We start from the raw sequence: 56,807 nt of genomic DNA on the forward strand, positions 1-56,807 counted from the left end.
CCGATGGTAGTGTGGAGTTTCTCCATGTGAGAGTAGGTCATCGTCAGGCACTTATACTGAACCGCCCCTGTAGCCTTGCTGCAGGGGCGGTTCTCTTTGTGCGTGGAAAAGAAAGCCCGGCTCCCCCAGGAGTCGGGCTTTTTGCGTCCAATGTGCAAATACGGTGCTGAGAGACTGACAGCATGAGGTGCCGGGCAAAATGCCGTAGTCTCTGAACACGACTCTTCGATGACGGGCTGGGCGATGGATGAGCTGATGTTGGTGGGCGTCATGATGGCGTTGCTGGTACTGGGTGGTTCCTTGATGGGGTGGCTCAGCATGCTGCGCATCAAGGCGCTGGAGCAGCGACTGCGCGATATGGAGGCCAGGCTTGCTCGCGAGCTTACTGCTCATGACGCTCCGGTTATGCACACCCCCTTGCAAGAAGGGGGTGTGGACAAATCGCCTGCCGAAGTGCCGCCCCGGGAGGGACTGGCAGCAGCCGATGCAACACCACCGATCAGTGACTCGCGGGCCACTGCATCATCCAGTGGCGGCCACTCTCTGTCCTACCGGCTACTTCAGCGCTTGTTGCATGGCGCTGCCTCCAGTCGTTCAGGCGAGAAGGGCCGGGGCGCAGACCCTGCAAGCAAGGCATCAGAGGTGCTGCCGGGAGGCATGTCACGTCTGCTGACGGTCCTTCAGGAACACTGGATGATTCTTGTGGGTGCCTTGTCTCTGGTGATGGCAGGCATCCTGCTCGTCGGGTACTCCCTTGAGCAGGGCTTGCTGGGGCCGGGGGTACGGCTGGCGCTGGGTCTCGGGTTCGGCCTGAGCATGACGGTATTGGCCGAGTGGCTGAGACTGCGTACGTCCCAGTCATCGAGCCTGACCGGCGCCGTCAGCGGTGCCGGCAGTCTGGTGCTCGCGGCGAGCCTGCTGGCTGGTCACTTTCTGCTTTCGCTGGTGTCCATGCCGGTCACCTTCGTGCTGTTGGCAGCCTTGAGTCTGTGGATGCTGGAGCGTGCGCGGCATCATGGGCCGTGGCTGGCAGCATTGGGCATGTTGGGCGGATATGCTCTGCCCTTGGCGCTGCCCATTCACCAGCAGTGGCAGGAAGCCTCGACCTTGCTGTTGCTGGGGTATGCGGGTGTGATCGCGGCAGCGTGTCGTGTGCTGTACCGCCAGGTCGCGGTGAGCTGGCTGTATTGGGGCGGTCTGGTGGGAGCGCTCGCCTGGTGGTTGTTGTTGATGCCCTTCGGCATCTCTTCTGGCGCGACATTGCTGGTGGGGCTGTTGCCCTGGGTGGGTGGTGTCTGGCTGGCCGTGCTGGCGTTGGGGTATCTGTGGGGGGAGGTGTGGGAGCCATCCACGGGCGCCGCAGAAAAGGATGAGCGACAGTCGAAGACCTCACTTGCGACCTGGTTGCCCTGGCGCGCATCTCTTGACCTGCGTCGGCACTGGCTCGCCGGGGGGCTTGTCTCAGTGAGCGTCGTGCTGGGACTCTGGCTGCCCTGGCTGGGCAGTCTCGTGCATGGCGTCTCCTTTGACTCATTGGTGGCGCCTTCCGATATGGCCGGCTCCGGTGTGTCCCTGTGGCATCGGGGGTGGCTGGCTAGCCTCATGCCGATGCTGGTGATTGCCTGGTCTAGTCGCCGCCATGCGGTGCTGTGGTCGATGGTGGTTGCTGGCAACGGACTCTGGTTGCTGGTGTGGGGGCTTGCTTTGACGGCACCGCTGTCGAGCAGCGCGATGATCAGCCCGCTGATACTGAGTGTCGGCCTGTTGTCGCTGGCGCGTTGGCGACCGCGTCATGATGCGGGTGAAAGAGCAGAGAGGTCGCTTGCAGCCTGTTGGTGGGCATTGGCGACCATGGTGCCGCTGCTGGCGTGGGCCCTGGTGCTCTGGCAGGACGTCATGCCATGGACGAGCGGGGCGAGCGATGCAGGGAGGCTGATCAACACAGGACTGGTCAACACAGGGCTGCCGCCATTGATCTGGGGGCTGGTGTGCTGGGCAGGTGCCATGCGTTTCCAGGCGCGTGAAGGCGCTCAGCTTGACGCAGGACTGTGGCTGCCGGCGCAGGCCGGAATATTCCTTGCCCTGGTGGCAGTGCTGGAGGGGCCATCTCTGACCCTGGCGCTGGCGCTGCAACTATTGGGTTTGACCGCTTGTGAATGGCGCTGGTATCGCGAGGGGCATACCGCGGGGCGCTCCGTGTTTGCTGAGCTGTCACGCTTGCTGGCGTGGGGTGTCGTGGCTCGCTTGATGTATGGCATGGCGCATGACGACTATGCCGGTATCGCGCACTGGCCACTGCAGATACTGCTGCCGGTATTGGCCTGTGTTGCCATGACCAGTCTCGGCATGCGCCACCGTCCGCGGACACAGCGTTGGCTGGAGGGTGCCGTTGTCCAGCTTGCCGTCGCGACGCTGGTGATGGAAATCCGTTATGTGTTGACCGGTGGAAAGCCCTTCGAGGGCAGCCTCACCCTGGCGGAGCTTTCCCTGCAGGTGTTGGCGCTGGCCGGGGTGGCGGCAAGCTATGCCTGGCGTGCTCGTGGCGACGGTGCTGAGGCGCGGGCAGGGACGCAGCTTTATCGCGTGCTGGCACTGGTGGTCGGCGGAGCGGCTGTGATTCTCTGGAGTGTCGGCGTGCTGGGCATCTTCAATCCGCTCTGGCACCCGGGGGATGTCGGGAGCTGGCCGCTGGTCAATTGGCTTCTGCCGGCCTACGGCCTGCCTGCACTCGGCGCCGCTATGCTCTGGCGCATGACATCCAGGCGCGCACCGGACGTGGATGCGGGAAGCGCCGCGACACGCTCACGAATACGCGGGCTAAGTGAAGTGCTCGGTCTGCTGTCAGCCGGATTGTGGTTGGCGCTCAACTTGCGTCACTGCTGGCATGGCGCTGGGCTGGGGCTATGGCAGGGCATCGAGCAGGCGGAGCTATATGCCTACAGTGTGCTGATGCTGGTCGTCGCGGCGGCCCTGGTCGTGAGTGGTGCCAAGGTGGGGCAGCAACACTGGCAGCGTATCGGACAGGGCATTCTGATCCTCACCGTGATCAAGGTGGGGGTGTGGGATACCGCCACCCTGGAGGGGCTGTGGCGAGTAGGTTCATGGCTGGGACTGGGCAGTGTCCTGATGCTGCTTTCCGCCTTGTTCAATCGCCTGGCGGGGGCGGGAATGCGTGCCGGGGAGCGGAATTGACGAAAAGAGCGTTATCTTTGGTCGTTGTTCTTGGCTCGCAAGCCCATGAATCCGATAGAATGTGCGCTTTTGCACAGGGACAGGCCTCCGCATGACCATCCGTGATCTCATTCGTCTGCTTGGAGATGGTGGCTACCACTCCGGAGAGGCCCTGGGCGAAGAGCTCGGGGTGTCGCGTACGGCGGTCTGGAAGCAGCTCAAGAAACTTGAGGCGCTCGACATTCCGCTGGAAGCCATCAAGGGGCTTGGCTATCGACTGGCCAACCCCATCGAGTTGCTCGATGGTCAACAGATCATCGAGGCGCTGCCGCGCGAGACTCGCAAACACCTGACGCGCCTGTTCGTCGAGGAGTCGGTGGACTCGACCAATACCTTCATCCGCGAGCGCTTTCGTCAGGGAGCCGGCCATGCCGAGGTCTGTCTGGCGGAGGTGCAATCGGCTGGGCGTGGCCGTCGTGGGCGTGAGTGGGAGACTCCCTGGGGCCGCAGCCTGGTCTTCTCGCTTGGCTGGCGCTTCGAATCAGGCGCCGCATCGCTTGAGGGCCTGAGTCTGGCGATCGGCGTGGCGGTGGCGGAGGTGCTCGAGGCCGATGGCCTGCCCGCGCGCCTCAAGTGGCCCAACGATGTCCTGCTGCAGATACAGAAGGATCAACCCAAGATCGCCGGTATCCTGGTCGAGGTCACAGGGGATGTGTCCGGTCCCTGTGATGTCGTCATCGGTATCGGCATGAACATCGAGTTGCCGGCCTCCCGACGCGAGGCGATCACTCAACCGGTGGCTGCGGTACGTGACATCATTCCCGGTGCTTCACGCAATCGCTATGCCGCGCGTCTGATGGAGTCATTGCTGGCACTGTTGCCCGAGTTCGAGTCGCAGGGCTTTGCCGGATGGCAGGCGCGCTGGAATGAGCGCAATGCCTTCAAGGGGCGTGATGTGGTGATTCTGCGCGGAGACAGACGAGAAGAAGCCGTGGCAGAAGGTGTCGATATCAATGGAAATCTTGAGGTGCGCATGAATGGCGAAACCATCACTCTCGCCGGTGGCGAGATCAGTCTGCGCGCCGTCTCATGATTCTGGATCTTGATATCGGCAACACCTTGTCAAAATGGCGTCTCAAGGACACCGTTTCCAGCGAGATCCGCTCGCGCGGCGCCGTCTGGACGCGAGAGGAGTGGCGGCCGGGCGCGGACATTCCTGACCTGGATGTCGTCACGGCCGTGCGCATCTCCAGCGTGGCGCGCAAGCAGGTGCTGGATGAGACGGTGGAGTTGCTGCGCAAGCAGGTCGGCGTCGTGCATGTCGCGCACTCGACGCGGGAGGCGCTGGGCGTCACCTGTGGCTATGAAGAGCCGCAACGCCTGGGCGTTGATCGCTGGTTGGGCGCACTCGCCGGCCATCATCTCACCGGGGGCTGTTGCAGCGTCGATTGCGGTAGCGCGATCACGGTGGATTTCGTGCTGCCGGGAGGCAAGCATCTGGGGGGGTATATTCTCCCGGGGCTGCGTCTGATGAAGGAAAGCCTCAAGCTGGGTACGCGCAATGTGGCCATCGACCCGGATACCGAGGTGGATACGCTGCTCGCGCCGGGTCGCAATACGGTAGAGGCCGTCAATCACGGTATCTACATGGCGGCCGTCAGTGCGGTCAATCGTCTCTATGCCGAGGTCTGCGATCGTGAAGGGGTAGCCTTGCCGCTACTGCTGACCGGCGGTGACGCGCGGGTGGTGGCGCGCGGTCTGCGGGTGCCGCATGCGCTGTGGCCAGACATGGTGTATGCCGGCCTGGAGGCACTGTATCCATTGACCGCTGCCGAGCGGGCAGGGCGCCTGTCAGGTGCGCCCGACCAGCCGCGAGTGCCTGATCTAGAAAAACTTCGCTCAGGGCTTGCGCTCACCCAGATGCTTTGACATACTACGTCCCGTTCTGAGGCGATACATTCCCTCAAGCGCTTGAAGTAGAATGAAATCAAGCACTTGACAGCGTATCTCAAGCGGCGTAAGATTCGTCGTCACAGATGGTGGGGTTCCCGAGTGGCCAAAGGGAGCAGACTGTAAATCTGCCGCGAAAGCTTCGAAGGTTCGAATCCTTCCCCCACCACCAGATTCGCTTATGATGCCGTGTGCATCAGGGCAGCAAGAGTTGGAAAGCGGGCATAGTTTAATGGTAGAACCTCAGCCTTCCAAGCTGATGACGCGGGTTCGATTCCCGCTGCCCGCTCCAGTTCATCTCGCCAGTCGAGATTGCGCAAAGGTTTTGCTCGTGTAGCTCAGGGGTAGAGCACACCCTTGGTAAGGGTGAGGTCGGCGGTTCAAATCCGCCCACGAGCTCCATACAACGGAAAGGCGAGTCGCAGTTTGGCTCGTCTTTTTCGTTTCCGGCGACCTCCCAGGTCGCGGTCAAAGATAAGGCTTGTCAGTTTGGGTTGTCTCAGCTATGATGGCGCCCGCTGTTCATTCAGCCTTGTTTTTAGTCTCTGGAACACGCAAGTGTTACAGGCCAGTAGCTCAATTGGCAGAGCAGCGGTCTCCAAAACCGCAGGTTGGGGGTTCGATTCCCTCCTGGCCTGCCATCCTTCCCCAGGATGGTATTCGACTTCTTACCGATTCTCGATTCTAGCGATCGCTGCACCCTTGAGGAGTCTCTTTGATGAAACAGAACGCCGAGGTGCAGGAAGCGCGCCACGACGGGTTCAAGTGGTCGGTCGTTGTCATTCTTCTTGTGCTGGCTGTTGCTGGCAACGCCTATTTTGCTGACCAAGCGCTGCTTTATCGCGTGCTTGGCGTCGTCGTGCTTGGTGTTGCAGCGGCTGCTCTGGCGATCACGACCAACAAAGGTCGTGATGTTGTCGAGCTGGCAAGTAGTGCGCGCCGCGAGATCCAGCGCGTCGTTTGGCCGACCCGACAGGAAACTGTCCAGACAACTGCCATCGTGCTGGGTGCCGTGCTTATCGTGGGCCTGTTGCTATGGCTCATCGATACCACCCTCGGCTGGCTGATGTCCGGCATCGTCAGTTAACGGAGTTTCCATGTCCAAGCGTTGGTATGTCATACACGCCTATTCCGGTTTCGAAAAGCAGGTCATGCGTTCGCTCAACGAGCGTGTGAAGCTTTACGCCATGGAAGATCACTTCGGTGAGATTCTCGTGCCGGTCGAAGAAATCGTCGAAATGCGTGACGGCAAGCGCCGCAAGAGCGAGCGCAAGTTCTACCCGGGCTACGTGCTGGTCGAGATGGACATGAATGATCAGTCCTGGCACCTGGTGAATGAAACCCCGCGCGTCATGGGTTTCATTGGCGGAACCCCGGAGAAGCCGGCAGCGATTACCCAGAAAGAAGCCGACGCCATGCTGCGTCGCGTTCAGGATGGCACCGACAAGCCGCGTCCGAAGACTCTCTTCGAGCCGGGTGAAACGGTGCGTGTCACTGATGGTCCGTTCGCGGACTTCAATGGCGTAGTCGAAGAAGTGAATTACGAAAAGAGCCGTCTGCAGGTCAGTGTACTGATCTTCGGGCGTGCTACGCCGGTGGAGCTCGAGTTCTCCCAGGTCGAGAAGGACTGATCTCAGGATCATCATCTCACCTGTTTGAATGCGAGCATCACGGCAACACGACGGGTCGCCTGAGGCGGCCCGGTTTTACGGGGAGCCGCAAGGCGCTACCACCCATACTGGAGTCCTATCATGGCCAAGAAAGTACAGGCTTACATCAAGCTGCAGGTTGCAGCCGGTAAAGCTAACCCGAGCCCGCCCGTGGGTCCTGCCCTCGGTCAGCACGGTGTCAATATCATGGAGTTCTGTAAAGCGTTCAACGCCGCTACCCAGAACGTCGAGCCGGGTCTCCCGACTCCCGTGGTCATCACTGTCTACTCCGATCGTAGCTTCACTTTCGTCACCAAGACGCCGCCTGCGGCCGTCCTGCTGCTGAAAGCGGCTGGTCTGAAGTCCGGTTCTGGCGAGCCGAACAAGAAGAAGGTCGGTACCGTGACTCGCGCTCAGCTCGAAGAGATCGCGACCACCAAGGAACCGGACCTGACAGCTTCCAATCTGGACGCTGCTGTTCGCACCATCGCCGGTACTGCCCGTAGCATGGGCCTGAACGTGGAGGGTCTTTGATCATGGCCAAGATTTCAAAGCGCGCCCAGGCGATCAACGCGAAAGTTGAATCCGGCAAGGTCTACAGCGTCGAAGAAGCTGTTGCTCTGCTGTCCGAGCTGTCCACCGTCAAGTTCAAGGAGACCATCGAAGTCTCTCTGAACCTGGGTGTTGACCCGCGTAAATCCGATCAGGTCGTTCGCGGCGCTACCGTGATGCCGAATGGCACCGGTAACGAAGTGCGCGTCGCTGTCTTCACCCAGGGCGCCAACGCTGAAGCAGCGAAGGAAGCCGGTGCAGATGTGATCGGCATGGACGACCTGGCAGAACAGGTCAAGAAAGGCGTGATGGACTTCGACGTCGTCATCGCTTCTCCGGATGCCATGCGCGTTGTCGGTCAGCTGGGCCAGATCCTCGGTCCGCGCGGCCTGATGCCGAACCCGAAAGTCGGTACCGTGACGCCTGACGTCGCGACTGCCGTGAAGAATGCCAAGGCTGGTCAGGTGCGTTTCCGTACTGACAAGAACGGCATCATTCACGCCGGTATCGGCAAGATCGACTTCAGCGCTGACTCCATTCAGGGTAACATCGACGCCCTGGTGGCCGAAGTCAAGAAGCTGAAGCCGAGCACTTCCAAGGGTGTCTACCTGAAGAAGATCACCCTGTCCAGCACCATGGGCCCGGGTCTGACTGTCGATCACGCCAAGTACGCGTAAGGCAGTCTCAGAATGTTTCACTTTGCGGTCCCCGTGCTCAGCCGCGGGGCGCCGTCAAAGACCGCAGGCGCTGGCCTTGTCACCTCGGTGACGGGGCCAGCTTAATCGCGCCGCGATGCTTGCATTGCGCGTAGCCTGCGCAGATGGTGTCCCAGCCCTGCTGGTGGCAGCCATCCTCCAAGACTCTCCCGCGCAGTTCTGGTGAGAGAGATGGTAAACCACTGGGGAATTCGTTCCCCGGCACGAAATGGAGTCAACACCGTGGCTTTAGGTCTCGAAGACAAGAAGGCAATTGTTGCTGAGGTCAGCGAAACCGCCAAGGGTGCTCTCTCCGTAGTCGCTGCCGACTCTCGTGGTGTAACTGTTGGCGCAATGACCGAATTGCGCAAACAGTGCCGCGAAGCGGGCGTCCAGCTGCGTGTTGTTCGCAACACTCTGGCTCGTCGTGCGCTGTCCGGTACCTCTTACGAGGTGCTGAACGAGTCCTTCGTCGGCCCGACTCTGCTTGCATTCTCCATGGAACACCCGGGCGCTGGCGCTCGTCTGTTCAAGGAATTTGCCAAGAAGGTCGAGGCGTTCGAAGTCAAGGCATTGGCCTACGAAGGCGAGTTCATCCCGGCGGCGAATATCGACCGTCTGGCATCTCTGCCGACCCGCGATGAAGCACTGTCCAAGCTGCTGTCTGTCATGAAGGAAGCTTCTGCAGGCAAGCTGGTCCGTACTATCGCAGCACTGCGCGATCAGAAGGAAGCCGAAGCCGCCGCGTAAGCAGCGCTTTGACCTCCTGGCTGTCTCGTGCAGCCTGAATCGATTTCCGTTTGACTGAGCATCTTTGCTCCGCAAAGTTTAGGATTGCTAAAATGGCACTGACCAAAGAAGACATCATCAACGCCGTCGCTGACATGACCGTCATGGAAGTGGCTGAGCTGATCGAAGCAATGGAAGAGAAGTTCGGCGTTTCCGCCGCTGCCGCCGTCGTCGCTGGCCCGGCCGCTGCTGGTGAAGCCGCTGAAGAACAGACCGAGTTCGACATCGTTCTGACTGCTGCTGGTGACAAGAAAGTCAACGTCATCAAGGCTGTTCGTGAACTGACTGGCCTGGGTCTGAAAGAAGCCAAGGCAGCTGTCGACGGCGCTCCGGCCACCCTGAAAGAAGGCGTGAGCAAGGAAGACGCTGAAGAAGCGAAGAAGAAGCTGGAAGAAGCTGGCGCGTCCGTGGAACTCAAGTAACTCGTGTTCCAGGCTACGCACGCTGCGTAAGCTTCCTGGCTGGTGGCGGACTCCGCCACCAGCCTTTTTCTGTTGCAAGACGAATTATGACGGCGAGCCAGCCCGCAAGGGAGGCTTGCCGTCCGCGCCTGATGGACATCGCCGCGCCATCAGGGATGAGCCGACCACGCATCGGTCACCCAAGGTGAACAAGCTGGGGAATACAGATGGCTTACTCATACACTGAGAAAAAACGCATCCGCAAGGATTTTGGCAAACTGCCCCAAGTGATGGATGTGCCTTACCTGCTGGCCATCCAGCTTGATTCCTACCACGACTTTCTCCAGCAGGACAGGGCGCCAGAACAGCGCCTGGAAGTCGGCCTTCACGCTGCCTTCAAGTCCGTGTTCCCGATTGCCAGTTTCTCTGGCAACGCAGCGCTCGAGTATGTCAGCTACCGCTTCGGTACGCCGGCGTTCGACGTCAAGGAATGTCAGCTGCGCGGAGTCACTTACTCTGCACCGCTGCGCGTGAAAGTGCGCCTGATGATCTATGACAAGGAATCGTCGAACAAGGCGATCAAGGACATCAAGGAGCAGGAAGTCTACATGGGGGAAATCCCCCTAATGACAGAGAACGGTACCTTCGTCATCAATGGTACCGAGCGTGTCATCGTGTCACAGCTGCATCGCTCGCCGGGTGTGTTCTTCGACCACGACAAGGGCAAGAGCCACTCGTCCGGCAAGCTGCTGTACTCCGCACGTGTGATTCCTTACCGCGGTTCCTGGTTGGACTTCGAGTTTGATCCGAAGGACAACGTCTACGTCCGTATCGACCGTCGTCGCAAGCTGCCGGCTTCCGTGCTGCTGCGTGCCATGGGCATGACCAGCGAAGAGATTCTCGGTACGTTCTTCGACACCACGATGTACCACATCGAGCGCAGCGGCTTCTCCGTTGAGCTGGTGCCGGCACGTCTGCGTGGCGAGACCGCCGCCTTCGACATCAAGGATGCCGACGGTAGCGTGATCGTGGAGGAAGGTCGTCGTATTACACAGAAGCACGTCCGTCAGATGGAAGCCTCCGGCCTCGAGCGTCTCGAAGTGCCGATGGACTACCTTTACGGCAAGGTGCTGGCCAAGGATCAGATCGATCCGGCCACTGGTGAGCTGGTCTGCGAAAGCAACAGCGAGATCACTCCGGAACTGCTGGAGAAGATGGCGCAGGCCAAGATCACCCAGTTCGAAGTCATCTACACCAACGACCTGGATTGCGGTCCGTTCGTGTCCGATACCCTGAAACTGGATACCACGCGTAACCAGCTCGAGGCATTGGTCGAGATCTACCGCATGATGCGTCCGGGCGAGCCGCCCACCAAGGATGCAGCAGAGTCACTGTTCCAGAACCTGTTCTTCAGCGAAGACCGCTACGACCTGTCGGGCGTGGGCCGCATGAAGTTCAACCGCCGCCTGCGTCGCGAAAGCGATACCGGCAGCGGCGTGCTCGATCAGGACGATATCCTGACCGTCATGAAGGAGCTGATCAGCATCCGTAACGGCAATGGCGATGTCGATGACATCGACCACCTGGGCAACCGTCGTATTCGCTCTGTGGGCGAAATGGCGGAAAACCAGTTCCGTGTCGGTCTGGTCCGCGTCGAGCGTGCGGTCAAGGAGCGTCTGTCCATGGCCGAGAGCGAAGGCCTGATGCCGCAGGATCTCATCAACGCCAAGCCGGTTGCGGCGGCGGTGAAGGAATTCTTCGGTTCCAGCCAGCTCTCCCAGTTCATGGATCAGAACAACCCGCTGTCCGAAGTGACGCACAAGCGCCGTGTCTCCGCGCTTGGTCCGGGTGGTCTGACCCGTGAGCGCGCCGGCTTCGAAGTTCGTGACGTTCACGCCACGCACTACGGCCGTCTGTGCCCGATCGAAACGCCGGAAGGCCCGAACATCGGTCTGATCAACTCGCTGGCGACCTACTCCAAGACCAACAGCTATGGCTTCCTCGAGACGCCGTACCGCAAGGTCGTGGATTGTCAGGTCACCGACGATGTCGTCGATCTGTCCGCGATCGAGGAAGGCGATTTCATCATCGCCCAGGCCTCCGCGACCGTCGACGAGAACGGCCGTCTGGTCGATGACCTGGTTCAGGTTCGTCACCGTGGCGAGACCACCTTCATGGCGCCGGAAAAGGTCACCATGATGGACGTGTCTCCGCGTCAGGTCGTCTCTGTCGCTGCCGCACTGATCCCGTTCCTCGAGCACGATGATGCCAACCGCGCCTTGATGGGTGCGAACATGCAGCGTCAGGCCGTTCCGACTCTGAAGGCTGACAAGCCGCTGGTCGGTACCGGCATGGAGCGCTTCGTGGCGCGTGACTCCGGCGTCTGCGCCGTGGCACGTCGTGGCGGCGTCATCGATTCCGTCGATGCCAAGCGCATCGTCGTACGTGTGCGGGAAGAAGAGATCATCGGCGGTGAAGCCGGCGTTGATATCTACAACCTGACCAAGTACGTGCGCTCGAACCAGAATACCTGTCAGAACCAGCGCCCGATCGTGCGTCCTGGCGACGAAGTCGCCATCGGCGACATCCTGGCCGACGGCCCGTCCGTCGACATGGGTGATCTGGCCCTGGGTCAGAACATGCGTCTGGCGTTCATGCCCTGGAACGGCTTCAACTTCGAGGATTCCATCCTGTTCTCGGAGCGTGTGGTGCAGGAAGATCGCTTCACCACCATCCACATCCAGGAACTGACCTGTGTCGCGCGTGACACCAAGCTCGGGCCGGAAGAAATCACTTCCGATATCCCGAATGTCGGCGAATCCGCACTCTCCAAGCTGGATGAGTCCGGTGTCGTCTACATCGGTGCCGAGCTGAACCCGGGCGACATCCTGGTCGGCAAGGTCACGCCGAAGGGCGAGACTCAGCTGACGCCGGAAGAGAAGCTGTTGCGTGCCATCTTCGGCGAGAAGGCGTCCGACGTTAAGGACACCTCTCTGCGTGCCCCGACCGGCATGAAGGCCACCGTCATCGACGTTCAGGTCTTCACCCGTGACGGCGTCGAGAAGGATCAGCGTGCGCTCTCCATCGAGCAGATGCAGCTGGCCGAGGTCCGCAAGGACCTGCAGGAAACCTACCGCATCGCGGAAGAGGCGACCTTCGAGCGCATGCAGCGCAACCTGGTCGGTCAGGCCGTCAACGGTGGTCCGAAGCTCAAGAAGGGCGACGTGCTGACCGATGACTACCTGGAAGCACTGCCGCGCCAGGAGTGGTTCAAGCTGCGTCTGCAGGACGAGTCTCTCAACGAACTGCTGGCTCAGGCCGATGAGCAACTCGAGATCCGTCGTCGCGAGATGGACGAGCGCTTCGAAGACAAGAAGCGCAAGCTCACCCAGGGTGATGATCTGGCACCGGGCGTGCTCAAGATCGTCAAGGTCTACGTCGCCGTGAAGCGTCGTATCCAGCCGGGTGACAAGATGGCCGGTCGTCACGGTAACAAGGGTGTCATCTCCGCGATCATGCCGGTCGAAGACATGCCGTTCGATGGCAATGGCGAGTCGGTTGACGTCGTGCTGAACCCGCTGGGTGTACCGTCGCGCATGAACGTCGGTCAGATCCTCGAGACCCACCTCGGCATGGCCGCGCGTGGCCTGGGCGTGAAGATCGAGCACATGCTGCGCGAAGAGCGTGCCGAGCAGGTCAAGCAGATCCGCGAATTCCTCGACAAGGTGTACAACACCGTCGGCGGTCGCCAGGAAGACCTCTCCGTGCTCAGCGATGATGAAATCATCACCATGGCGCACAACCTGAAGAAGGGCGTGCCGATGGCAACGCCGGTCTTCGATGGCGCCAAGGAACACGAGATCAAGCAGTTGCTCACGCTGGCCGGTATCCCTGATTCCGGACAGATGGACCTCTACGATGGCCGCACCGGCGAGAAGTTCGATCGCAAGGTGACCGTCGGTTACATGTACATGCTCAAGCTCAACCACCTGGTGGATGACAAGATGCATGCGCGTTCGACCGGCTCCTACTCCCTCGTCACGCAGCAGCCGCTGGGTGGTAAGGCGCAGTTTGGTGGTCAGCGCTTCGGTGAGATGGAGGTCTGGGCCCTCGAGGCGTACGGCGCTGCCTACACCCTCCAGGAGATGCTCACGGTCAAGTCCGATGACGTGGAAGGCCGTACCAAGATGTACAAGAGCATCGTAGATGGCGATCACACCATGCAGGCGGGCATGCCCGAATCCTTCAACGTGCTGGTGAAGGAAATCCGCTCGCTGGGTATCGACATGGAGCTGGAAGGCTGACGCCGAAAAGCCACAAGTATTGACGGTCCGCAAAGCCTGGTGTCAGCAGCCAGGCTTTGCCCATGACAACTCCGCAACGGAGCGACCCATGAAAGATTTGGTGAAAGTTCTCAAATCGCAGGCGCAGTCCGAAGAATTCGACGCCATCAAGATTACCCTGGCGTCTCCGGACATGATTCGCTCGTGGTCTTTTGGTGAAGTGAAGAAGCCTGAAACCATCAACTACCGGACATTCAAGCCGGAACGTGATGGTCTTTTCTGTGCCAAGATCTTTGGCCCGGTGAAGGACTACGAGTGCCTGTGTGGCAAGTACAAGCGGATGAAGCATCGCGGCATCATCTGTGAGAAGTGTGGCGTTGAAGTGACCAAGGCGGCAGTGCGTCGTGAGCGTATGGCTCACATCGAACTGGCGAGCCCGGTCGCGCATATCTGGTTCCTGAAGTCTCTGCCGTCCCGTATCGGCATGCTGCTCGACATGACTCTGCGTGATATCGAGCGCGTGCTGTACTTCGAAAGCTTCGTGGTCATCGATCCGGGCATGACGACCCTCGAGAAGGGTCATCTGCTCAACGATGAGCAGTACTTCGAAGCGCTGGAAGAATTCGGTGATGATTTCGACGCCCGCATGGGTGCCGAGGCCATCAAGGCGCTGCTCGAGGACATCGAGCTGGAAGAAGAGGTCGAGCGCCTGCGTGAAGAGATTCCGCAGACCAACTCCGAGACCAAGATCAAGAAGCTGTCCAAGCGCCTCAAGCTGCTGGAAGCCTTCTACTATTCCGGCAACAAGCCGGGCTGGATGATCATGGAAGTGCTGCCAGTGCTGCCGCCGGACCTGCGTCCGCTGGTACCGCTGGACGGCGGCCGCTTCGCGACCTCGGATCTGAACGATCTGTATCGTCGTGTGATCAACCGCAACAACCGCCTCAAGCGTCTGCTCGACCTCAATGCGCCGGACATCATCGTGCGCAACGAGAAGCGCATGCTGCAGGAATCCGTGGATGCACTGCTCGACAACGGTCGTCGCGGTCGCGCCATCACTGGTTCCAACAAGCGTCCGCTGAAGTCGCTGGCCGACATGATCAAGGGCAAGCAGGGTCGTTTCCGTCAGAACCTGCTGGGCAAGCGCGTCGACTATTCCGGTCGTTCCGTCATCACCGTCGGCCCGACCCTGCGTCTGCACCAGTGCGGTCTGCCGAAGAAGATGGCGCTTGAGCTGTTCAAGCCGTTCATCTACGCCAAGCTGCAGGCCTCCGGTCACGCCAGCACCATCAAGGCCGCCAAGAAGATGGTCGAGCGCGAAGCCCCGGAAGTCTGGGATTTCCTCGCCGACGTCATCCGCGAGCACCCGGTGCTGCTGAACCGTGCCCCGACTCTGCACCGTCTGGGTATCCAGGCGTTCGAGCCGCTGCTGATCGAAGGCAAGGCCATCCAACTGCACCCGCTGGTCTGCGCTGCGTACAACGCCGACTTTGATGGTGACCAGATGGCTGTCCACGTACCGCTGACGCTGGAAGCCCAGCTGGAAGCGCGTGCGTTGATGATGTCGACCAACAACGTGCTGTCGCCGGCCAACGGCGAGCCGATCATCGTGCCGTCCCAGGACGTCGTGCTGGGTCTGTACTACATGACCCGCGAGAAGATCGGTGCCAAGGGTGAGGGCATGGCCTTCGCGAACCTGGGTGAAGTCGAGCGTGCCTTCGGTACGCACAGCGCTCACCTGCACGCGATGGTCAAGGTCCGTCTGACCGAGACGCTCAAGGACGAAGAGTCCGGCGAGCTGTACGAGAAGACGTCCCTGCACGACACCACCATCGGTCGCGCACTGCTGTTCCGCATTCTGCCGAAGGGCATGCCGTTCGAGCTGATCAACCAGGTGATGAAGAAGAAAGCCATCTCCGGTCTGATCAACGAGGCGTACCGTCGTGTCGGTCTGAAGGACACCGTCATCTTCGCTGACCAGCTGATGTACACCGGCTTCCGTCTCGCGACCTGGTCCGGCGCCTCCATCGGCGTCAACGACTTCGTCATCCCGGACGCGAAGAAGGTCATCATCGACGCGGCCGAAGACGAAGTGAAAGAGATCGAAGACCAGTTCTCCTCCGGTCTCGTGACCGCGGGCGAGAAGTACAACAAGGTCATCGATATCTGGGCGCGTGCCAACGACCGTGTCGCCAAGGAGATGATGGCAGGTATCTCGAAAGAGACCGTCGTCAACTGGAAAGGCGAAGTGGTCAATGACGAAGACGGCAAGCCGATGGAGCAGGACTCCTTCAACAGCGTCTTCATCATGGCCGACTCCGGTGCGCGTGGTTCCGCCGCACAGATTCGTCAGCTGGCTGGTATGCGTGGCCTGATGGCCAAGCCGGATGGCTCGATCATCGAGACGCCGATCACCGCCAACTTCCGTGAAGGTCTGAACGTACTCCAGTACTTCATCTCCACGCACGGTGCCCGTAAGGGTCTGGCGGATACGGCACTGAAGACCGCCAACTCCGGTTACCTGACCCGTCGTCTGGTCGATGTTGCCCAGGATCTGGTCATCACCGAAGCGGATTGCGGCACTCAGGAAGGTCTGATTCTGCACCCGGTCATCGAAGGCGGCGACATCATCGTCCCGCTGTCCCAGCGTGTGCTGGGTCGTGTCGTGGCGCAGGACGTGATCGATCCGGTCTCTGATGAGGTCCTGATCGCACGCGGCACGCTGCTCGACGAAGCCTGGTGTGCACAGCTCGATACCATGGGCGTCGATGAGATCATCGTGCGTACCACCATCGGTTGTGAAACCGTGCACGGTGTCTGCTCGGCCTGTTACGGTCGTGACCTGGCGCGTGGCCATCAGGTCAACGTCGGTGAAGCCATCGGTGTCATCGCGGCACAGTCCATCGGTGAGCCGGGTACCCAGCTGACCATGCGTACCTTCCACATCGGTGGTGCCGCTTCGCGTGCCTCCGCCGTGGACAGTGTCCAGGTCAAGCATGGCGGCAGCGTGCGTCTGCACAACATCAAGTCGGTCGAACGTGCCGATGGCAAGCTGATTGTCGTCTCGCGTTCCAGCGCACTGGCAGTGGCGGATGACCACGGCCGTGAGCGCGAATTCTACAAGCTCCCGTACGGTGCTGAGCTGTCCGTGCGTGACGGCGACCCGGTGGCCTCTGGTCAGTCCGTCGCCAAGTGGGATCCGCACACTCACCCGATCGTCGCGGAAGTCGCGGGTCAGGTGCAGTTCACGGACATGGAAGATGGCCAGACCATCAACCGTACCACTGACGAAATGACCGGCCTGTCCTCCATCGAGGTCATCGAAAGCGCTTCACGTCCGTCCGCGGCCCGTGACAAGCGTCCGATGATCATGCTGGTAGACGGTGGCGGCAAGCACGTGACACTGCCGGGCTCCAACACGCCGGTCCAGTACCTGCTGCCGGGCAATGCCGTGGTGTCCGCCGAGAATGGCGCAGCCGTCGGCGTGGGTGACGTCATCGCACGTATCCCGATGGAAGCGTCCGGTAACAAGGACATCACCGGTGGTCTGCCGCGTGTTGCCGACCTGTTCGAAGCACGTCGTCCGAAAGAGCCGGCCATCCTGGCCGAGATCTCCGGTACCGTGACCTTCGGCAAGGAAACCAAAGGCAAGCGTCGTCTGACCATCACGCCGGTGGAAGGTGATCCGTTCGAGCTGTTGATCCCGAAATGGCGCCAGATCAGCGTCTTCGAAGGTGAAACGGTCGAGAAGGGTGAAGTCATCTCCGATGGCCCGAGCAACCCGCACGATATCCTGCGTCTGCTCGGCGTCGCGGAAATGACCAAGTACATCACCACCGAAGTCCAGGAGGTCTATCGCCTCCAGGGTGTCGGCATCAACGACAAGCACATCGAAGTCATCGTGCGTCAGATGCTGCGCAAGGTCGAGATCACCGATTCTGGCGATTCCACCTTCATCACAGGCGACCAGGTGGAATACGCCCGCGTCGTCGAAGAAAACATGCGTCTCGAGGCCGACGGCAAGTTCCCGGCCAAGTTCGATCGCATCCTGCTCGGTATCACCAAGGCGAGCCTGGCAACTGAATCGTTCATCTCCGCGGCGTCCTTCCAGGAAACCACGCGAGTTCTGACCGAGGCATCTGTCACCGGCAAGCGCGATTATCTCCGTGGTCTGAAGGAGAATGTCGTGGTCGGTCGCCTGATTCCGGCGGGTACTGGCCTGGCCTATCACGACGAGCGTCGCCGCCGTCGCGATGGCCTGCCGCTCGCACCGGCCCCGTCGGCACAGGACGTCGAGCAGGAATTGGGCGCTCAGCTCACTGCCCTCGACGCGGACGACGACGACCTCTGAGGTCTTGCACCCCGCCGTCTCTGACGGCGGGGTTGACGCCCTTGTGGCCCAAGCCCTAGAATATGCAGCCTTTAACAGTAGGGCAGGTGCATCCTGCCCTGTTGTTGGAAGGCAGTACAACCCATTGGAGCAAGCAAATGGCAACCGTTAACCAGCTCGTGCGCAAGCCGCGCAAGCGTCAGGCGTCCAAGAGCGACGTCCCTGCGCTGCAGGCATGTCCGCAGAAGCGTGGCGTGTGTACCCGTGTATACACTACTACCCCGAAGAAGCCGAACTCCGCACTCCGTAAGGTTTGCCGTGTTCGCCTGACCAACGGCTTCGAAGTCACTTCATACATCGGCGGTGAAGGTCACAACCTTCAGGAACACTCTGTTGTTCTGATCCGTGGCGGTCGTGTGAAGGATTTGCCGGGTGTCCGTTACCACACCGTTCGTGGTGCACTGGATACCTCTGGCGTGCAGAACCGTAAGCAGGGCCGTTCCAAGTACGGCGCCAAGCGTCCGAAGGCGTAATTCAAAGTTTAATATCGGTCTGATAAGAGTAAGGTCGGGCGTCGCGTCCAACGCGAGGCGTCCCGGGTTTACCTGAAGGACCCTTCTACTGAGGGCTTATCATGCCTAGAAGACGTGTAGCAGCTAAGCGCGAAATCCTGCCGGATCCGAAGTTCGGAAGCGAGCGCCTGGCCAAGTTCATGAACCACCTGATGATCAGCGGCAAGAAGTCTGCAGCTGAGCGCATCGTTTACGGTGCTCTCGATCGTGTTGCCGAACGCTCCAATGACGAGCCGCTGGACCTCTTCGACAAGGCGCTGGAAGCCATCCAGCCGATGGTCGAAGTGAAGTCCCGTCGTGTTGGTGGTGCAACCTACCAGGTGCCGGTTGAAGTTCGTCCTTCCCGTCGTCAGGCACTGGCCATGCGTTGGCTGGTGGACGCTGCGCGCAAGCGCGGCGAAAAGACCATGGTGCAGCGCCTCTCTGGCGAGATCCTGGATGCCGCTGAAGGCAAGGGTTCTGCTGTGAAGAAGCGTGAAGACGTGCACCGCATGGCAGAAGCCAACAAGGCCTTCTCCCACTACCGCTTCTAAACAACGGGGATACTCACCGTGGCACGCAAGACTCCACTTAAGCGTTACCGCAACATCGGTATCTGTGCCCACGTCGACGCCGGTAAGACTACCACTACCGAGCGCGTCCTGTTCTATACCGGCCTGTCTCACAAGGTCGGCGAAGTCCACGATGGTGCTGCCACCATGGACTGGATGGAGCAGGAACAGGAACGTGGCATCACGATCACCTCTGCGGCGACCACCTGCTTCTGGCAGGGCATGAGCAAGCAGTTCGACGAGCACCGTATCAACATCATCGATACTCCGGGGCACGTTGACTTCACTGTTGAAGTCGAGCGTTCACTGCGTGTTCTCGATGGCGCGGTCGTGGTGCTGTGTGGTTCTTCCGGTGTCCAGCCGCAGACAGAGACTGTCTGGCGTCAGGCCAACCGTTACGAAGTTCCGCGCATGATCTTCGTCAACAAGATGGACCGCGCTGGCGCGGACTTCTTCATGGTCGTCGAGCAGGTGCGCAAGCGCCTGGGCGCGAACGCCGTCCCGATCCAGATCAACTGGGGTGCGGAAGACGAGTTCAAGGGCGTCATCGACCTGATCAAGATGAAGGCCATTGTCTGGGACGAAGACAATCACGGCATGAACTACGAGCTGATCGACATTCCGGCCGAGCTGCAAGATACAGCTGCCGAATGGCGTGAACACATGCTCGAGTCTGCTGCTGAAGCGTCCGAAGAGCTGATGGACAAGTACCTTGAAGAAGGCGAGCTGTCCGAGGAAGAAGTCAAGGCTGCGCTGCGTCAGCGTACCCTGGCCAACGAAATCTGCCTCGTGACCTGTGGTTCTGCCTTCAAGAACAAGGGTGTCCAGGCGGTTCTGGATGCGGTCATCGAATACATGCCGTCTCCGCTTGAAGTCAAGGCCATCGAAGGTGAGCTTGACGACAAGGACGGTACCATCGAGACCCGCGAAGCTGACGACAAGGCTCCGTTCGCGGCGCTGGCGTTCAAGATCGCGACCGATCCGTTCGTTGGTACCCTGACCTTCATCCGCGTCTACTCGGGCGTGCTGAAGTCTGGTGATGGCGTCTTCAACTCCGTCAAGAGCAAGAAGGAGCGTGTCGGTCGTATCGTCCAGATGCACTCCAACTCTCGTGAGGAGATCAAGGAAGTCTATGCTGGCGATATCGCCGCATGTATCGGTCTGAAAGACGTGACCACCGGTGACACCCTGTGTGACCCGGATCACAAGATCGTGCTTGAGCGCATGGAATTCCCTGAGCCGGTCATCTCCGTCGCTGTCGAGCCGAAGTCCAAGGCCGACCAGGAAAAGATGGGTGTTGCACTGGGCAAGCTGGCCCAGGAAGATCCGTCCTTCCGCGTCGAGACCGACGAAGAGTCCGGTCAGACCATCATCTCCGGTATGGGTGAGCTTCACCTGGACATCCTCGTCGACCGCATGCGTCGCGAGTTCAATGTCGAGGCGAACATCGGCAAGCCGCAGGTGGCTTACCGTGAGACCATCCGTACCAAGGTCGAGCAGGAAGGCAAGTTCGTTCGTCAGTCCGGCGGTCGTGGTCAGTTCGGTCACGTCTGGCTTCGCATTGAGCCTCTGACTGCAGAGGACAAGGGCGACGACGAAGAAATGACCTTCAAGTTCGAGTCCGAGATCGTCGGTGGTGCGGTTCCGAAGGAATACGTGCCGGCCGTCGAGAAGGGCGCCGCTGAGCAGCTCAAGAATGGTGTCATCGCCGGTTATCCGATGATCGACGTCAAGGTCACGCTGTTCGATGGTTCCTACCACGACGTCGACTCCAACGAGACTGCGTTCAAGGTCGCCTCTTCCATGGCGATCAAGGCCGGTGCCCCGAAAGCGGGTGCAGTGCTGCTTGAGCCGCTCATGAAAGTCGAAGTCGTCACGCCTGAAGATTTCATGGGTGACGTCATGGGCGACCTGAACCGTCGTCGTGGCCTCGTTCAGGGCATGGATGATTCTTCCACTGGCAAGATCATCAATGCACTGGTGCCGCTGGGTGAGATGTTCGGTTATGCGACCGACCTGCGCTCACAGACCCAGGGCCGCGCAAGCTACTCCATGGAGTTTGCGAAATACGACGAAGCACCGAACAGCATCGTCGAAGCCGTCATCAATCAGAAGTAACCGATTAGCTAACGAAAGAGGTTATAGCAGTGGCTAAGGAAAAATTTGAGCGTTCGAAGCCGCACGTCAACGTCGGCACCATTGGTCACGTCGATCACGGCAAGACCACTCTGACTGCGGCTCTGACTCGCGTCTCTGCAGAAGTCTTCGGTGGTGACGCGCGTGCGTTTGACTCCATCGATAATGCCCCGGAAGAGCGTGAGCGTGGTATCACCATCTCCACCGCTCACGTGGAATATCAGTCCGAAGTGCGTCACTACGCGCACGTCGACTGCCCGGGTCACGCCGACTACGTCAAGAACATGATCACCGGTGCTGCCCAGATGGACGGCGCTATCCTGGTCTGTTCCGCTGCTGACGGCCCCATGCCGCAGACTCGCGAGCACATCCTGCTGTCCCGTCAGGTCGGCGTTCCGTTCATCGTTGTCTTCCTGAACAAGGCTGACATGGTCGATGACGAAGAACTGCTCGAGCTGGTCGAGATGGAAGTTCGTGAACTCCTGAGCGAGTACGACTTCCCGGGCGACGACACTCCGATCATCATCGGCTCTGCCCTGATGGCTCTGGAAGGCAAGGACGACAACGGCATGGGTACTACCGCCGTTGCCAACCTGATCAAGGCCCTGGATGCGTACATCCCGGAGCCGGAGCGCGCTATCGACCAGCCGTTCCTGATGCCGATCGAAGACGTCTTCTCCATCTCTGGCCGCGGTACCGTCGTCACTGGCCGTATCGAGCGTGGTCTGGTCAAGACTGGCGAAGAGATCGAGATCATCGGCGTGCGTGACACCACCAAGACTACCGTTACCGGTGTCGAGATGTTCCGCAAGCTGCTGGACGAAGGTCGTGCTGGCGAAAACGTCGGCGCCCTGCTGCGCGGCACCAAGCGTGATGACGTCGAGCGTGGCCAGGTTCTGGCCAAGCCGGGCTCCATCAAGCCGCACACCAAGTTCGAAGCCGAAGTCTACGTCCTGTCCAAGGAAGAAGGCGGTCGTCACACTCCGTTCTTCAAAGGCTATCGTCCGCAGTTCTACTTCCGTACCACTGACATCACTGGTACCTGTGAGCTGCCGGAAGGCGTCGAGATGGTCATGCCGGGCGACAACGTCCAGATGGTCGTGTCTCTGATCGCTCCGATCGCCATGGAAGATGGTCTGCGTTTCGCTATCCGTGAAGGCGGTCGTACCGTCGGCGCTGGCGTCGTGGCCAAAATCGTCGAGTAAGGTTCTCCTTACCTGACACAGAAGGGGGCCCTGATGGGCCCCCTTTTCTCGCATGTTTGACACCTGATGTCAGTCTGCCTATAATGCGCATCCTTTGAATGCGTGGGTGACGGCCTACGCCGTCGACATCCATTGGAGTTTTGGGCAATGCAAAACCAGAAGATTCGCATCCGGTTGAAAGCATTCGACCACCGTCTGATCGACCAGTCCTCTGCAGAGATCGTTGAAACTGCAAAGCGTACCGGTGCTCAGGTTCGTGGCCCGATCCCGCTGCCGACCCGTCGCGAGCGTTACACCATCCTGGTCTCTCCGCACGTCAACAAGGACGCGCGTGACCAGTATGAGATTCGTACCCACAAGCGCGTTCTCGACATCGTCGAGCCGACAGAGAAGACTGTCGATGCGCTGATGAAGCTTGACCTGGCTGCCGGTGTGGACGTCCAGATCAAGGTTGACTGATACCTCACTAGTCACTGCGGCCCAGCGCTCTCACTGATAGAGCAGCAGCCGCCACGCCGGGATGGCGTCATACAATGTGCTAGTGGAATGCTCTGGAAAGGGCAGCCATAGCGGGTGACAGCCCCGTACACTAAAGGAGACTGAACATGTCTATCGGTTTAGTCGGTAAGAAGGCCGGGATGACCCGTGTCTTCACCGAAGCTGGCGCCTCTGTGCCGGTTACCGTGATTGAAGTTGAGCCGAACCGCATCGTGACCATCAAGTCTCTCGAGACTGACGGCTACAATGCTATTCAGGTGACAACTGGCTCTCGTAAAGCCAAGCACCTCACCAAGGCAACTGCTGGTCAGTATGCCAAGGCGGGTGTTGAGGCTGGCCGTACCCTGATGGAATTCCGCCTGAACGAAGGCGACGAAGCTCCTGCAGTGGGCGGCGAACTCACCGTATCCCTCTTTGAAGCTGGTCAAAAGATTGACGTGACCGGCACCTCCAAGGGTAAAGGTTTCCAGGGCGCAGTTAAGCGCTGGAACTTCCGCACCCAAGACGCTACCCACGGTAACTCACTGTCGCACCGCGCGCCGGGTTCCATCGGTAACTGTCAGACCCCGGGCCGCGTCTTCAAAGGTAAGAAGATGGCTGGCCAGATGGGCAACGTCCGTTCCACCGTCCAGAGCCTGGAAGTGGTCCGCGTCGACGCTGAACGCAATCTTCTGCTGGTCAAGGGTGCCGTTCCAGGTGCTCCGGGCGGCGAAGTGATCGTGCGTTCCGCTGTGAAAGCTCGCTGAGGGGAATTAACCGATGAATCTTAATCTTGCAGGTGCAGGCGGCGCAGTAGACGTCTCCGATGCCACCTTTGGTAAGGACTTCAACGAGGCTCTGGTTCACCAGGTCGTCACCGCCTATCTGGCTGGTGCACGTCAAGGTACCGTGGCTCAGAAGACCCGTTCTGACGTGTCCGGCGGTGGCAAGAAGCCGTGGCGTCAGAAAGGTACTGGTCGTGCACGTGCCGGTACCATCCGTTCCCCGCTGTGGCGTTCTGGCGGTGTGACCTTTGCAGCGCGTCCTCAGGACCACTCGCACAAGGTCAACCGCAAGATGTATCGCGCTGCCATGCGTTCCATCCTGTCCGAGCTGGTCCGTCAGGATCGCCTGGTCGCGGTCGACGCTATCAGCGTCGAAGCTCCGAAGACCAAGCTGCTGATCGCCAAGCTCCAGGAACTGGGCCTTGAGAAAGCGCTGATCGTCACTGAAGAGCAGGACGTCAATCTGTACCTGGCCGCGCGCAACATCCCGTATGTTGACGTCGTCAATGTCGCTGGCGCTGACCCGGTCAGCCTCGTCGGTTACGACAAGGTACTGATGACTGTCGCTGCCCTGCGCAAGTTCGAGGAGAACCTGGGATGAATCAGGAACGCGTATTCAAGGTCCTGCTTGGTCCTCACATGACCGAGAAGGCCGCGGTCGCTGCCGAGAACAACCAGTACGTGTTCAAGGTTGCCAGCGACGCGACAAAGCCCGAAATCAAGAAAGCCGTCGAAGCGCTGTTTGGTAAGAAAGTCGATCGTGTTCAGGTTCTGAACATGAAAGGCAAGACCAAGCGCACCGCTCGCGGTGTTGGTCGTCGCGCTGGTTATCGCAAGGCCTATGTAACTCTGGCCGCCGGCGAGACCATCGAAGACTTCTCTGGCGCCGAGTAAGGCAGGAGTACGGAACATGGCAATTGTTAAGACAAAACCTACCTCCGCCGGTCGCCGCCACCTGGTAAAGGTCGTCAATGACGAACTTTTCAAAGGTCGCGCGTACGCTCCGCTGCTTGAAAAGCAGTCAAAGTCCGGTGGTCGTAACAATAATGGTCGCATCACTACTCGCCACATCGGCGGTGGTCATCGTCACCATTACCGTCTGGTCGATTTCAAGCGCAACAAGGATGGCATTCCGGCCATCGTTGAGCGTCTGGAGTACGATCCGAACCGTAGCGCGAACATCGCGCTGGTGAAGTACCTTGACGGCGAACGTCGCTACATCATTGCACCGAAAGGTGTCTCTGCTGGCGATCGTCTCGAGTCTGGTGTTAACGCACCGATCAAGAAAGGCAACGCTCTGCCGCTGCGCAATGTCCCGGTGGGTTCCACCGTTCACTGTGTAGAGCTGAAGCCAGGCAAGGGCGCCCAGATCGCTCGTAGTGCAGGTACCAGTGCCCAGGTCGTGGCACGTGACGGTAACTACACCACGCTGCGTCTGCGCTCTGGCGAGATGCGTAAGGTGCTGTCCGAATGCCGTGCAACTCTCGGCGAAGTGGGCAACTCCGAGCACAGCCTCCGTCAACTGGGCAAGGCCGGTGCTAAGCGTTGGAGAGGCGTGCGCCCGACTGTTCGCGGTGTCGCGATGAACCCGGTCGATCACCCGCATGGTGGTGGTGAAGGTCGTACCTCTGGTGGCCGTCACCCGGTCAGCCCGTGGGGCGTCCCGACCAAGGGTCACAAGACTCGCAAGAACAAGCGCACCGATAAGCTTATCGTCCGTCGCCGCAAGGCCAAGTAACAGATATTGAGGGGTAACGGCTGTGCCACGTTCACTGAAGAAAGGTCCTTTTATTGACCTTCATCTGCTGAAGAAGGTTGAGACAGCAGTGGAAAAGAACGACCGCAAACCGATCAAGACCTGGTCGCGTCGTTCCATGATCCTGCCGAACATGGTCGGGCTCACCATTGCCGTCCATAACGGTCGCCAGCATGTCCCGGTTCTCGTTTCTGAGGAAATGGTCGGTCACAAGCTCGGCGAGTTTGCTGCCACCCGCACATACCGCGGGCACGCTGCAGATAAAAAAGCCAAACGGTAAGCCAGAGAGGATTTAAGAGATGGAAGTAGCTGCTAAGCTGCGCGGCGCTCGTTTATCCGCCCAGAAGGCCCGTTTGGTGGCTGACCAGGTGCGCGGTAAGCCGGTCGCCGAGGCGCTGAATCTGCTCGCTTTCTCACCGAAGAAGGCCGCGAAGATTGTTCGCAAGGTTCTGCAGTCCGCGATCGCGAATGCGGAAGAAAACAACGGCATGGACATTGACGAGCTTCGCGTCTCGACTATCTGTGTCGACGAGGGCATGACGCTCAAGCGCATCCAGCCACGTGCCAAAGGCCGTGCGGATCGTATCTTGAAGCGCACTTGTCATATCACCGTCAAGGTAGCCGAGAAGTAGGAGACGACCAATGGGTCAGAAAGTTAATCCGACAGGTTTCCGACTGGGTATTGTCAAGGATCATACCTCTGTCTGGTACGCCGAAGGCGCTACCTATGCCGACAAACTGAACAACGATCTGCAGGTGCGTGGATTCCTGGAAGAGCGTCTGAAAAGCGCTTCCGTGAGCCGCATCAGCATCGAGCGTCCGGCAAACAACGCCCGTATTACCATTCACACCGCCCGTCCGGGTATCGTGATCGGTAAGAAAGGTGAAGATGTCGACCGCCTTCGTCGTGAAGTTTCCGAGATGATGGGCGTTCCCGTCCACATCAACATCGAGGAGATTCGCAAGCCGGAACTCGATGCCAAGCTGGTTGCTGCCAATGTGGCAGGTCAGCTCGAGCGTCGTGTCATGTTCCGTCGTGCGATGAAGCGTGCTGTGCAGAACGCAATGCGTCTGGGCGCCAAGGGCATCAAGATTCAGCTCTCTGGTCGTCTCGGCGGTGCCGAAATCGCCCGTACCGAATGGTACCGCGAAGGCCGCGTTCCGCTTCACACCCTGCGTGCTGACATTGATTACTCCACCTTCGAAGCTCACACCACCTACGGCATCATTGGTGTCAAGGTCTGGATCTTCAAAGGCGAGATCCTCGGTGGCATCGAAGAGGTGCGAGCCAAGGCGAAGCAGCCCGCGTCCGCACCCAAGAAGAAAGGCAAGTAAGGGGGTAATCGATGTTACAGCCCAAGCGTATGAAATTCCGCAAGATGCAGAAAGGTCGCAACCGTGGCCTGGCGCATCGCGGAAGCAAGGTAAGCTTTGGTGAGTTTGGCCTGAAAGCCACCGGCCGTGGTCGTATCACCGCTCGTCAGATCGAAGCTGGCCGTCGTGCCATCACTCGTCACGTCAAGCGTGGCGGTAAGATCTGGATCCGTGTCTTCCCAGACAAGCCGATCTCCAACAAGCCGTTGGAAGTTCGTATGGGTAAAGGTAAGGGTTCTGTCGAGTACTGGGTCGCTCAGATCCAGCCCGGCAAGGTCCTCTACGAGATCGAAGGTGTATCCGAAGAGCTGGCCCGTGAAGCATTTAGCCTGGCCGCTATGAAGATGCCGATCTCCACCACCTTTGTTAAGCGGACGGTGATGTGATGAAAGCCCAAGAACTCCGTGAAAAGTCAGTCGAGGCGCTCCAGGAGCAGTTGTTCGAACTGCTGCGTGAGCAATTCAATCTGCGCATGCAGAAGGCAACAGGCCAGCTGAGCCAGGTTCACCTGCTCAAGCAGACTCGTCGCCAAATTGCTCAGGTTAAGACTGTGCTCAACCAGAAGTCAGGTGAGTAAAATGGCCGAAGAAACTAAAGCACGCACACTCACCGGCAAGGTGGTGAGTGACAAGATGGAAAAATCCATCGTTGTCATGGTCGAGCGCCGTGAGCGTCACCCGATCTATGGCAAGTACCTGAGACGCTCCACCAAGCTGCACGCCCATGATGAGGCGAATCAGGCTCGGATCGGTGACACCGTCTCTATCGCCGAGACTCGTCCGCTGTCCAAGAAGAAAGCCTGGACCCTGGTCGAGGTGGTTGAACAGGCCAAGGGTTAATCCCTAGGCCAGTTCCCACCAGGCAGTCAGATTAGGTTTGGAGAAAACCGATGATTCAGACTCAGACAATGCTGGATGTCGCCGACAACAGTGGCGCGCGCCGGGTGCAATGCATCAAGGTGCTGGGTGGTTCACACCGCCGTTACGCTCGTGTTGGAGACATCATCAAGGTCACCGTCAAAGAAGCTATCCCGCGTGGCAAGGTCAAGAAAGGCCAGGTCATGAAGGCAGTGGTCGTTCGTACCAAAGCCGGTGTCCGTCGTAATGACGGTTCCGTGATCCGCTTCGACGGTAATGCGGCCGTTCTGTTGAACAACACCAACGAACAGCCGATCGGTACCCGTATCTTCGGCCCGGTTACCCGTGAACTTCGCAGTGAGAAGTTCATGAAGATCATTTCCCTGGCGCCCGAAGTGCTGTAAGGAGCGGAAGCGGATATGCAAAAGATCAAACGTGACGATGAAGTCATCGTCATCGCCGGGAAGGACAAGGGCAAGCGCGGTACCATCAGCAAGGTGCTGAAAGGTGAGCGTCTGCTCGTGTCCGGTGTGAATATGATCAAGCGTCACACCAAGCCCAACCCGATGCTGGGCACCCAGGGGGGTATCGTCGAGCGCGAGGCTCCGATTCACGCGTCCAACGTGGCCATCTTCAACCAGGAGACCGGCAAGGCGGATCGTGTCGGAATCCAGGTACAGGAAGACGGTACTAAGGTACGCATCTTTAAGTCGACTCAGAAGCTGATCGACGCCTAACGCGAGTCGGGTACAACATGGCGAACTTGAAAGAACGTTATCAGAACGAAGTGGCCGCCCAGCTTAAAGAGCAGTTCGGCTACGCCAATGTGATGCAGGTTCCCCGCATCACCAAGGTGACCCTGAACATGGGTATCGGTGAAGCCACCGCTGACAAGAAGCTGATCGACAACGCGTTTGCCGATCTCCAGATGCTTTCTGGTCAGAAGCCCATCGTCACCAAGGCACGCAAGTCCATCGCTGGCTTCAAAGTCCGCGAAGGATGGCCGATCGGTGTTAAGGTGACCCTGCGCAGCGATCGTATGTGGGACTTCCTGGACCGTCTCGTGAACGTGGCTATCCCGCGCGTTCGTGACTTCCGTGGTCTGAACCCGAAGTCCTTCGATGGCCGTGGAAACTACTCCATGGGTGTGCGTGAGCAGATCATCTTCCCGGAGATCGAGTATGATAAGATCGACCGGATTCGTGGCCTGGACATCACCATCACCACTAGCGCCAACACCGATGATGAAGGTCGTGCGTTGCTGGGCGCGCTGAACTTCCCGTTCAAGAAATAAGGGTGGATCATGGCAAAGAAAAGCATGGTTGAGCGCGAGCTCAAGCGCACCAAGCTGGTCGCTAAGTACGCCGCCAAACGCGACGCACTGAAGACCATCATCAACGACGTCAACGCTTCTGAAGAAGAGCGCTTCGACGCACAGCTGAAGCTGCAGCAGCTGCCGCGTGATGCCAGCCCGGTCCGTCAGCGTAACCGCTGCCGTATCACTGGCCGTCCGCACGGCTACTACAACAAGTTCGGCCTGAGCCGCAACAAGCTGCGTGAAGCCGCTATGCGTGGTGACGTGCCTGGTCTGACCAAGTCCAGCTGGTAACACCACTGCAAGAATTCAGGAGCGCAACGTAAATGAGCATGCAAGACACTCTGGCGGATATGTTCACTCGTATCCGCAATGCGCAGATGGCCACCAAGGAGACGGTTACCATGCCGTCTTCCAAGCTCAAGGTTGAAGTGGCCCGCGTATTGAAGGAAGAGGGTTATATTTCCGAGTTTGCCGTCGCAGAAGGCGCCAAGCCGGAACTGACCGTGACCCTCAAGTACTTCGAAGGCAAGTCGGTTATCGAGAGCATCAAGCGTATTTCCAAGCCGTCCCTGCGCCAGTACAAAGGCAAGGGTGAGCTTCCGAAAGTCGCAGATGGCCTGGGTATTGCGATCGTTTCCACCTCCCGGGGCGTGATGACCGATCGTGCGGCCCGTCAAGCTGGTGTCGGCGGCGAAGTCCTCTGCACCGTATTCTAGGAGTTTGGAATGTCCCGCGTAGCCAAGTATCCGGTTAAATTGCCGAACGGCGTCGAGGCAAAGCTCGACGGCGACAAGCTGACCGTGAAGGGCAGCAAAGGCCAGCTGGAACTGACCGTCCACCAGGACGTGGTCATCTCTATGGAAGAAGGTCAAATGACCTTCGCTCCGTCCGAGACCGCCAAGAACTGGGCAATGGTTGGTACCACTCGTGCTCTGGTCAACAACATGGTGTCTGGTGTTTCCGTAGGCTTCACCAAGTCTCTGGAAATCAATGGTGTGGGTTATCGTGCCCAGGCCAAAGGCCAGACAATCAACCTGACACTGGGCTTCTCACACCCGGTCGACTATGAACTGCCGGCAAGTGTTACGGCTGAAACGCCGAAGAACACTCAGATCGTCCTCACGTCTGCTGACAAGCAGGCTTTGGGTCAGGTCGCCGCAGAGATTCGCGCATTCCGTCCGCCGGAGCCCTACAAGGGCAAAGGTATTCGGTACAGCGACGAAGTCGTCCGTCGTAAAGAAGCCAAGAAGAAGTAAGGCAGGGTTATGAACGCGAAGAAAGAATCTCGTCTCCGTCGTGCCCGCCGCGCTCGTGCGAAAATCCGCGAGCTGGGCGTGTTTCGCCTGTGCGTGAACCGCACCCCGCGTCACATCTACGCGCAGATCATCTCGCCGGATGGCGGCCAGGTCCTGGCCACCGCATCCACGCTCGACAAGAGCCTGCGCGAAGGTTCTACCGGTAACTCGGACTCCGCCGCCAAGGTGGGTGCTCTGATTGCCGAGCGCGCGAAGGAAGCGGGTATCAAGCAAGTGGCTTTCGATCGCTCCGGGTACAAGTACCACGGTCGCGTGAAGGCCCTGGCCGATGCCGCACGTGAAGGCGGCCTGGAATTCTAAAGGGTTTTACGATGGCGAATATCGAACAGAAGGGCGGTGACCTGCAAGAGAAGCTCGTGCAGATCAACCGCGTCGCCAAGGTAGTCAAGGGCGGCCGTATCTTCGGTTTCACCGCTCTGACTGTCGTTGGTGACGGCAATGGTCGTGTTGGCTTCGGCCGTGGCAAGGCGCGTGAAGTGCCGGTCGCGATCCAGAAGGCAATGGACCAAGCTCGTCGCAACATGATCAAGGTTGACCTGAAGGGCCACACCCTGCAGTACCCGGTGAAGGCTCGTCACGGCGCATCCAAGATCTACATGCAGCCAGCGTCCGAAGGTACCGGCATCATTGCCGGCGGTGCGATGCGTTCCGTGCTCGAACTGGCAGGCGTCCATGACGTCCTGGCCAAGTGCTACGGTTCCACCAATCCGGTCAACGTGGTGCGCGCGACCATCAACGGTCTCGCTGCCATGAAATCTCCGGAAGACATCGCCGCCAAGCGTGGCCTGTCTGTCGACAAGATTGCGGGGTAAGGCACCATGGCAGCTAAGATCACGGTAACCCAGATCCGCAGCACCATCGGCGTCCTCGAAAAGCACAAGGCCACTATGAAAGGTCTTGGCCTGCGCCGCATCGGTCACACTGTCGAGCTGGAAGACACCCCCGCGGTACGCGGCATGATCAACAAGGTTCACTACCTTGTCCGTGTTGAGGGAGAGTAATCCATGAAATTGAATACCCTGAGTCCGGCCCCGGGCTCCAAGCACGCTGCAAAGCGTGTCGGTCGTGGTATCGGCTCCGGTCTTGGTAAGACCGGCGGTCGTGGCCACAAGGGCCAGAAGTCCCGTTCCGGTGGCAGCGTCAAGCCGGGCTTCGAAGGCGGTCAGATGCCTATGCAGCGTCGCCTGCCGAAGTTTGGTTTCACTTCCGCGAAGTCTCTGATTTCCGAAGAAGTGCGCCTGAGCGAACTGGCACTGGTAGACGGCGAGATCGTCGACCTCGAAACGCTGAAGAAGGCCAACGTGCTTCGTGATTCCACGAAGTTCGCGAAGGTCATGCTCTCCGGCGAACTGGACAAGGCAGTCACGGTTCGCGGCATTAAGGTCACCAAGGGTGCCCGTGCTGCGATCGAAGCTGCCGGTGGCAAGGTAGAGGACTAAATGGCTAAGTCAGGAAACGTACCGGCGATGCAGGGAAGTGGGTTGAGCGAACTCTGGGCGCGTTTGCGCTTCGTGTTCATCGCCATCGTGGTGTACCGAATCGGTGCACACATCCCCGTTCCCGGTATCAATCCTGACCAGCTTGCTGCCTTGTTCAGGGAAAACCAGGGCACCATCCTGAGCATGTTCAACATGTTCTCCGGTGGTGCACTGGAGCGAATGAGTATCTTCGCGCTGGGCATCATGCCCTACATATCCGCGTCGATCATCATGCAGCTCCTGACGGTGGTCTCGCCTCAGCTTGAGCAGTTGAAAAAGGAAGGCGAGGCCGGCCGTCGCAAGATCAGCCAGTACACGCGCTACGGCACGGTAGTACTGGCCCTGGTCCAATCGATCGGCATGGCAGTCGGACTGGTCGGAAACGGTGTCGCCTATTCCGCTGACTTCAGCTTCTACTTCACCGCCGTGAGTACGTTCGTGGCTGGTGCAGTGTTCCTGATGTGGCTGGGAGAGCAGATCACCGAGAAGGGTATCGGCAACGGGATCTCACTGATCATCTTTGCTGGTATTGTCGCCGGGCTGCCGAGTGCCATCGGCCAGTCTTTCGAACTGGCGCGCAATGATGGTGCCTGGAATGTGCTTCCGCTGCTGGCGCTGACGCTGCTCGCAGTCATTACCGTTGCCTTCGTGGTGTTCATCGAACGCGGCCAACGCCGCATCACGGTGAACTATCCGCGCCGTCAGGTTGGCAACAAGATGTATGCAGGTCAGAGCAGCTACTTGCCGATGAAGGTCAACATGGCCGGGGTCATCCCGCCGATCTTCGCGTCAAGCATCCTGCTGTTCCCTGCGTCGATGGGTCAATGGTTTGGCCAGAGTGAAAGCATGCAATGGTTGCAGACGGCATCTCAGGCTCTCGGGCCGGGTCAGCCACTGTATATCTTGCTTTTCGCTGCCGCTGTAGTATTCTTCTGCTTCTTCTACACGGCGCTGGTCTTCAATCCGAAGGATGTTGCTGACAACCTCAAGAAGTCAGGAGCGTTTCTGCCGGGTATTCGCCCAGGCGAACAGACCGCCCGTTACATCGATAAGGTGATGACTCGCCTGACGCTGTTCGGCGCCCTCTACATCACCCTAGTCTCCCTGATGCCTCAATTCCTCGTTGTTGCATGGCAGGTTCCGTTCTATTTCGGCGGCACCTCTCTGCTCATCGTGGTCGTGGTGGTCATGGACTTCATGGCCCAGGTGCAGTCGCATCTGATGTCAAATCAGTATGCGTCGGTGATGAAGAAGGCCAACCTCAAAGGCTATGGCAGCGGTGGCATGATGCGCTGATTGCGCAGCCCCTGTTAGCAAACTGGAGAGAACGATGAAAGTTCGAGCTTCCGTCAAGAAAATTTGCCGTAACTGCAAGATCATTCGGCGTCGTGGCGCAGTGCGGGTCATCTGCACTGAGCCCCGCCACAAGCAGCGTCAGGGTTAATTCCCTCGACCCGCTTAGCTGAATACAAGCTCGGGTGCTGGCATACCCCCTTGTTCCCAATGGGATCAAGGGGTATGCTATTGCGCCCTTTGTGGATGTAAAATCCGCCGCTAACCTTTCGGAGAAAACTGATGGCCCGTATTGCTGGCGTCAATATCCCGGACAACAAGCACGCGGCGATCTCGCTGACTTATATCTTCGGGATTGGCCGTACGCGTGCACAGCAGATCTGCGCCGCTCTCGGTTTAGAACCGAGCGTCAAGATCGCTGATCTGTCTGTTGAACAACTGGACCTGGTTCGTGCCGAGGTGGGTAAGTACACCGTCGAAGGCGACCTGCGTCGTGAGATCACGCTGAACATCAAGCGTCTCATGGACCTCGGTTGCTATCGTGGCCTGCGCCATCGTCGTGGTCTTCCGTTGCGCGGTCAGCGCACCAAGACCAACGCACGTACACGCAAAGGTCCGCGTAAACCGATTCGCAAGTAAACGAACTGGCGTTTAGACAGGAAACATCTAATGGCTAACCCGAGTAAGCGCAAGAAGGTTAAAAAGCAGGTAGTGGATGCCATCGCGCATATCCACGCCTCTTTTAACAACACTATCGTGACGATCACAGACCGCCAGGGCAATGCTCTTTCCTGGGCAACTGCCGGTGGTTCGGGTTTTCGTGGTTCTCGCAAGAGCACCCCGTTCGCTGCGCAAGTCGCAAGTGAACGTGCAGCGACCGCTGCAGCCGAATATGGTGTGAAGAACGTCGACGTGCTGGTCAAGGGCCCGGGTCCGGGTCGTGAGTCCGCCGTGCGTGCTCTCAATGCCGCAGGCTTCCGCGTGCAAAGCATCACCGACGTGACCCCCATCCCGCATAATGGGTGCCGTCCGCCGAAGAAACGCCGCGTTTAAGGAGACAGACTCATGGCTCGTTATATTGGACCGAAGTGCAAACTGTCTCGTCGTGAAGGCACCGACCTCTTCCTGAAGAGTGGCGTGACTCCGTTCGAGAAGAAGTGCAAATCCGAACAACCCCCGGGTGTTCATGGCCAGCGCCGTCAGCGTCTTTCAGACTACGGCCTGCAGCTGCGTGAAAAGCAGAAGGTACGTCGCATGTACGGCGTGCTGGAAAAGCAATTCCGCAACTACTACAAAGAAGCCGCTCGCCTCAAGGGTGCGACCGGTGAGGTTCTGCTCCAGCTCCTCGAGACTCGTCTCGACAACGTCGTCTACCGCATGGGCTTCGGCTCCACGCGTTCCGAGGCACGTCAGCTGGTCAGCCACAAGGCGATCGCCGTGAACGGCCGTACCGTCAACGTTGCTTCCTTCAAAGTGAAGGCTGGCGATGTGGTCACCGTTCGTGAGAAGGCCAAGAACCAGGCTCGCATCCAGCAGTCTCTGGCACTCGCTGCCAACCGCGGTGATGTCTCCTGGGTCGACGTCGACTCCAAGAAGATGGAAGGCACTTTCAAGGCTGTCCCCGAGCGTGGCGACCTGTCTGCCGATATCAACGAAAACCTGATCGTCGAGCTGTACTCCAAGTAATGTAACGCCGGGCCGATTCGTCGGCCCGGCTGGAGTACCCAGATTATCCGTTTGGCAGCCTTAAAGGTGTTCTTATGCAGCGCTCAGTGACAGAGTTTCTCCGTCCTCGCGATATCAAGGTCGAGGAAGTCAGCGCCCATCACGCGCGAATCGTCCTCGAACCCTTCGAGCGTGGTTTCGGCCACACCCTGGGGAATGCTCTGCGTCGCATCCTGCTTTCTTCCATGCCCGGCTGTGCCGTCGTGGAAGCTGAGATCGAAGGCGTTCTGCACGAGTACAGCGCCATTGAAGGGGTGCAGGAGGATGTAATCGAAATCCTGCTGAACCTCAAGGACGTGGCCATCAAGATGCATGGTCGCGACGAAGCTGTGCTGGCGCTGAACAAGAAGGGCCCGGGTATCGTGACTGCTGGCGACATCGCTGGCGACCACGATCTCGAAATCGTGAATCCGGATCACGTCATCGCTCACCTCAATGATGGTGGCGAGCTGAAGATGCAGCTCAAGATCGCTCGTGGCCGCGGCTACGAAGCGGCAGATGCTCGCATCTCTGCTGATGACGAATCACGTGCCATTGGCCGCCTCCAGCTGGATGCGACCTTTACCCCGGTTCGTCGGGTCTCCTATGCCGTCGAGGCTGCGCGTGTTGAACAGCGCACCAACCTCGACAAGCTGGTGATCGACCTGGAAACCGACGGCACACTGGATCCGGAAGAAGCGATCCGCCGCTCCGCAACTATCCTGCAGGAGCAGCTGGCCGCCTTCGTTGATCTGGAAGCAGACAAGGAACAGGAAGTCGAAGAAGAGGAAGATCAAATCGATCCGATCCTTCTCCGTCCCGTAGACGATCTTGAGCTGACTGTTCGCAGTGCGAACTGTCTCAAGGCCGAGAATATCTATTACATCGGTGATCTCATTCAGCGCACCGAAGTTGAGCTGCTGAAGACCCCGAATCTCGGCAAGAAGTCCTTGAATGAAATCAAGGACGTGCTGTCCGCGCGTGGTCTGTCCCTCGGCATGCGGTTGGAAAACTGGCCGCCCGCAAGCCTGAAGGACGACAAGGCTTCCGCTTAAGGAAGCCCGGTCGGCTCAAGCCCCAGACTGGTAAGGAATCACAACCATGCGTCATCGTAAGAGTGGTCGTCACCTGAACCGTACCAGCTCTCACCGTGAAGCCATGTTCAAGAACATGTGCATCTCTCTGGTAGAGCACGAAGTCATCAAGACTACCCTGCCGAAAGCCAAGGAACTGCGTCGTCATATCGAGCCGCTGATCACCCTGGCCAAGCAGGACACCGTTGCGAACCGCCGTTTGGCGTTCTCTCGCACGCGCTCCAAGGAAGCGGTCGGCAAGCTCTTCAATGAGCTCGGCCCGCGCTACACCTCCCGTCCGGGCGGTTACCTGCGCATCCTGAAGTGCGGCTATCGCGCCGGTGACAATGCCCCGATGGCATTCGTCGAGCTGGTCGATCGCCCGGTTGCCTCCGAGGCAGCGGGCGAAGAGTAAGCTTCGGCTTGCTTCGTCCACAAGAAAAGGCCAACCCTCGCGGGTTGGCCTTTTTTTATGCCTGGCAGTTGGCCGGGTGACACGCCCGTGTCATTTGCCGAACGGTTCACCTCGCCCCGAGGTGTGTTGAGAGTGTGCTGGGGGCGAGGTGAGTCAGAGGAGCGGAAGGGACGTGATCCAGTGCCTTAGCTGCTGGTCTCGGCCTTCTTCTTGTTGCTCGCGGTGGCACTGGTGGCTTTCTGGCGCTCCAGCAGCGGGGCCAGGAAGCGACCGGTGTGCGAGATCTCCTGCGTGGCCAGTTGCTCCGGCGTGCCTTCGGCGATGATCTGGCCGCCGCCTGAGCCGCCCTCCGGGCCGAGGTCGATCAGCCAGTCGGCGGTCTTGATCACATCCAGGTTGTGCTCGATCACGACCACGGTGTTGCCGTGATCGCGCAGGCGGTGCAACACGACCAGCAGCTGGCGAATATCCTCGAAGTGCAGACCGGTGGTCGGCTCATCGAGAATATAGAGCGTCTTGCCGGTATCGCGCTTGGCCAGCTCACGCGCCAGCTTGACGCGCTGGGCTTCACCGCCGGACAGCGTGGTCGCGCTCTGGCCGAGGCGGACGTAGGAGAGGCCGACATCCATCAGCGTCTGCAGGCGGCGGGCGATGGCCGGAACCGGCGAGAAGAACTCCAGCGCCTCCTCGATGGTCATCTCCAGCACTTCGTGGATGTTCTTGCCCTTGTACTGCACCTCAAGCGTCTCGCGGTTGTAGCGCTTGCCCTTGCAGACATCGCAGGGCACGTACATGTCGGGCAGGAAGTGCATCTCGACCTTGATCAGGCCGTCGCCCTGACAGGCCTCGCAGCGGCCGCCCTTGACGTTGAAGCTGAAGCGGCCCGGCTTGTAGCCGCGGGCACGTGCTTCCTGGGTGCCGGAGAACAGCTCGCGAATCGGCGTGAAGATGCCGGTATAGGTCGCCGGATTGGAGCGCGGCGTCCGCCCGATGGGGCTCTGGTCGATATCCACCATCTTGTCGAACAGGCCCAGCCCTGCGATGGTGCCGTAGGGCGCGGGCGTCAGGGTGGTGGCCCGATTGAGCTCACGCGCCGCCAGCGGCATCAGGGTGGCATTGATCAGCGTCGACTTGCCTGAGCCCGAGACCCCGGTGATGCACGTCAGCAGGCCTGTCGGCAGCGTCAGCGTCACATCCTGCAGGTTGTTGCCGGTGGCGCCGGTCAGGCGCAGCACCTTGTCAGGGTTGGCCGGAAGGCGGTAGGGCGGCACGGCGATCTCGCGCTCGCCGCTCAGGTATTGCCCGGTCAATGAGCCAGGCGTGGCCTCGATCTGCTCCGGCGTGCCCTGGGCGACGATCTCGCCACCATGCACGCCGGCGCCCGGGCCGATATCCAGCACGTGGTCGGCGGCGCGAATCGCGTCCTCATCATGCTCGACCACGATCACGGTGTTGCCCAGGTCGCGCAGATGGATCAGCGTCTTGAGCAGGCGATCATTGTCACGCTGATGCAGGCCGATGGACGGCTCATCGAGGATGTACATCACCCCGACCAGGCCGGCACCGATCTGGCTGGCGAGACGGATACGCTGCGCCTCACCGCCGGACAGGGTGTCGGCGCTGCGCTCCAGGGTCAGATAGTCGAGGCCGACATTGACGAGAAACTCGAGGCGCGCCTGGATCTCATGCACGATCTTGGCGGCGATCTCGCCCTTGCGTCCCGGCAGACTCAGCTTGCCGAACTCTTCCCACGCCTCGCCGATCGGCTGACGCACGACCTCGGAGAGCGTGCGGTCATCGACATAGACGTTGCGCGCTTCACGGCGCAGGCGCGAGCCGTCGCAGCTCGGGCATGGCTGGACCGCCAGATAGCGGGCGAGGTCCTCGCGCACCATGTTGGATTCGGTCTCGCGGTAACGGCGCTCCATGTTGGGCAGCACGCCCTCGAAGGGGTGCTCGCGGGTCACCTTGCGGCCACGGTCATTCACGTAGCTGAAGGCGATGTCCTCGCGGCCGCTGCCGTTGAGCACGGCGTCACGCGCTTCATCGCTGAGCGACTCCCAGGCCGCTTCCAGCGCGAAGCCGTAATGCTCGGCAACGGCCTGCAGCTGGCTGAAGTAGTAGACACTGCGGCGGTCCCAGCCCTTGATGACGCCTTCGGCCAGTGACAGCTCAGGATGGCTGATCAGCTTGTCGGGATCGAAATACTGCTTCACGCCGAGGCCGTCACAGGTCGGGCAGGCGCCCGCCGGGTTGTTGAAGGAGAACAGGCGCGGTTCCAGCTCGGCCAGCGCATAGCCACACACCGGGCAGGCGAAGCGCGAGGAGAAGACGAGGTCTTTCTGTTCGCCATCCATGAAGTGCAGGCGTGCGCTGCCGTCGGCCAGATTCAGCGCGGTCTCGAAGGATTCGGCCAGACGCTGCTTGAGGTCTTCGCGCACCTTGAAGCGATCGACGACGACGTCGATGTCATGCTTCTTGTTCTTCTCCAGCGGCTTGAGGTCATCCAGCTCGACGATCACGCCGTCGATGCGTGCCCGCACGAAGCCCTGGGCACGCAGCTCTGACAACAGCTGGAGGTGCTCACCCTTGCGGCCACTGACCACGGGAGCCAGCAGCATCAGCTTGCTGCCTTCCGGCAGGGCGAGCGCCTGATCGACCATCTGCGAGATGGTCTGGGCTTCCAGATCGATCGCGTGGTCCGGACAGCGCGGCGTACCGGCGCGTGCATACAGCAGGCGCAGGTAATCGTAGATCTCGGTGATGGTACCGACGGTGGAACGCGGGTTGTGCGAGGTCGATTTCTGTTCGATGGAAATCGCCGGTGACAGGCCTTCGATATGGTCGATGTCCGGCTTTTCCATCATCGACAGGAACTGACGTGCGTAGGTGGACAGTGATTCGACGTAGCGCCGCTGTCCCTCGGCATAGAGAGTGTCAAAGGCAAGTGATGACTTGCCGGAACCGGAAAGTCCGGTCACCACGATCAGCTTGTCACGCGGCAGTTCGACATCGATGTTCTTGAGGTTGTGGGTGCGCGCACCCCTCACCTGAATCCTGTCCATTGCCACCTCGGGCTGCGTCGATAAAAGCAACGATTATAAGGCGCGGGTGAAACACCCGGCAAAGGCTGCATGCTTTCAAAGCCGCCAAGCGGGCCTTAGAATATGCAGTCCATTGGTGGGCGACCACCGTTGGATGTCACATCTCGGCGACCCACGTGGTCGGCCTCCCTCTTCTTGACTGTCATGCTCCGGAGCCCGTCGCCGCCCATGAAAACCTCTCGACTGCTCGCGCCGGAACGCCGCGCCATCGTCGGCCTTGCCAGCCTCTATGCGACTCGCATGCTGGGGCTGTTCATGGTGTTGCCGGTGCTGGCGCTCTATACCCGTGACCTCGCCGGAGCGACGCCGACACTGGTCGGTGTGGCGCTGGGTGGCTACGGGCTGACCCAGGCATTGCTGCAGATTCCGTTCGGCTGGCTGTCAGACCGACTGGGGCGCAAGGCCGTGATCGGCTTCGGGCTCGGGTTGTTCATTCTGGGCTCGCTGGTCGCGGCGACGGCCGACAGCATCGAGATGATCATCCTTGGACGCTGTCTGCAGGGCAGCGGCGCCGTGGCGGGAGCGATCATGGCACTGCTGGCCGATCAGACCCGGGAGGAGGTTCGCACCATGGCGATGGCCTCCATCGGCATGTCGATCGGGGTCGCCTTCGCGCTGGCGATGGTCGCAGGGCCACTGGCCGCAGATGCCTTCGGCCTGTCGGGGGTCTTCTGGTTGACCGCCGTGATGGCCGTCGCGAGCCTGTTCGTGCTCTGGAAGCTGGTGCCAGCTGCGCCCAGGCGTCAACATCAGGATGTGGGGCTTGATAGGCGCCAGCTCAAGGGTATCCTCGCGAATTCCGCATTGTTGCGCATGGATGTGTCGATCTTTGCGCTGCACATGATCCTGACCGCCTGCTTCGTGGCCATCCCCCAGCAGCTGGTCAATTTCGGCATCGCCCCCGCGCATCATGGCTGGATCTACCTGCCATTGATGGGGCTGGCCTTTGTCGCCATGCTGCCGCTGGTCATCGTGGCCGAGAAGTATCGGCGCATGAAGCCCGTCTTCCTGGGGGCCGTCGCGACCATCGCGACAAGCTTGCTGCTGCTGGGAGTCGATGGCATCGAGCATGCGGGGCTGGCGATGTTCCTCGGCCTGCTGTGGTTGTTCTTCGTCGCCTTCAATCTGCTTGAGGCGACCTTGCCGTCAATGATCTCAAAGCTGGCCCCGGCCGGTGCCAAGGGTACGGCGATGGGGGTCTATTCCACCAGCCAGTTCCTGGGCGCCTTCGTGGGCGGTGTCGGGGGCGGCTGGTTGACCGGGCATTTCGGTCTGAGCGGCGTGTTCTTCGCCATGGGGCTGGTCGCCATTCTGTGGCTGGCCGTGGTGTGGGGCATGCAACCGCCGCGACATCTGGGCAGTGAAGTGATCGGCCTGTCACCCGAGGCCGCGCAATTGTCGGCCGTCGAGCTGCAGACACGCCTGCTGGCGATCGCCGGCGTGGAAGAGGCGCTCGTGGTACGTGAGGAACGGGTCGCTTATCTCAAGGTCACACGCGATACACTGGATGACAAGGCGCTGGCCCGCTTCACTCGCCAGCGTGATGACGAAACTCCGGCAGGCGCGGAAGTGCCTGCCAGCTGAACCCTGACATCGGCAACACATTGCCGGTGCACTCGATACCTTCTCCGGTGCCCATGGCGCGCCGGTCTATTTGCAGGAGTAATCTTCATGGCTCGTGGCGTAAACAAGGTCATTCTGATCGGTAATCTCGGTCAAGACCCGGAAGTTCGCTTCACCCCGTCCGGTAGTGCGGTGTGCAACCTGAACCTCGCGACGACGGACACCTGGAATGATCGCCAGAGCGGTCAGCGTCAGGAACGTACCGAATGGCACCGTGTGGTGATGTTCAACAAGCTGGCTGAAGTGGCCCAGCAATATGTCAAGAAAGGCTCACGCCTGTATATCGAAGGTCGCCTGCAGACGCGCAAGTGGCAGGATCAGAACGGCAATGACCGTTACAGCACCGAAATCGTGGCCAACGACATGCAGATGCTGGATACGCGTGGTGAAGGTGGCGGCGGCAACTTCGCTGGTGGTCGCCCGCAGCAGGCGCCTCAGCAGGGCGGCCAGCAACCGGCCGCAGCACCCCAGCAGGGTGGCCAGTTCGGTGGTCAGCAGCCGGCCCCGCAGCAAGGTGGCCAGTTCGGTGGTCAGCAGCCAGCCCCTCAGCAAGGCGGGCAGTTCGGTGGTCAGCAGCCGGCCCCTCAGCAGGGCAACAACTTCGTTGGCCAGCAGCCTGCCCAGCAGAACAACTCCCAGAACAACAATTTCGGTGCGCCGCCCGCGGGCAGCTTCGATGATTTCGATGATGAAATCCCGTTCTAGGGAATCCCTCTAGCTTGTAGTAGATGATGTTATGGGCAAGTCACTGATTCTTAAGTGGCTTGCCTTTTTTGTGCGCAAAAAAAAGTGGAGAAAAGATTTACTAGTACTACACTCAAAAAAAGGTAGAGAAAAGAGGGAGCGATGTCGACACTCACGATCAGGGTCCTAGAGGGAGGGGAGCGTGCTCCGTTCCTGCTGGATGACAGCGGTGTTCCGATGTTCTATCCGACGCTGTTCACTACGGTGCGTCTGCGTAACGCGGGTGCTGCGGTCAACACCATCAGGAACAAGCTCGCCGACATCCTCGTTCTACTACTGTGGGAGGCTTACAGCCGGAGGGACCTGATCACTGAATTCTCCCAGTCTCGCTTTTTGTCTCTCCCCGATGTTCTATCCCTACGGGACTTCATGAAACGCGACACACGCGACTTGAAAACAGTAAAACCGCGAAGGGGGGCCGCATCGATTCATGCTTTCCTTGAGGCGCACGTGGGGCAAAGCGGTACACAGGCATCGATCTGTGCCTCACACCACTTCAATCGAATGACCACCTTGGCCGAGTATCTCGAGTTTCTGGCAACCGTACTGACTCAGCATAAGCAGAGTAGCGACGATTCGGATGCGATCAAGAAGATGGTGACGAGCATTCGTAACCATCGGCCGCGTGGGCTCATGGGGTATTCGGACGGTGATCCTCATGACAAGTCTCCTCCCTCAGAACTCATCGATCGCTTCATGGCCGTGTCCGCTGTCGATCATCCTCACAACCCGTTCCGCGACCCAGGCGTTAGATTGCGCAATGCGATCCTGTTTGGGTTGCTGAGGCATACGGGAATGCGACGTGGTGAGCTGCTGAGCGTCCGTACAGACTTCATTGAGTTCGGTAATGAGCCCTTGGTCTGGTTACGCCGCAATCAGGACGATATCAGTGACCCTCGTCCCTATCAGGGGGTCCCCAAGACCAACGAGCGTGCTTTACCGTTGCCGCGGGCCCTTGCAGATCAAATTCAGGACTACATCCTGAACGTTCGAGCAGGCATTCCACCGGCGCGACGGCACCCGTACCTGATTGTGTCGCACAAGAAAGGGCCTGGATATGGCAACCCGCTGTCTGCTGCGGCCCTTGGCACTCAGATCATGCGCAAGATGCGTCAGGTTGACCCCACCTTTTCCGCAATCCATCCACACGCCTTCCGGCATCACTTCAACTATGAGTTATCTCAGAAAATCGATGAGCACAACAGGAAAGCGCGTAGTGGTAGTGCGAAATACGCGATGCTTGAGCCTATTAGTGAGGCTCAAGAGTTGGATATGCGGGCGATCTTGAATGGACATCGAAGCCGAGAGTCTGGTGTAGCCTACAACCAACGTCATATTCGTGAAACGGCTAATAGGGCTATTCGAGCACTACAGGCGGGAATGATATCGACTGATCTTTCGAGAGGTGAGAATGAGTACTAACACTAAGGAATGGCCTCAAGAGAGATCAGCTGACGAGAAATCTGTATCAAAAGATGGCTATGTATTTTATCTAGATGATAATCGCTGGCAGTTGAATAAGGACGTTACTCTTTACTTAGGAAAGGCGGCAGAGCTTCCGGAGCCAACGCAGAGTGGTTTTCGCGCTACGTTATGCAGATATGCGGAAGAGTTCTCTGCCCTGCATGCTTATAACATGACTAACCGATTTAAGAAATTTCTTCACGATACTGGAGCGAACTCTGTATCGGCTGAGGCACTACTAAACTGGCGCTCGAGCTTGAAAAAGGAAGGGCAATGGAATATCGGAGGGCTCAAGGGCTTCCTGTTAGCGTGGCACGATTATGGCTTCCCTGGGGTTGAGAAAGACGTTGCCAAATTGTTGCAGGAGTGGCGGATACAGGGGTATGAGAAAGGCAAGGCAGTAATAATTTCTTGCCCCGAAACAGGCCCTCTAACAGATCTGGAAATCCAATCCCTGTTGAATTGGGCAAATATGGCAGCAGCCCAAAAGGAAGTTAGTTTAAGTGAATATGCCTATTTTCTGACACTGACTATGACTGCTAGGAGGCCCGTACAGATTGCAGCTTTACGTGGCAAAGACCTTCTCAAGGGAGCATCATGCGACATATCACAACATAAGATACGCATACCCCGTGCCAAGCAAAGAGGAGTTAGGTTTCGACATTCCTTTCGCACTCTGGCTATTATTGAAGATTTATATCAAGTGCTCAAGCACTTGCACCTAGAATCAGTTTCTCAAGTAGAGAGAGTAATTGGTCATAAACTAGGTTCCGATCTCTATGATGAGATACCTATCTTTATCAACCCTAAAGCGTTGAAATACATATCGGATGCTATTGATGTTACAGAGCTTCTGATGGGAGCTCGTCCTGATACGCTCCATGCGACTACAGCTCAACTTGCACGGGGACTCAGAAATTTATCTCGATTGTCACAAGCTCGCTCAGAACGTACTGGCGAGTTTATTCGCTTGTCGGCAACGCGCTTCCGCTATACCCGAGGAACAAAACTCCGCCGAGAAGGTTTTGGAGCGCAGGTGATTGCAGAATTGCTAGACCATACGGATACGCAGAATGTACAGGTCTACTGCGAGAACACAGCCCAGGAAGCGGTCATCATCGATGAATTGGTAGGAGCTCAATTGGCACCGTTTGCTCAGGCCTGTATGGGGACACTGGTTTGGTCAGAGCGTGAGGCTATACGAGGAAGTGATCCGAGAAGTCGAGTACCGAATCATCGACAGGAAGCAGTTGGTACTTGTGGTAACTATGGCTTTTGCGCCAGTGGATATCGTGCTTGCTATACCTGCCATCATTTCCAGCCTTGGGTTGAAGGCCCGCACAAAGAGGTACTCGTGGAGCTTCATGAGGAGAAGCGTCGCTCACAAGAGGCTGGATGTGATGAGCTGGTTGTGCAGGCAAACGATCAGTTGATTCTGGCTGTCGAGCATTGCGTATCTTTGTGTGAGCGAGCAGAGCGGAGTGATGTGCTAACCGAGGAGTCAAATATGGAGAGAGATGATGGCTGATATAATCCAATTTGCCCCTCGAGTAGAATCAGATGCAAAGCAGAATCTGAAAGATTTTATTTGTCTGGCCAGAGAGAAGCTGACGGCCTTTGAAGAGGGCGGTGGGTGGAATAATGACCGGTGGCAGCAAGGCAAAACTGTTGCAGTATTCGCAACAAAGACAAAGCCGCTTAGTTCCTATACCTATACGCCGTTATCTGAACCGTATAAACAGTTTGCTAAGGCTTACATTCGCTATACTTTCAGTCACCGGCCAGTAGTGTCGGTCATGTATGATTTGCATGCACTTCGGTGTCTTGAAGCTGCATTGCTATATGTGCATGGCAAGGCGGATATCTCTCTTCTGAATCAGGTAGTATTGGATGTCAGTGCTGATAAGTGTCGAGAGTATTTTTCCAATTCGGATGTGAAGCATAAAACTGGGTTGAAAATTCAAAAAATTTGCGAATTTTGTATCAAGTACAAATTAGTGTCATCTCTCCCTCAGTGGAAATCCCCTTTTGCTAAGCCTAAGATTTTAAATGAAGCTCTTGATGAAGATGGTAGTAACCATAGGGCATCAAAAATGCCCTCACATCAAGCTATGCTTATGGTAGCTGACCTATTTGCTAATGCAGATGATGTAGAGACACAATACTTCTCTAGCATCATGGTGCTACTTATGGTTGCTCCTAGCCGTATTTCTGAGGTGCTTGCGTTGCCTGTGAATTGCATAGGTTGGGAGGAAGACAGTCAGGGGAGGCAACAGATGTTTCTTCGTTGGTATGCTGCGAAGGGTAAGGGGAATATGAAAAAGTGGATCATACCCGCTATGCATAGTGTGGTGGAGGAGGCAGTGCGGCGCCTTACCGTGATTGGCGAACCAGCACGTATAGCTGCAAAATTCGCGTATAATAACCCTGGTCGAATTATGGGTAACGCGGGGGTGGACATATTCCCCAATAGCCAGAGAGACAAACAGCTTTCCCCTGAAGATCTAAGTGAGATATTAGCATTATCATCTATTAAAGGTAATGTCATTGACAGTAATGGGAACGTACGGTGGGCATCGATAGGGGGGCGGAAGTGGCTTTCTAAGTTAGTGATAGACAATAAAGTAACATATGGACGGTTGGCAGATTTTATATTCAATACCTATTGTGGTATAGAGTGGCCTTACTCAAGTAGTTTAGATAAAGTTTTTATATGGGATGCATTGTGTCTTCATCGTGAGGGCGAGTTTCACTCTACATTTAAAGCGAAGCCATTTTCGTGGCGTTTACCTACTACTACTGAAGTGAATAGTCGTATTCAGTCAAAGAATAGTAACAGTCGAAGGTCCTTGTTTGAACGGTTTGAGCTTCGAGAGGTCGATGGCACGCCGATTGTATTAACTAGCCATCAATTAAGACACTGGCTAAGTACTATGTCAGAGCGTGCTGGAATGGATGACTATACGCTCGCACAATGGGCAGGCCGTGCACGGGTGAGCGATAACCGATACTACGATCACCGTACCCCCGAAGAAAAATTCAACACAGTCCAAAAATTGTTGCATGCAGAGAAGCCCAGTGTCCTCGAACGGTTTCGAGGAAAGGCTCCCGTCACCTATAGAGAGCTAGGCATCGATCGCTTGGGTACGGCGAAAGCAACCCTCTATGGTATGTGTACGCACGACTATGCAATGGCTCCCTGTCAGAAACAGATGGAGTGTATGACCTGCAAAGAGCATGTGTGCGTAAAAGGTGATCATGTCACTCTCGAACGCATCAAGCGGCTTGAAGATCAGACGGAAGAGCTGCTCAAGCTTGCGACAGTGGCTCACCAAGACGGCATTTTTGGTGCTGACCGATGGGTAGATAACCACAAGTGGAAGCTGGCAAATGTGCGTGCTATGCGCATAACACTTGAGCAACCAGGTGTGCCTGATGGCACGCTTGCAAGCATACCTAATGAACATGACCCCTCGGCTATTGAGCGGACGTTAAGGTCATTGGATATTACCTATGATTATGTTAGCGATCCTTTAGTAAAGCCCATTGCCTTTCAACCGACTTTAGGAGATTCGTAATGCCCAAGAAAATAGTAACTTCATCTACTCTACCTAAAATTCTTAGGGAGTTGGATCGCTGGCAAGGAAAGCTAACATGGCCTCTATTCTGTGAGCATATGGCTATCGTGTTAGGTATTTCGTCTATATCAAAGCATACGATGTATCAATATCCCGTTATCAAGAGTGCTTTCAAAGAGCGCCAACAATCTATCAGGGAAAATGTGAGCTCTTCTCCTCGAGATTTTACTCTAGAAGCAGCAAATAAACGCATTTCTGCCTTGGAGGCTGAGGTCAAGCGCTTAGAGAAGACTAATAATCTGCTGTTAGATCAATTCAGACGCTGGCAATATAACGCTTATTCACAGAATTTAGACATGTCACGGTTAAATCTTGATTCGCCTTTGCCGAGAGTGAATCGTAAATAGAAGGTATGTTAAAATTAGAGGAACTTCACTAGTGCTATGATTTCACTTTTTAGCTTTTTAGCTTTTTAGCTTTTTAGCTTTTTAGCTTTTTAGCTTTTTAGCTTTTTATCTGTTTTGTGCTGAACCACATGTGAGACAGCAGTTACTAGTATGCTCATAGTGCGTATCCTTAGCATAAATAACATTACCATGACATTCTGTTAATATGCAGCTACTTCTCTTTACATCAATAAGGCATTCACATAACCAGCAATTAATAGTTTCTGATTCTGCTTTATTTGGCACCAATAGTGCATAATTTGGGTTTACAGTTATTCCTGATTCGATAGAGCAATTTTTACAATACGGACAAAGATACCTTCGTCCAGTACTTGGCATGCCTATCAACTTTCTTAGTTCATTGGCAGTCAAGTACTTCTCAAATATTTTGAAGTAGGATAGCAACATCATCTGCTCTTCCTCTTCATTTGTAAGGCCATAAAGAGGCTCCGTTAACATTGCTGATTTAAAGTCTCTTGTCCAATTCTCTTCCCACAAGCTCGTCAAATATATAGCAGTCGACTCGATAATATATTTTGGGTTTAAAATAGCTCGATGTAATCCATGAGTATATTTGTTTCGTTTCTTTCGCAATTCATTCAATCTCTGCTTCACGCCTAAATCTATTCCTTCTTCTGTTATTTCTTGATAAATAACGAGTAAGTCATCAAATTGATGTATGAATAGATCCTCAAAGTTTTTATTACCTTTACTTAATCCCCATCTTGATGGCTCTCCCGCAATTAAGAGCAGTGGATCAACTTTACATATCCTATACTTAAAATAATTTTCTATAGATAGAAAGAGCATTATCAATGAATTTCCGAGTATGCCCTGTCGATTCTCCCACTCTTCTTCAAGCACTTCATCGGCTCCCCAATCTCCTTGTGTAAGAGCCATTTCTGTCTTCAGTAATAGGTCTACTGATTGAGCTAAATACTGCACGCTTAAGTTTTTGAACTCATCTGGCGCAGGCTTATTAGTTATCATATTGGCTTTGGGCCCGTATTCTTTGACCTGTTGATGACACTTGCTATTTCTACATAGGATTGAGCGATAGATATTTTATTATAGCAGCTGTTAATGCTGTCTGGTAGACTGCTATTTTTCTGGTGTGTTAAATAATCCGTTATGAATAGACCATATTGAATAGCCAAAATTGTTAATCAACGCCTCCCCTTGTTTTAAATATGAGGCTTCGCTATTAATTCCCGCAAGTGTTAAGGCTTGATCGATCTTTGAACTTGTCGGATGCGCGTCTCCTAATCTCATATCATAAGCACCCACAATTGCTCCAAAGATTTTATGAGCCTCTTCACTTCCAACTTTTTGAGATAGTATTTCTTGCAGTAGCTTGTTCGAACCAAGTTTATCCTTTTCGCGGTGCTTCGATAATTTTCGCAATTCTTTGACATTAAGTCGGTCAGAGAATATCCGAATAATTTCTTTTGCTAACCTTAGTAGTGATGCTCTATCTTTACTCTGGAATCGATTTATTTTATTTAAAGCATCTGTATGATCAAAATCATGTGAAAAAAGAGGGGCTTTGAACCTTTGTTTGAATGATTTTTCAAGCATGTTGATTACACCAAGAAGCATTTCCTCTACAGCGTGTGTTGCTGCCGGTTGTGCTTTTGTTTGAGAGTCAAACAATTCACTTGAAATTTTGCCCTCTGGGACTACGTTTTGCCCGGCCCATAAGTGTTGCTCCCAAGAAGGGAGGCGGGCGATATCATAAGCATATACTGTAATTAAATCCGCCGAGTTTACTCCAAAGTGAGTCCGATGACCGGAAGTAGAGTGAATCGCTCCTGTTTCGGCTGTATACCATTCAAGCGAAAATCCGCGGAGCCCCAGCAGTTCATTAATAATATTTGAACGAAACCACAGCCACCTTCCAACATCTTCATCGTTAAGTTCAGATGACTCCATTCGTGTACTATCGGTTTCTACTATGAATCGGGGCAAGTTTTCATCCACATCTTGCCTAACTCTCTTACTTAAACCATTATGGTCAATCCATTCATCTCGCCAAAACTCGCCCTCCACCCGTATACCATGATAACCATTTATAGTCCCTTCAGAGGTTTCATAGTCAGTATTATCGTCTCTTTCAGGTCCCATTACAGGAGCGTCTTCCTCTTCATCCACGTCTGTTCGCCAAGTACGAAATAATGACCATTTACCACCAAAAATATCATTCAGTTCACGTATAAGCAGTTTATATTGGCCGCCATCTCTCTCTTCTTCGTGTTTTTCGAGTCCTGCATATTCACTGTTCTCGAGTGTCTCTACATTTTCGACTCTTTGCCGATAGTACGATAGTTTCAAAGATAAATTCCTGGCTGCTAAATAATCGAGAAGAAACTCTCTTTTGATTTCAATCTTGTGTGGATTTCTTTCATCATCGAAAACTTCTCTAGCCACTATTACAAAATTTTCCTCTGGCCTTACCCAATTGTTGCCTTCTTTTATAAGCCGTAACGCCACAATCAAATCAGGATTTAGTATCCATAAGTTGCCGCCCACTACAGGCTGTGGATGTTCAAAAACAAGATGAACTCCGATTGGTTCTTTGTCATTCCATTCGTACTGTTCAATTGTAGAATAACAACCATCTTCGTAGGCATAAGGTTGAGGTGTGCTACTGATACCAATACTACTCCAGCTGGCTTTTTCGGCTATTTCTCTATGCTGTGGAGGGAAAGCTACAGAACCACAGCCAAAGTACTCCGAAGTATATTCAACATTTCGGGAATTTCCCGCTCCATTATAAACGGATGCTCGCAACGGTACCCATGTTGATGTTGAATATGTCCGACGCGTTTCCTTCTTTTGAAGAATCCATTCTTGATTCATTGTTCGTCTCCCAATATATGTTTATTATATTCAAAAATATACTCTATATAGCCCGTTGAGGCCTCTCTCATCAGCATTTAATTTATACAATTTATTTACGGCTTGCCATTCTCACCTTGAATGAAATACGGATGGCATGCGTTGTCGTAGTTTATGCATAGCAATAATAGACCAGCATTTCGGTTTCGCCACGCTACCGCCCGATGGCACGCCTGGTAGGCGCCATCTTTCGTCAATTTCATCTTGTTAGGTAAGTTTCTTTCCAGTGTAGGCCTTTACTATAGCTCCACCGAATGTATTTTTGTATATTGGTCTTCTTCTTTCACTATAAGGATAAGTCGTTAGATAGGGCGATGCCACAAAACCATTGCTCCAGGTCGGTACGTCAGTCTCGTCACGATGAGGGTGGCATATATATAGGCGAGCCAATGCTGCCTAGGGCGGAGTAGAGGAGTGGGGGCAAAGCCATTCACCCTAGGCCAAGACTTTGCTCATAGGAAGGGAATGAGTTTTTTAGCTCACGAATGCCCAGAATGATCTGAAGTGGACCCCGAAATTCGGACTAGGCGCTAAGCTCTGATCAGACCGGCCAGGAGAGCTTTATCCTGAGCAGGAAACGTCGACAGTACAGCAGTGAGCTCAGAGCCAAGGTAGCCCTTACCGCCCCAAGGGGAAACAGACCACGTCGGATATCGCAGCCTGCTTCGAGATCCACCCAACCATGGTGAGTCAGTGGAAACTCGAACTACTGGACAACGCCACCGGCATCTTCGAGAGCAAGAGCCCCAGTAAAGCCGCCCAGAAGACCCAGGAGGAGATCGATACGCTCTACCGTGAGATCGGCGGCTGACGCAAGCGCTATGATTAGCTTATTCAAGCCGAGTCGCGGAGCAATCCAGGCTATCAGCCTGGACAAGGGCTCGGAAGTTGTTAGCCACGAAGCAGTGGCCAAGACCGTGAAGGCGGCGATCTACTTCTGTGATCCTCTACTGCACCGGACAGCGTGGGACCAACGAGAGCACCAATGGCCTCATACGGCTAAAGTAACGGATTTCCGCTAGACCACCGATGCCCAGCTGCACAAAGAGGCCATAAAGCTGAATGACCGTCCTCAAAAGCTACTCGGATATCGGACACCGAAGCAGGTGTCTCTGGGGGAATACACAGGAGGCCTGGATACCCCAGGTGCTGCGCTTATTGCTTGAGTTCTGGGTCCAGGTACGCTTAGCCGCACGAGATATCAGTGTCCGATGATAGAGATGTGGCTAATATAGTTCTCTTTTTTCTAGTTAATTGGTCTAAGGGAGATGCTTTGAAAAACTAACTTTTTTCACTTTCGGTATTTAATTTTTCGTTTATTAAGAATTTCTTAGGCTCCTTCAACCGATTTTGGCTCGAGATTGGTGCATAACTAATTAATTTTGTATTTACCTCAGGTGAACGAGTTGTTTTCAAAAAATTAATTGTTTGAATTTTGTTTTCTAGCTAATTGATTTTTCACGAACTGCAAGTACTATAGTTTATGGGAAACTAATTAGGATAACTAGCAATGACTAACAATAGACAACCGTACGATTGTAGCGTTAAGGATTGGCTTATTATCTCTGTGGATGACAATGAGGTTAAAGGAAGGTATTTATATGGGATTGTAGTGTTAGATAAAACCGGTAGATTTGATAAAGACGATTATGTTTTCACGTCACCTATATTATCTATAGACGAAGAGTCATCTATTGTGAAAACACAAAATAACAACTACCAAGTTTTAGGGCAGGGTAAATATGTTACTTACAACTTTCCTCAAGCTATTTTGCTGAAGCAATTTGGGGTTTTATCTTGATCAGAGTATAATCTAGAGGCAATAAAATGACAAAAGAAGAAGTATATAGCAAGCTTTATAGAGTTGTTTCCGATCAATACGATATAAGGAACAGTCTTTTATCGATTGTAATTCGTGACTGTGTTGTTAATGATGGCGCTATACCCAAATCTTCAAGCAGTAGTGAAATAGAAAGGCAGTGTCCAGGCGTATTAGATATGATCTGTAAAAGTTATTTCTCAATTATTGCAGAGGGCAATAAGTATTTGTAATGCCTATGAATTATTAGGTAAAGCTCAATTTCACAGTCCGATCATGAGACAATCCTTCACTCGAGCATGAAAAGTTGGTATGTGTAGATCGAGTGAGCGGTAAAGAAATGTGAGGAAACAAAAAGAGCCTGATAGTTCAGGCTCTTTTTGAATGTTTATTCTATCAATTCCAATCCCACCCTTCATAACCTTTAAACTGCTTTGTTAATTCATCAGGAGCATGGATATTAACTATGTTGTCCCGGTAAACGTATTTTTTACCTAATGTTATGTCTTCGAAAGTATTTGGTTGATAAGGATCAAACCTTCCTAGATCCGCCAAGGTCTCAATATCTGAGTTAATAGTTTTTAGCCAGGATGCAGTTATAACCTTGACCCCTGTTTCTTTAAGATAGGCTCTTGCGCTCTCTAGGCTATATCCACGAGTACAAAAATCATCTATTACAAGTACACATTTACCCATTTTCATCGGCGAGCTACTATAACAGCTGTTTGAGTTTTTTCGTGGTGTCGGATTTAAATGTATTGTATTAAGCTGGTTCTCATGTCCAATCGTTATCCCAGTTTTTCTAGCTGTCTGTGATTTAGTTGACTGTGTATGCCTAATAATCAAGTCGGGTATGTAGTTAATGCGGAAGCATTTGCCAAATATTGCTACCGCTTCATCCATGACACTATTGCCTGAGCCAGGCCTATGGCCAGGATATGAAGTTATATAATTTATTTCTTTGTATAATCCGCTAAAGTAAATGCTTGACACTAACGCACCTACCCAAAAATCTGGATGGCCTTTTCCATTCTTCGCTGCACTCCTTGCATCAGCTGAGTAAAGGGTATGCTCTTCTTTAAATGTACTAAAGGGAGCCAGTGCGTAAAAGTGAAAGTCTTGATCATGAATTTCGTGACACCAATGGTGCTCCCGTAGGCAGAATGTATCAATATACCGTGCTATGTCCTTTGGGCTGTCAAATTCAAAGCCATAATCGGTTTTAGTATTCCACCATGTTGCTCGTAGAAAGAGTAAGTTACCATTGACAGCTGTTTTCATATCGCTATCTGATGCTCCGATGTAAATTACTTCTTCTTGCCTCCAATCAAGTTGTTCTAATACATAGGCAGTGGACGCTGCTTGGGGCTTTTTAGGGATGCGAGGGTTCTTACTTGTACAAAAATATGGAAAGTCCCCCCAATGTTCTTTTAATCTATCTTCAAGTGGGTCACTACCAATTCTAAATGTTCTATTTGTAAGTACTGTAAAAACAATTCCTCTAGATTTAAAGAAATTAATTAACTTTTCTATTTCCTCAAAAAGTGCTCTGTGATCACTCTTCCCCATAGGAAATAGGACATCTTCTACGCTTAAGATCACACCTTTAATTCTTGGCACTTCCATCATCCTCTCTTTATATTTTAAATGGAATTTGTTTGTTGTCTTCGTTGTTGTGATCTTGTTGCACCGCCGTTAGTAGCTCACTGATTTGATTCGGTAATACATAGGAAGCTGCATTATATTTATTCTCTGAATAAGCTATCTCAGGTCTTATTAACTTGGTTCTAGGCAAGTAGATGCAGTATATTTTTCTATTGAACTCACTCGCAAATTTTACAGTATGCGCAGTGCCAGATTTTATATCCCACTCGACTGGGATAAGAGAATTGGCTAATCCTGCCTGTAATCTGTTACGCCTAATAAATGTTTGTGCACTCCCTTTCTGCCATGGAAGATACTCAGATATGATAGTGCCACCATTCCTTAGTATCTCATCTCTAGTTTGCTGTGTTCCTTTTGGGTACTCCTCGTCGAAACCATAGCCTAGTATAGCTACAGTTGGTATGTCGTAATGTATGGACTCCATGTGCACTATATGATCTATACCAACAGCAAGGCCGCTTACGGTTACAATATCTTTCAAGCATAAGCCTGACATTAAAACCTTTGTCATAAAAACACCTTCTTCAGAAGGCTTGCGAGTACCAACGATCGCTACAGACTTTGTCGATAAGTTATATGTGTTGCCTTGTACAAATAGCCATTTTGGTGGTGTTGGTATTGTCTTGAGCTTCTCAGGAAATTCTTCTTGCTCGGGGAAAATTAATCTTATTCCATTATGCGCAAGTTGTCGTGCTATCGATTGTCCTTTTTTCCACAGATTTTGCTTTTGAAAGTCCCATTCTTTTTTTGTGAATTCAAAATTGAGTATAGATTTATTCTCATCATAAGGCTTTTGCTTTAGTATGTACGTATAGCTTTCACCTAATTTGCTTAAGTTATACATTCTCCAGTAATCCGAATTTTCCAAAGAAGCTATTGCGAGAAACGCTATGGCCTCATTTTTCCAATCTTCTGTATTCATTGTTACCCTATAGCTGCTCTAGTAATTGCCCGTGTTTGCTTTCTATTTTAGACCCATTTTAAGTCTTCCCTATTTGTTGCCATCAGCGGTGCTAGCATTTTGAATTCTCTTTATTTCTGCGTTCAATATCTATTTTCTACATCGGGTCACCTGAGACTAGCATGCTCAGAACTGTACGTAGCAGTGGGAGATTGGTGCGTATGTCTGCTTTTTCCTGATTCGGTGCACTCTGGCCATTACCACCTTCGGGGCAAAATGTAAAGAAAAAAGGGGCTGACTTAGTTCTGCTTGGTCCCCGAGCTTGCGTACAGAGGAGGCGATGACGCACGGCTTCAGCCTGGATCGAAAGGGGAGGCTCTGCCAGCAGCGTTTTATCAACCAAAATCGGTCAGAGGTTGACATTTCATGGATTTTTTGAAATTTTCCCCGTATATTCAAAGATTTATTCTAAACTGGTTTTTTTTATGAGTTTTAGATATACACAACCGTTTTGAATAAAGTTTTTCGCCTGTGCGCCGATAGAACGCGCAAGCGATAACGATGAAAAGGCCCTCGTTCAGCGAGGGCTTTTTTTTGAATCAACCATGAGATGTTCGCGATATTTTTTTATGTAAGCGACTGTTTTTCATGAATTATCGCCGATCATGAGAAATGATTCCGAGCGCGACATCCAGTGGCTAGTGCCGCGCGTAAGGGAGGTTGAGTGCCAGTCCATTGCGGCTCATACATGCGTTGCAAACGAGCGTTGTGCAAAAAACGCTTCATGGCCGTATTCTCTTGGTATCTCGCCGTTGGACTGCCAGTGTTGTCGGGTGGCAATCCATGGCCTGAGAAGCCTGTCGTGGTACTCCAGAGGGGGTGCTGGCGACATGACGCCGTTGTCGGATTTCCGCCCCTATCTTGCCGACTGTGGCATGCCCCTGATGATTGAGGTTATTCATGCATGGCAGTTATTCCTATCCACTGGTCGCCCTGTCAATCGTGGTTGCAGTGCTGGCTTCACATGCAGCGCTGCAGTTGATTCGTCAGGTCGCGCTGGCCCCTTCGCGCGCCACCAGCCTCGGCTGGCTGGTGGGCGGAGCCGTGGCAATGGGGCTGGGTGTCTGGGCCATGCATTTCATCGGCATGCTGGCGTATGAAAGCCCGGCTTCGGTCACCTATGCGCCCGGCCTGACGGCGTTGTCGGTGCTGATCGCGATGCTGGCCTCGGGGCTGGCACTCTGGGTGAATACGTTGCCACGCCTGACGCCGATGCTGTTGATGACCAGCGGGACCATCATGGGCGGCGGCATCGCCACGATGCACTACACCGGCATGGCGGCGATGCAGATGCACATGCCATACCGCTATGACCCGCTGCTGTTCGCGGTGTCTATCGTGGTGGCGGTGGTGGCCGCGACGGCGGCCCTGTGGCTGGGAGGCTTCTTCTTGCGCCAGCGCCGCCCCAATCGCATCTATCAGGCCCTGGCGGCCGGTGCGATGGGTCTTGCCATCGCCGGCATGCATTACATCGGCATGGCGGCGATGGAGATGATACCGCTGACCACGCCCATCATCTCTCCCGCCGGGGTGGGCATGAACTCCGGGCAGAATCTGTGGCTGGCCCTGGCCATCGCGATCGCGACCCTGGCCGTGTTGGGGCTGGCACTCCTGGCCATCAGTGCCGAGCAGCGCATGCGTCGTAGTCGCCATTACCGCTCGCGTCTTGATGGCCTGCTGGAGTATCGGACCCGGGAGCTGCGTCATGAGCGCGATCAGGTGGCGGTCATGCTGGATTCCATCGATGAAGGAGTGATCAGCCTCGATCGCGAGGGCCATATCCAGCACATCAATCCCATCGCTGCCGAACTGTGTGGCTGGGACCCGTCGTTGGCCCGCGGGCGCCCCTGGGCGCGCATCTTGCAGCTGCGCCATGAAGGTACGTTGCAGTCGGTTGCCAGCCAGCTGGAAGGGGTCTTGCAGCGTGGCGAAGTGGTGCACATGTCCAGCCAGACGCTGCTGGTGGCACGTGATGGCAGTGAATGTGCCGTGGAGCTCAAGGCCTCGCCCGTGCGGCGTCGCAGTGGAGATGTCGAGGGGGCCGTACTGGTCTTCCGCGACATCAGCTATCGCCAGGCCATGATTCGGCGCCTCAACTTCCAGGCGCATCACGACAGTCTGACCGGCCTGCACAATCGCACCGCCTTCGATGACGCTCTCACCGCGGCGCTGGGCGATGGCGGCTTTCACCAGCTGCTGTACCTGGATCTCGACTTCTTCAAGGTGGTCAACGACACCTGCGGTCACGCGGCCGGAGACACCGTATTGCGCGAGCTCTCCGCGCTGATGCGAGCTCAGGTGCGGGAAACGGATGTACTGGCACGCCTGGGGGGCGATGAGTTCGCCGTGCTGCTCTATCGCTGTTCTCGCGAGCA

57 protein-coding genes and 4 tRNA genes (1 of these 61 running past the window's edge) are annotated in these 56,807 nt (G+C 56.0%); 56 read left to right on the top strand and 5 right to left on the bottom strand.

The window, feature by feature from the left end; all coding sequences use genetic code 11:
* Positions 1-228: 228 nt before the first annotated feature.
* From QD208_RS15230 to rplQ, 47 genes are all read left to right on the top strand, one after another.
* Complete coding sequence (locus tag QD208_RS15230) at positions 229-3,192, top strand: DUF2339 domain-containing protein (RefSeq protein ID WP_279837356.1); 2,964 nt, start codon at positions 229-231, stop codon at positions 3,190-3,192.
* 91 nt (positions 3,193-3,283) lie between these two features.
* Positions 3,284-4,264: a biotin--[acetyl-CoA-carboxylase] ligase gene (locus QD208_RS15235; RefSeq protein WP_043334904.1), complete on the top strand. Its 981-nt coding sequence runs from the start codon at positions 3,284-3,286 to the stop codon at positions 4,262-4,264.
* Complete coding sequence (locus QD208_RS15240; protein WP_054556896.1) at positions 4,261-5,100, top strand: type III pantothenate kinase; 840 nt, start codon at positions 4,261-4,263, stop codon at positions 5,098-5,100. The genes QD208_RS15235 and QD208_RS15240 overlap by 4 nt, the downstream gene beginning before the upstream one ends.
* A 109-nt stretch (positions 5,101-5,209) precedes the next feature.
* Positions 5,210-5,293: transfer RNA gene (locus tag QD208_RS15245), tRNA-Tyr, on the top strand.
* Between the two features lie 46 nt (positions 5,294-5,339).
* Positions 5,340-5,413, top strand: a tRNA-Gly gene (locus tag QD208_RS15250).
* Between the two features lie 35 nt (positions 5,414-5,448).
* A tRNA-Thr gene (locus QD208_RS15255) sits at positions 5,449-5,523 on the top strand.
* 163 nt (positions 5,524-5,686) lie between these two features.
* Positions 5,687-5,762: transfer RNA gene (locus QD208_RS15260), tRNA-Trp, on the top strand.
* A gap of 77 nt (positions 5,763-5,839) precedes the next feature.
* The gene (gene secE / locus QD208_RS15265; RefSeq protein ID WP_043334897.1) at positions 5,840-6,208 is read left to right on the top strand and encodes a preprotein translocase subunit SecE; all 369 of its coding nucleotides are present in this window, start codon (positions 5,840-5,842) and stop codon (positions 6,206-6,208) included.
* Between the two features lie 10 nt (positions 6,209-6,218).
* Positions 6,219-6,752 carry a transcription termination/antitermination protein NusG gene (nusG, locus tag QD208_RS15270; RefSeq protein WP_043334895.1) on the top strand — a complete coding sequence of 178 codons (534 nt, stop codon included), beginning with the start codon at positions 6,219-6,221 and terminating at the stop codon, positions 6,750-6,752.
* A 120-nt stretch (positions 6,753-6,872) separates the two neighbouring features.
* A complete protein-coding gene (gene rplK / locus QD208_RS15275; protein ID WP_043334893.1) occupies positions 6,873-7,304 on the top strand; it encodes a 50S ribosomal protein L11 in 432 nt (143 codons plus the stop codon).
* A 2-nt stretch (positions 7,305-7,306) separates the two neighbouring features.
* Positions 7,307-7,999, top strand: coding sequence for a 50S ribosomal protein L1 (rplA, locus tag QD208_RS15280; RefSeq protein ID WP_215823600.1), 693 nt, complete (start codon positions 7,307-7,309; stop codon positions 7,997-7,999).
* A 261-nt stretch (positions 8,000-8,260) separates the two neighbouring features.
* The gene (gene rplJ, locus QD208_RS15285; protein ID WP_043334888.1) at positions 8,261-8,767 is read left to right on the top strand and encodes a 50S ribosomal protein L10; all 507 of its coding nucleotides are present in this window, start codon (positions 8,261-8,263) and stop codon (positions 8,765-8,767) included.
* A 92-nt stretch (positions 8,768-8,859) separates the two neighbouring features.
* Positions 8,860-9,228: a 50S ribosomal protein L7/L12 gene (gene rplL, locus QD208_RS15290; RefSeq protein ID WP_043334886.1), complete on the top strand. Its 369-nt coding sequence runs from the start codon at positions 8,860-8,862 to the stop codon at positions 9,226-9,228.
* A 206-nt stretch (positions 9,229-9,434) separates the two neighbouring features.
* Positions 9,435-13,511, top strand: a complete 4,077-nt coding sequence (gene rpoB / locus QD208_RS15295) for a DNA-directed RNA polymerase subunit beta (protein WP_043334884.1) — start codon at positions 9,435-9,437, stop codon at positions 13,509-13,511.
* An 88-nt stretch (positions 13,512-13,599) separates the two neighbouring features.
* A complete protein-coding gene (gene rpoC, locus QD208_RS15300; protein WP_279837357.1) occupies positions 13,600-17,841 on the top strand; it encodes a DNA-directed RNA polymerase subunit beta' in 4,242 nt (1,413 codons plus the stop codon).
* Positions 17,842-17,978: 137 nt separating this feature from the next.
* Positions 17,979-18,353: a 30S ribosomal protein S12 gene (gene rpsL, locus QD208_RS15305; protein WP_043334880.1), complete on the top strand. Its 375-nt coding sequence runs from the start codon at positions 17,979-17,981 to the stop codon at positions 18,351-18,353.
* Between the two features lie 101 nt (positions 18,354-18,454).
* The gene (gene rpsG, locus QD208_RS15310) at positions 18,455-18,925 is read left to right on the top strand and encodes a 30S ribosomal protein S7 (protein ID WP_043334878.1); all 471 of its coding nucleotides are present in this window, start codon (positions 18,455-18,457) and stop codon (positions 18,923-18,925) included.
* A gap of 18 nt (positions 18,926-18,943) precedes the next feature.
* Positions 18,944-21,061: an elongation factor G gene (fusA, locus tag QD208_RS15315; RefSeq protein WP_043334876.1), complete on the top strand. Its 2,118-nt coding sequence runs from the start codon at positions 18,944-18,946 to the stop codon at positions 21,059-21,061.
* A 29-nt stretch (positions 21,062-21,090) separates the two neighbouring features.
* Positions 21,091-22,284 carry an elongation factor Tu gene (gene tuf / locus QD208_RS15320; protein WP_043334873.1) on the top strand — a complete coding sequence of 398 codons (1,194 nt, stop codon included), beginning with the start codon at positions 21,091-21,093 and terminating at the stop codon, positions 22,282-22,284.
* 147 nt (positions 22,285-22,431) lie between these two features.
* A complete protein-coding gene (gene rpsJ, locus QD208_RS15325) occupies positions 22,432-22,743 on the top strand; it encodes a 30S ribosomal protein S10 (RefSeq protein WP_024950650.1) in 312 nt (103 codons plus the stop codon).
* 146 nt (positions 22,744-22,889) lie between these two features.
* Positions 22,890-23,528 (top strand): 50S ribosomal protein L3, encoded by a 639-nt coding sequence (rplC, locus tag QD208_RS15330; protein WP_024950651.1) that lies wholly within the window; start codon positions 22,890-22,892, stop codon positions 23,526-23,528.
* 13 nt (positions 23,529-23,541) lie between these two features.
* Positions 23,542-24,147: a 50S ribosomal protein L4 gene (rplD, locus tag QD208_RS15335; protein ID WP_054556901.1), complete on the top strand. Its 606-nt coding sequence runs from the start codon at positions 23,542-23,544 to the stop codon at positions 24,145-24,147.
* Positions 24,144-24,440, top strand: a complete 297-nt coding sequence (rplW, locus tag QD208_RS15340; RefSeq protein ID WP_043334865.1) for a 50S ribosomal protein L23 — start codon at positions 24,144-24,146, stop codon at positions 24,438-24,440. Before rplD ends, rplW begins: the two co-directional genes overlap by 4 nt.
* Before the next feature lie 16 nt (positions 24,441-24,456).
* Entirely contained in the window at positions 24,457-25,284 is an 828-nt protein-coding gene (rplB, locus tag QD208_RS15345) for a 50S ribosomal protein L2 (RefSeq protein ID WP_043334862.1), read from the top strand.
* A gap of 22 nt (positions 25,285-25,306) precedes the next feature.
* Complete coding sequence (rpsS, locus tag QD208_RS15350; protein ID WP_024950655.1) at positions 25,307-25,582, top strand: 30S ribosomal protein S19; 276 nt, start codon at positions 25,307-25,309, stop codon at positions 25,580-25,582.
* 19 nt (positions 25,583-25,601) lie between these two features.
* Positions 25,602-25,934 carry a 50S ribosomal protein L22 gene (rplV, locus tag QD208_RS15355; RefSeq protein ID WP_043334859.1) on the top strand — a complete coding sequence of 111 codons (333 nt, stop codon included), beginning with the start codon at positions 25,602-25,604 and terminating at the stop codon, positions 25,932-25,934.
* A 10-nt stretch (positions 25,935-25,944) separates the two neighbouring features.
* Positions 25,945-26,637: a 30S ribosomal protein S3 gene (gene rpsC / locus QD208_RS15360; protein ID WP_043334856.1), complete on the top strand. Its 693-nt coding sequence runs from the start codon at positions 25,945-25,947 to the stop codon at positions 26,635-26,637.
* Between the two features lie 11 nt (positions 26,638-26,648).
* On the top strand, positions 26,649-27,062 hold the full coding sequence (gene rplP / locus QD208_RS15365) for a 50S ribosomal protein L16 (RefSeq protein ID WP_043334854.1): 414 nt from the start codon (positions 26,649-26,651) through the stop codon (positions 27,060-27,062).
* Positions 27,062-27,253, top strand: coding sequence for a 50S ribosomal protein L29 (gene rpmC / locus QD208_RS15370; RefSeq protein WP_024950659.1), 192 nt, complete (start codon positions 27,062-27,064; stop codon positions 27,251-27,253). Before rplP ends, rpmC begins: the two co-directional genes overlap by 1 nt.
* A 1-nt stretch (position 27,254) precedes the next feature.
* Positions 27,255-27,515 carry a 30S ribosomal protein S17 gene (rpsQ, locus tag QD208_RS15375; protein ID WP_043334852.1) on the top strand — a complete coding sequence of 87 codons (261 nt, stop codon included), beginning with the start codon at positions 27,255-27,257 and terminating at the stop codon, positions 27,513-27,515.
* 50 nt (positions 27,516-27,565) lie between these two features.
* Positions 27,566-27,937, top strand: coding sequence for a 50S ribosomal protein L14 (rplN, locus tag QD208_RS15380; RefSeq protein ID WP_043334850.1), 372 nt, complete (start codon positions 27,566-27,568; stop codon positions 27,935-27,937).
* 15 nt (positions 27,938-27,952) lie between these two features.
* Positions 27,953-28,270, top strand: coding sequence for a 50S ribosomal protein L24 (rplX, locus tag QD208_RS15385; protein ID WP_043334846.1), 318 nt, complete (start codon positions 27,953-27,955; stop codon positions 28,268-28,270).
* Positions 28,271-28,287: 17 nt separating this feature from the next.
* Positions 28,288-28,827, top strand: coding sequence for a 50S ribosomal protein L5 (rplE, locus tag QD208_RS15390; protein WP_043334844.1), 540 nt, complete (start codon positions 28,288-28,290; stop codon positions 28,825-28,827).
* Between the two features lie 9 nt (positions 28,828-28,836).
* Positions 28,837-29,142 (top strand): 30S ribosomal protein S14, encoded by a 306-nt coding sequence (gene rpsN / locus QD208_RS15395; protein ID WP_043334842.1) that lies wholly within the window; start codon positions 28,837-28,839, stop codon positions 29,140-29,142.
* Between the two features lie 32 nt (positions 29,143-29,174).
* Positions 29,175-29,567, top strand: coding sequence for a 30S ribosomal protein S8 (rpsH, locus tag QD208_RS15400; RefSeq protein WP_043334840.1), 393 nt, complete (start codon positions 29,175-29,177; stop codon positions 29,565-29,567).
* Positions 29,568-29,576: 9 nt separating this feature from the next.
* Positions 29,577-30,107 (top strand): 50S ribosomal protein L6, encoded by a 531-nt coding sequence (gene rplF, locus QD208_RS15405; protein ID WP_043334838.1) that lies wholly within the window; start codon positions 29,577-29,579, stop codon positions 30,105-30,107.
* A 9-nt stretch (positions 30,108-30,116) separates the two neighbouring features.
* Complete coding sequence (rplR, locus tag QD208_RS15410) at positions 30,117-30,467, top strand: 50S ribosomal protein L18 (RefSeq protein WP_024950667.1); 351 nt, start codon at positions 30,117-30,119, stop codon at positions 30,465-30,467.
* An 11-nt stretch (positions 30,468-30,478) separates the two neighbouring features.
* The gene (rpsE, locus tag QD208_RS15415) at positions 30,479-30,979 is read left to right on the top strand and encodes a 30S ribosomal protein S5 (RefSeq protein ID WP_054556902.1); all 501 of its coding nucleotides are present in this window, start codon (positions 30,479-30,481) and stop codon (positions 30,977-30,979) included.
* Positions 30,980-30,985: 6 nt separating this feature from the next.
* Positions 30,986-31,168 carry a 50S ribosomal protein L30 gene (rpmD, locus tag QD208_RS15420; protein ID WP_024950669.1) on the top strand — a complete coding sequence of 61 codons (183 nt, stop codon included), beginning with the start codon at positions 30,986-30,988 and terminating at the stop codon, positions 31,166-31,168.
* Between the two features lie 3 nt (positions 31,169-31,171).
* A complete protein-coding gene (rplO, locus tag QD208_RS15425; protein ID WP_043334834.1) occupies positions 31,172-31,606 on the top strand; it encodes a 50S ribosomal protein L15 in 435 nt (144 codons plus the stop codon).
* Positions 31,607-32,941 (top strand): preprotein translocase subunit SecY, encoded by a 1,335-nt coding sequence (secY, locus tag QD208_RS15430; RefSeq protein WP_043334831.1) that lies wholly within the window; start codon positions 31,607-31,609, stop codon positions 32,939-32,941. It begins immediately after the preceding gene.
* 34 nt (positions 32,942-32,975) lie between these two features.
* Positions 32,976-33,089 carry a 50S ribosomal protein L36 gene (gene rpmJ / locus QD208_RS15435; protein ID WP_077373351.1) on the top strand — a complete coding sequence of 38 codons (114 nt, stop codon included), beginning with the start codon at positions 32,976-32,978 and terminating at the stop codon, positions 33,087-33,089.
* Between the two features lie 131 nt (positions 33,090-33,220).
* Positions 33,221-33,577: a 30S ribosomal protein S13 gene (rpsM, locus tag QD208_RS15440; RefSeq protein WP_024950672.1), complete on the top strand. Its 357-nt coding sequence runs from the start codon at positions 33,221-33,223 to the stop codon at positions 33,575-33,577.
* 30 nt (positions 33,578-33,607) lie between these two features.
* The gene (gene rpsK / locus QD208_RS15445; RefSeq protein WP_043334827.1) at positions 33,608-33,991 is read left to right on the top strand and encodes a 30S ribosomal protein S11; all 384 of its coding nucleotides are present in this window, start codon (positions 33,608-33,610) and stop codon (positions 33,989-33,991) included.
* A 12-nt stretch (positions 33,992-34,003) separates the two neighbouring features.
* The gene (rpsD, locus tag QD208_RS15450; RefSeq protein WP_043334824.1) at positions 34,004-34,624 is read left to right on the top strand and encodes a 30S ribosomal protein S4; all 621 of its coding nucleotides are present in this window, start codon (positions 34,004-34,006) and stop codon (positions 34,622-34,624) included.
* Positions 34,625-34,698: 74 nt separating this feature from the next.
* The gene (gene rpoA / locus QD208_RS15455) at positions 34,699-35,697 is read left to right on the top strand and encodes a DNA-directed RNA polymerase subunit alpha (RefSeq protein ID WP_043334822.1); all 999 of its coding nucleotides are present in this window, start codon (positions 34,699-34,701) and stop codon (positions 35,695-35,697) included.
* 46 nt (positions 35,698-35,743) lie between these two features.
* The gene (gene rplQ, locus QD208_RS15460; protein ID WP_043334820.1) at positions 35,744-36,130 is read left to right on the top strand and encodes a 50S ribosomal protein L17; all 387 of its coding nucleotides are present in this window, start codon (positions 35,744-35,746) and stop codon (positions 36,128-36,130) included.
* 185 nt (positions 36,131-36,315) lie between these two features.
* Here the strand turns inward: rplQ and uvrA are convergent, their stop codons facing one another.
* Complete coding sequence (uvrA, locus tag QD208_RS15465; protein ID WP_279837358.1) at positions 36,316-39,195, bottom strand: excinuclease ABC subunit UvrA; 2,880 nt, start codon at positions 39,193-39,195, stop codon at positions 36,316-36,318.
* Positions 39,196-39,402: 207 nt separating this feature from the next.
* Here uvrA and QD208_RS15470 point away from each other — a divergent pair, with 207 nt between their 5' ends.
* The 6 genes from QD208_RS15470 (at position 39,403) to QD208_RS15495 (ending at position 47,050) form a co-directional block, all read left to right on the top strand.
* Entirely contained in the window at positions 39,403-40,818 is a 1,416-nt protein-coding gene (locus tag QD208_RS15470) for an MFS transporter (RefSeq protein ID WP_054556904.1), read from the top strand.
* Between the two features lie 87 nt (positions 40,819-40,905).
* Entirely contained in the window at positions 40,906-41,562 is a 657-nt protein-coding gene (gene ssb, locus QD208_RS15475; protein ID WP_279837359.1) for a single-stranded DNA-binding protein, read from the top strand.
* Between the two features lie 141 nt (positions 41,563-41,703).
* Complete coding sequence (locus QD208_RS15480) at positions 41,704-43,023, top strand: site-specific integrase (RefSeq protein ID WP_279837361.1); 1,320 nt, start codon at positions 41,704-41,706, stop codon at positions 43,021-43,023.
* Positions 43,013-44,593: a site-specific integrase gene (locus QD208_RS15485; RefSeq protein WP_279837362.1), complete on the top strand. Its 1,581-nt coding sequence runs from the start codon at positions 43,013-43,015 to the stop codon at positions 44,591-44,593. The genes QD208_RS15480 and QD208_RS15485 overlap by 11 nt, the downstream gene beginning before the upstream one ends.
* On the top strand, positions 44,586-46,643 hold the full coding sequence (locus QD208_RS15490) for an integrase (protein ID WP_279837363.1): 2,058 nt from the start codon (positions 44,586-44,588) through the stop codon (positions 46,641-46,643). The genes QD208_RS15485 and QD208_RS15490 overlap by 8 nt, the downstream gene beginning before the upstream one ends.
* The gene (locus QD208_RS15495; RefSeq protein WP_279837364.1) at positions 46,643-47,050 is read left to right on the top strand and encodes a hypothetical protein; all 408 of its coding nucleotides are present in this window, start codon (positions 46,643-46,645) and stop codon (positions 47,048-47,050) included. Before QD208_RS15490 ends, QD208_RS15495 begins: the two co-directional genes overlap by 1 nt.
* Positions 47,051-47,155: 105 nt before the next feature.
* On the opposite strand, the gene QD208_RS15500 is transcribed toward QD208_RS15495, so the two are convergent.
* Both QD208_RS15500 and QD208_RS15505 read right to left on the bottom strand, forming a co-directional pair.
* Positions 47,156-48,079 (bottom strand): hypothetical protein, encoded by a 924-nt coding sequence (locus QD208_RS15500; protein ID WP_279837365.1) that lies wholly within the window; start codon positions 48,077-48,079, stop codon positions 47,156-47,158.
* Between the two features lie 111 nt (positions 48,080-48,190).
* Positions 48,191-49,948, bottom strand: a complete 1,758-nt coding sequence (locus tag QD208_RS15505; RefSeq protein WP_279837366.1) for a hypothetical protein — start codon at positions 49,946-49,948, stop codon at positions 48,191-48,193.
* A 721-nt stretch (positions 49,949-50,669) separates the two neighbouring features.
* Between QD208_RS15505 and QD208_RS15510 the strand changes: the two genes are divergently transcribed.
* Together QD208_RS15510 and QD208_RS15515 are read left to right on the top strand one after the other, a co-directional pair.
* Positions 50,670-50,798 carry a hypothetical protein gene (locus QD208_RS15510; protein WP_279837367.1) on the top strand — a complete coding sequence of 43 codons (129 nt, stop codon included), beginning with the start codon at positions 50,670-50,672 and terminating at the stop codon, positions 50,796-50,798.
* Positions 50,799-51,497: 699 nt separating this feature from the next.
* Complete coding sequence (locus QD208_RS15515) at positions 51,498-51,788, top strand: hypothetical protein (protein ID WP_279837368.1); 291 nt, start codon at positions 51,498-51,500, stop codon at positions 51,786-51,788.
* 414 nt (positions 51,789-52,202) lie between these two features.
* Here QD208_RS15515 and QD208_RS15520 read toward each other — a convergent pair whose 3' ends face one another.
* Positions 52,203-53,432 (bottom strand): HAD hydrolase-like protein, encoded by a 1,230-nt coding sequence (locus QD208_RS15520; RefSeq protein ID WP_279837369.1) that lies wholly within the window; start codon positions 53,430-53,432, stop codon positions 52,203-52,205.
* Between the two features lie 10 nt (positions 53,433-53,442).
* Complete coding sequence (locus QD208_RS15525) at positions 53,443-54,393, bottom strand: DNA-protecting protein DprA (RefSeq protein WP_279837370.1); 951 nt, start codon at positions 54,391-54,393, stop codon at positions 53,443-53,445.
* 939 nt (positions 54,394-55,332) lie between these two features.
* On the opposite strand from QD208_RS15525, the gene QD208_RS15530 reads away from it, so the two are divergent.
* A protein-coding gene (locus QD208_RS15530; RefSeq protein ID WP_279837371.1) for a bifunctional diguanylate cyclase/phosphodiesterase crosses the window boundary here: on the top strand, positions 55,333-56,807 show its 5' portion. Its footprint extends 1,033 nt past the window's final position; 1,475 of the gene's 2,508 nt are visible here — the first part of the coding sequence; its start codon is at positions 55,333-55,335; the stop codon falls past the right edge of the window.

The organism is Cobetia sp. 29-18-1 (genome assembly GCF_029846405.1).
Classification (GTDB): domain Bacteria; phylum Pseudomonadota; class Gammaproteobacteria; order Pseudomonadales; family Halomonadaceae; genus Cobetia; species Cobetia amphilecti.

Bases quoted from the DNA above. Each gene is read 5' to 3' on its own strand.
- QD208_RS15230 (WP_279837356.1), top strand. From the start codon at position 229: ATGACGGGCTGGGCGATGGATGAGCTGATGTTGGTGGGCGTCATGATG.
- QD208_RS15235 (WP_043334904.1), top strand. From the start codon at position 3,284: ATGACCATCCGTGATCTCATTCGTCTGCTTGGAGATGGTGGCTACCAC.
- QD208_RS15240 (WP_054556896.1), top strand. From the start codon at position 4,261: ATGATTCTGGATCTTGATATCGGCAACACCTTGTCAAAATGGCGTCTC.
- secE (WP_043334897.1), top strand. From the start codon at position 5,840: ATGAAACAGAACGCCGAGGTGCAGGAAGCGCGCCACGACGGGTTCAAG.
- nusG (WP_043334895.1), top strand. From the start codon at position 6,219: ATGTCCAAGCGTTGGTATGTCATACACGCCTATTCCGGTTTCGAAAAG.
- rplK (WP_043334893.1), top strand. From the start codon at position 6,873: ATGGCCAAGAAAGTACAGGCTTACATCAAGCTGCAGGTTGCAGCCGGT.
- rplA (WP_215823600.1), top strand. From the start codon at position 7,307: ATGGCCAAGATTTCAAAGCGCGCCCAGGCGATCAACGCGAAAGTTGAA.
- rplL (WP_043334886.1), top strand. From the start codon at position 8,860: ATGGCACTGACCAAAGAAGACATCATCAACGCCGTCGCTGACATGACC.
- rpoB (WP_043334884.1), top strand. From the start codon at position 9,435: ATGGCTTACTCATACACTGAGAAAAAACGCATCCGCAAGGATTTTGGC.
- rpoC (WP_279837357.1), top strand. From the start codon at position 13,600: ATGAAAGATTTGGTGAAAGTTCTCAAATCGCAGGCGCAGTCCGAAGAA.
- rpsL (WP_043334880.1), top strand. From the start codon at position 17,979: ATGGCAACCGTTAACCAGCTCGTGCGCAAGCCGCGCAAGCGTCAGGCG.
- rpsG (WP_043334878.1), top strand. From the start codon at position 18,455: ATGCCTAGAAGACGTGTAGCAGCTAAGCGCGAAATCCTGCCGGATCCG.
- rpsJ (WP_024950650.1), top strand. From the start codon at position 22,432: ATGCAAAACCAGAAGATTCGCATCCGGTTGAAAGCATTCGACCACCGT.
- rplC (WP_024950651.1), top strand. From the start codon at position 22,890: ATGTCTATCGGTTTAGTCGGTAAGAAGGCCGGGATGACCCGTGTCTTC.
- rplD (WP_054556901.1), top strand. From the start codon at position 23,542: ATGAATCTTAATCTTGCAGGTGCAGGCGGCGCAGTAGACGTCTCCGAT.
- rplW (WP_043334865.1), top strand. From the start codon at position 24,144: ATGAATCAGGAACGCGTATTCAAGGTCCTGCTTGGTCCTCACATGACC.
- rplB (WP_043334862.1), top strand. From the start codon at position 24,457: ATGGCAATTGTTAAGACAAAACCTACCTCCGCCGGTCGCCGCCACCTG.
- rplV (WP_043334859.1), top strand. From the start codon at position 25,602: ATGGAAGTAGCTGCTAAGCTGCGCGGCGCTCGTTTATCCGCCCAGAAG.
- rpsC (WP_043334856.1), top strand. From the start codon at position 25,945: ATGGGTCAGAAAGTTAATCCGACAGGTTTCCGACTGGGTATTGTCAAG.
- rplP (WP_043334854.1), top strand. From the start codon at position 26,649: ATGTTACAGCCCAAGCGTATGAAATTCCGCAAGATGCAGAAAGGTCGC.
- rpmC (WP_024950659.1), top strand. From the start codon at position 27,062: ATGAAAGCCCAAGAACTCCGTGAAAAGTCAGTCGAGGCGCTCCAGGAG.
- rpsQ (WP_043334852.1), top strand. From the start codon at position 27,255: ATGGCCGAAGAAACTAAAGCACGCACACTCACCGGCAAGGTGGTGAGT.
- rplN (WP_043334850.1), top strand. From the start codon at position 27,566: ATGATTCAGACTCAGACAATGCTGGATGTCGCCGACAACAGTGGCGCG.
- rplX (WP_043334846.1), top strand. From the start codon at position 27,953: ATGCAAAAGATCAAACGTGACGATGAAGTCATCGTCATCGCCGGGAAG.
- rplE (WP_043334844.1), top strand. From the start codon at position 28,288: ATGGCGAACTTGAAAGAACGTTATCAGAACGAAGTGGCCGCCCAGCTT.
- rpsN (WP_043334842.1), top strand. From the start codon at position 28,837: ATGGCAAAGAAAAGCATGGTTGAGCGCGAGCTCAAGCGCACCAAGCTG.
- rpsH (WP_043334840.1), top strand. From the start codon at position 29,175: ATGAGCATGCAAGACACTCTGGCGGATATGTTCACTCGTATCCGCAAT.
- rplF (WP_043334838.1), top strand. From the start codon at position 29,577: ATGTCCCGCGTAGCCAAGTATCCGGTTAAATTGCCGAACGGCGTCGAG.
- rplR (WP_024950667.1), top strand. From the start codon at position 30,117: ATGAACGCGAAGAAAGAATCTCGTCTCCGTCGTGCCCGCCGCGCTCGT.
- rpsE (WP_054556902.1), top strand. From the start codon at position 30,479: ATGGCGAATATCGAACAGAAGGGCGGTGACCTGCAAGAGAAGCTCGTG.
- rpmD (WP_024950669.1), top strand. From the start codon at position 30,986: ATGGCAGCTAAGATCACGGTAACCCAGATCCGCAGCACCATCGGCGTC.
- rplO (WP_043334834.1), top strand. From the start codon at position 31,172: ATGAAATTGAATACCCTGAGTCCGGCCCCGGGCTCCAAGCACGCTGCA.
- secY (WP_043334831.1), top strand. From the start codon at position 31,607: ATGGCTAAGTCAGGAAACGTACCGGCGATGCAGGGAAGTGGGTTGAGC.
- rpmJ (WP_077373351.1), top strand. From the start codon at position 32,976: ATGAAAGTTCGAGCTTCCGTCAAGAAAATTTGCCGTAACTGCAAGATC.
- rpsM (WP_024950672.1), top strand. From the start codon at position 33,221: ATGGCCCGTATTGCTGGCGTCAATATCCCGGACAACAAGCACGCGGCG.
- rpsK (WP_043334827.1), top strand. From the start codon at position 33,608: ATGGCTAACCCGAGTAAGCGCAAGAAGGTTAAAAAGCAGGTAGTGGAT.
- rpsD (WP_043334824.1), top strand. From the start codon at position 34,004: ATGGCTCGTTATATTGGACCGAAGTGCAAACTGTCTCGTCGTGAAGGC.
- rpoA (WP_043334822.1), top strand. From the start codon at position 34,699: ATGCAGCGCTCAGTGACAGAGTTTCTCCGTCCTCGCGATATCAAGGTC.
- rplQ (WP_043334820.1), top strand. From the start codon at position 35,744: ATGCGTCATCGTAAGAGTGGTCGTCACCTGAACCGTACCAGCTCTCAC.
- uvrA (WP_279837358.1), bottom strand. From the start codon at position 39,195: ATGGACAGGATTCAGGTGAGGGGTGCGCGCACCCACAACCTCAAGAAC.
- QD208_RS15470 (WP_054556904.1), top strand. From the start codon at position 39,403: ATGAAAACCTCTCGACTGCTCGCGCCGGAACGCCGCGCCATCGTCGGC.
- ssb (WP_279837359.1), top strand. From the start codon at position 40,906: ATGGCTCGTGGCGTAAACAAGGTCATTCTGATCGGTAATCTCGGTCAA.
- QD208_RS15480 (WP_279837361.1), top strand. From the start codon at position 41,704: ATGTCGACACTCACGATCAGGGTCCTAGAGGGAGGGGAGCGTGCTCCG.
- QD208_RS15485 (WP_279837362.1), top strand. From the start codon at position 43,013: ATGAGTACTAACACTAAGGAATGGCCTCAAGAGAGATCAGCTGACGAG.
- QD208_RS15490 (WP_279837363.1), top strand. From the start codon at position 44,586: ATGGCTGATATAATCCAATTTGCCCCTCGAGTAGAATCAGATGCAAAG.
- QD208_RS15495 (WP_279837364.1), top strand. From the start codon at position 46,643: ATGCCCAAGAAAATAGTAACTTCATCTACTCTACCTAAAATTCTTAGG.
- QD208_RS15500 (WP_279837365.1), bottom strand. From the start codon at position 48,079: ATGATAACTAATAAGCCTGCGCCAGATGAGTTCAAAAACTTAAGCGTG.
- QD208_RS15505 (WP_279837366.1), bottom strand. From the start codon at position 49,948: ATGAATCAAGAATGGATTCTTCAAAAGAAGGAAACGCGTCGGACATAT.
- QD208_RS15510 (WP_279837367.1), top strand. From the start codon at position 50,670: ATGGTGAGTCAGTGGAAACTCGAACTACTGGACAACGCCACCGGCATC.
- QD208_RS15515 (WP_279837368.1), top strand. From the start codon at position 51,498: ATGACTAACAATAGACAACCGTACGATTGTAGCGTTAAGGATTGGCTT.
- QD208_RS15520 (WP_279837369.1), bottom strand. From the start codon at position 53,432: ATGGAAGTGCCAAGAATTAAAGGTGTGATCTTAAGCGTAGAAGATGTC.
- QD208_RS15525 (WP_279837370.1), bottom strand. From the start codon at position 54,393: ATGAATACAGAAGATTGGAAAAATGAGGCCATAGCGTTTCTCGCAATA.